The 57,671-nt window shown below is 49.9% G+C and carries 53 protein-coding genes and 1 pseudogene (1 of these 54 only partly in view); 45 read left to right on the forward strand and 9 right to left on the reverse strand.

Annotated features, from left to right (window positions below; genetic code table 11):
- The 16 genes and pseudogenes from AACS05_RS08415 to AACS05_RS08490 form a co-directional block, all read left to right on the forward strand.
- Positions 1-256 (forward strand): annotated as a pseudogene (locus tag AACS05_RS08415) (hypothetical protein); the annotation flags it as partial.
- 222 nt (positions 257-478) lie between these two features.
- The gene (locus tag AACS05_RS08420; RefSeq protein ID WP_190284554.1) at positions 479-1,030 is read left to right on the forward strand and encodes a putative type VI secretion system effector; all 552 of its coding nucleotides are present in this window, start codon (positions 479-481) and stop codon (positions 1,028-1,030) included.
- A gap of 33 nt (positions 1,031-1,063) precedes the next feature.
- Positions 1,064-1,333 carry a hypothetical protein gene (locus AACS05_RS08425; RefSeq protein ID WP_045441455.1) on the forward strand — a complete coding sequence of 90 codons (270 nt, stop codon included), beginning with the start codon at positions 1,064-1,066 and terminating at the stop codon, positions 1,331-1,333.
- Between the two features lie 23 nt (positions 1,334-1,356).
- A complete protein-coding gene (locus AACS05_RS08430; RefSeq protein ID WP_190284555.1) occupies positions 1,357-1,515 on the forward strand; it encodes a hypothetical protein in 159 nt (52 codons plus the stop codon).
- 267 nt (positions 1,516-1,782) lie between these two features.
- Positions 1,783-2,403: a hypothetical protein gene (locus tag AACS05_RS08435; protein ID WP_045441457.1), complete on the forward strand. Its 621-nt coding sequence runs from the start codon at positions 1,783-1,785 to the stop codon at positions 2,401-2,403.
- 154 nt (positions 2,404-2,557) lie between these two features.
- Entirely contained in the window at positions 2,558-3,454 is an 897-nt protein-coding gene (locus AACS05_RS08440) for a DUF4123 domain-containing protein (RefSeq protein WP_045441459.1), read from the forward strand.
- 58 nt (positions 3,455-3,512) lie between these two features.
- The gene (locus AACS05_RS08445; protein ID WP_045441461.1) at positions 3,513-4,688 is read left to right on the forward strand and encodes a hypothetical protein; all 1,176 of its coding nucleotides are present in this window, start codon (positions 3,513-3,515) and stop codon (positions 4,686-4,688) included.
- Complete coding sequence (locus AACS05_RS08450) at positions 4,651-8,109, forward strand: ImcF-related family protein (RefSeq protein WP_081918231.1); 3,459 nt, start codon at positions 4,651-4,653, stop codon at positions 8,107-8,109. Before AACS05_RS08445 ends, AACS05_RS08450 begins: the two co-directional genes overlap by 38 nt.
- Positions 8,109-9,701 carry a type VI secretion system protein TssA gene (gene tssA / locus AACS05_RS08455; protein WP_045441465.1) on the forward strand — a complete coding sequence of 531 codons (1,593 nt, stop codon included), beginning with the start codon at positions 8,109-8,111 and terminating at the stop codon, positions 9,699-9,701. The genes AACS05_RS08450 and tssA overlap by 1 nt, the downstream gene beginning before the upstream one ends.
- A 26-nt stretch (positions 9,702-9,727) precedes the next feature.
- Entirely contained in the window at positions 9,728-11,482 is a 1,755-nt protein-coding gene (gene tssF / locus AACS05_RS08460) for a type VI secretion system baseplate subunit TssF (protein ID WP_045441467.1), read from the forward strand.
- Entirely contained in the window at positions 11,446-12,531 is a 1,086-nt protein-coding gene (gene tssG, locus AACS05_RS08465) for a type VI secretion system baseplate subunit TssG (protein WP_045441469.1), read from the forward strand. The genes tssF and tssG overlap by 37 nt, the downstream gene beginning before the upstream one ends.
- Positions 12,509-13,054 carry a type VI secretion system lipoprotein TssJ gene (tssJ, locus tag AACS05_RS08470; protein ID WP_045449551.1) on the forward strand — a complete coding sequence of 182 codons (546 nt, stop codon included), beginning with the start codon at positions 12,509-12,511 and terminating at the stop codon, positions 13,052-13,054. The genes tssG and tssJ overlap by 23 nt, the downstream gene beginning before the upstream one ends.
- Complete coding sequence (tssE, locus tag AACS05_RS08475) at positions 13,054-13,509, forward strand: type VI secretion system baseplate subunit TssE (protein ID WP_045441470.1); 456 nt, start codon at positions 13,054-13,056, stop codon at positions 13,507-13,509. Before tssJ ends, tssE begins: the two co-directional genes overlap by 1 nt.
- A 78-nt stretch (positions 13,510-13,587) precedes the next feature.
- On the forward strand, positions 13,588-14,835 hold the full coding sequence (locus tag AACS05_RS08480; protein WP_045441473.1) for a VasL domain-containing protein: 1,248 nt from the start codon (positions 13,588-13,590) through the stop codon (positions 14,833-14,835).
- A 673-nt stretch (positions 14,836-15,508) separates the two neighbouring features.
- Entirely contained in the window at positions 15,509-16,885 is a 1,377-nt protein-coding gene (argH, locus tag AACS05_RS08485) for an argininosuccinate lyase (protein WP_045441475.1), read from the forward strand.
- A 62-nt stretch (positions 16,886-16,947) separates the two neighbouring features.
- The gene (locus AACS05_RS08490; RefSeq protein ID WP_045441476.1) at positions 16,948-18,264 is read left to right on the forward strand and encodes an anaerobic C4-dicarboxylate transporter family protein; all 1,317 of its coding nucleotides are present in this window, start codon (positions 16,948-16,950) and stop codon (positions 18,262-18,264) included.
- Between the two features lie 89 nt (positions 18,265-18,353).
- Here AACS05_RS08490 and AACS05_RS08495 read toward each other — a convergent pair whose 3' ends face one another.
- Positions 18,354-19,670 (reverse strand): anaerobic C4-dicarboxylate transporter family protein, encoded by a 1,317-nt coding sequence (locus AACS05_RS08495; protein WP_081918197.1) that lies wholly within the window; start codon positions 19,668-19,670, stop codon positions 18,354-18,356.
- A 145-nt stretch (positions 19,671-19,815) separates the two neighbouring features.
- On the opposite strand from AACS05_RS08495, the gene AACS05_RS08500 reads away from it, so the two are divergent.
- From AACS05_RS08500 to AACS05_RS08520, 5 genes are all read left to right on the forward strand, one after another.
- Entirely contained in the window at positions 19,816-20,472 is a 657-nt protein-coding gene (locus tag AACS05_RS08500; RefSeq protein ID WP_045441477.1) for a FadR/GntR family transcriptional regulator, read from the forward strand.
- A 78-nt stretch (positions 20,473-20,550) separates the two neighbouring features.
- Positions 20,551-20,907 carry a YcgJ family protein gene (locus AACS05_RS08505; RefSeq protein WP_045441478.1) on the forward strand — a complete coding sequence of 119 codons (357 nt, stop codon included), beginning with the start codon at positions 20,551-20,553 and terminating at the stop codon, positions 20,905-20,907.
- A 186-nt stretch (positions 20,908-21,093) separates the two neighbouring features.
- Positions 21,094-21,801 carry a purine-nucleoside phosphorylase gene (gene deoD, locus AACS05_RS08510; protein ID WP_045441479.1) on the forward strand — a complete coding sequence of 236 codons (708 nt, stop codon included), beginning with the start codon at positions 21,094-21,096 and terminating at the stop codon, positions 21,799-21,801.
- Positions 21,802-21,839: 38 nt separating this feature from the next.
- On the forward strand, positions 21,840-22,994 hold the full coding sequence (gene tsgA, locus AACS05_RS08515) for an MFS transporter TsgA (protein WP_045441480.1): 1,155 nt from the start codon (positions 21,840-21,842) through the stop codon (positions 22,992-22,994).
- Between the two features lie 95 nt (positions 22,995-23,089).
- A complete protein-coding gene (locus tag AACS05_RS08520; protein ID WP_045441481.1) occupies positions 23,090-23,926 on the forward strand; it encodes a nucleoside-specific channel-forming Tsx family protein in 837 nt (278 codons plus the stop codon).
- A gap of 46 nt (positions 23,927-23,972) precedes the next feature.
- Here the strand turns inward: AACS05_RS08520 and AACS05_RS08525 are convergent, their stop codons facing one another.
- From AACS05_RS08525 to dsbA, 4 genes are all read right to left on the reverse strand, one after another.
- On the reverse strand, positions 23,973-24,659 hold the full coding sequence (locus AACS05_RS08525; RefSeq protein WP_045441482.1) for a Crp/Fnr family transcriptional regulator: 687 nt from the start codon (positions 24,657-24,659) through the stop codon (positions 23,973-23,975).
- A 143-nt stretch (positions 24,660-24,802) separates the two neighbouring features.
- Positions 24,803-25,108, reverse strand: coding sequence for a chaperone modulator CbpM (gene cbpM, locus AACS05_RS08530; RefSeq protein WP_045441483.1), 306 nt, complete (start codon positions 25,106-25,108; stop codon positions 24,803-24,805).
- Complete coding sequence (cbpA, locus tag AACS05_RS08535; protein ID WP_045441484.1) at positions 25,108-26,028, reverse strand: curved DNA-binding protein; 921 nt, start codon at positions 26,026-26,028, stop codon at positions 25,108-25,110. Before cbpA ends, cbpM begins: the two co-directional genes overlap by 1 nt.
- A gap of 216 nt (positions 26,029-26,244) precedes the next feature.
- Positions 26,245-26,868, reverse strand: a complete 624-nt coding sequence (gene dsbA / locus AACS05_RS08540) for a thiol:disulfide interchange protein DsbA (protein WP_045441485.1) — start codon at positions 26,866-26,868, stop codon at positions 26,245-26,247.
- Between the two features lie 412 nt (positions 26,869-27,280).
- Here dsbA and AACS05_RS08545 point away from each other — a divergent pair, with 412 nt between their 5' ends.
- From AACS05_RS08545 to agp, 16 genes are all read left to right on the forward strand, one after another.
- Complete coding sequence (locus AACS05_RS08545; protein ID WP_045441486.1) at positions 27,281-27,643, forward strand: hypothetical protein; 363 nt, start codon at positions 27,281-27,283, stop codon at positions 27,641-27,643.
- 48 nt (positions 27,644-27,691) lie between these two features.
- Positions 27,692-29,572: a protein-disulfide reductase DsbD family protein gene (locus AACS05_RS08550; RefSeq protein WP_045441487.1), complete on the forward strand. Its 1,881-nt coding sequence runs from the start codon at positions 27,692-27,694 to the stop codon at positions 29,570-29,572.
- Entirely contained in the window at positions 29,569-30,192 is a 624-nt protein-coding gene (locus AACS05_RS08555; protein ID WP_045441488.1) for a DsbA family protein, read from the forward strand. The genes AACS05_RS08550 and AACS05_RS08555 overlap by 4 nt, the downstream gene beginning before the upstream one ends.
- Complete coding sequence (locus AACS05_RS08560) at positions 30,182-30,688, forward strand: protein disulfide oxidoreductase (RefSeq protein ID WP_045441489.1); 507 nt, start codon at positions 30,182-30,184, stop codon at positions 30,686-30,688. The genes AACS05_RS08555 and AACS05_RS08560 overlap by 11 nt, the downstream gene beginning before the upstream one ends.
- 195 nt (positions 30,689-30,883) lie before the next feature.
- Positions 30,884-31,636, forward strand: a complete 753-nt coding sequence (nqrC, locus tag AACS05_RS08565; protein ID WP_045441490.1) for an NADH:ubiquinone reductase (Na(+)-transporting) subunit C — start codon at positions 30,884-30,886, stop codon at positions 31,634-31,636.
- 272 nt (positions 31,637-31,908) lie between these two features.
- Positions 31,909-33,858 (forward strand): FTR1 family iron permease, encoded by a 1,950-nt coding sequence (locus AACS05_RS08570; protein ID WP_045441491.1) that lies wholly within the window; start codon positions 31,909-31,911, stop codon positions 33,856-33,858.
- 29 nt (positions 33,859-33,887) lie between these two features.
- Entirely contained in the window at positions 33,888-34,415 is a 528-nt protein-coding gene (locus AACS05_RS08575) for an iron transporter (RefSeq protein ID WP_045441492.1), read from the forward strand.
- A 201-nt stretch (positions 34,416-34,616) separates the two neighbouring features.
- Positions 34,617-35,996, forward strand: coding sequence for a Fe-S-containing protein (locus AACS05_RS08580; protein ID WP_045441493.1), 1,380 nt, complete (start codon positions 34,617-34,619; stop codon positions 35,994-35,996).
- A gap of 2 nt (positions 35,997-35,998) precedes the next feature.
- Positions 35,999-37,282, forward strand: a complete 1,284-nt coding sequence (locus tag AACS05_RS08585) for an ABC transporter permease (protein ID WP_045441494.1) — start codon at positions 35,999-36,001, stop codon at positions 37,280-37,282.
- Positions 37,272-38,402 (forward strand): ABC transporter permease, encoded by a 1,131-nt coding sequence (locus AACS05_RS08590; protein WP_045441495.1) that lies wholly within the window; start codon positions 37,272-37,274, stop codon positions 38,400-38,402. Before AACS05_RS08585 ends, AACS05_RS08590 begins: the two co-directional genes overlap by 11 nt.
- A 4-nt stretch (positions 38,403-38,406) precedes the next feature.
- Positions 38,407-39,102: an ABC transporter ATP-binding protein gene (locus tag AACS05_RS08595; RefSeq protein ID WP_045441496.1), complete on the forward strand. Its 696-nt coding sequence runs from the start codon at positions 38,407-38,409 to the stop codon at positions 39,100-39,102.
- Positions 39,089-39,574: a TlpA family protein disulfide reductase gene (locus tag AACS05_RS08600; protein WP_045441498.1), complete on the forward strand. Its 486-nt coding sequence runs from the start codon at positions 39,089-39,091 to the stop codon at positions 39,572-39,574. Before AACS05_RS08595 ends, AACS05_RS08600 begins: the two co-directional genes overlap by 14 nt.
- Before the next feature lie 24 nt (positions 39,575-39,598).
- The gene (locus tag AACS05_RS08605) at positions 39,599-40,087 is read left to right on the forward strand and encodes a hypothetical protein (RefSeq protein ID WP_045441500.1); all 489 of its coding nucleotides are present in this window, start codon (positions 39,599-39,601) and stop codon (positions 40,085-40,087) included.
- Between the two features lie 86 nt (positions 40,088-40,173).
- On the forward strand, positions 40,174-40,929 hold the full coding sequence (locus AACS05_RS08610) for a sulfite exporter TauE/SafE family protein (RefSeq protein ID WP_045441502.1): 756 nt from the start codon (positions 40,174-40,176) through the stop codon (positions 40,927-40,929).
- Between the two features lie 68 nt (positions 40,930-40,997).
- Complete coding sequence (locus tag AACS05_RS08615) at positions 40,998-41,705, forward strand: ArsR/SmtB family transcription factor (protein ID WP_045441504.1); 708 nt, start codon at positions 40,998-41,000, stop codon at positions 41,703-41,705.
- 87 nt (positions 41,706-41,792) lie between these two features.
- Entirely contained in the window at positions 41,793-43,034 is a 1,242-nt protein-coding gene (gene agp, locus AACS05_RS08620; protein WP_045441506.1) for a bifunctional glucose-1-phosphatase/inositol phosphatase, read from the forward strand.
- A gap of 36 nt (positions 43,035-43,070) precedes the next feature.
- On the opposite strand, the gene AACS05_RS08625 is transcribed toward agp, so the two are convergent.
- Both AACS05_RS08625 and wrbA read right to left on the reverse strand, forming a co-directional pair.
- Entirely contained in the window at positions 43,071-43,298 is a 228-nt protein-coding gene (locus tag AACS05_RS08625) for a YccJ family protein (protein ID WP_003036015.1), read from the reverse strand.
- 20 nt (positions 43,299-43,318) lie between these two features.
- The gene (gene wrbA, locus AACS05_RS08630) at positions 43,319-43,915 is read right to left on the reverse strand and encodes an NAD(P)H:quinone oxidoreductase (RefSeq protein ID WP_045441508.1); all 597 of its coding nucleotides are present in this window, start codon (positions 43,913-43,915) and stop codon (positions 43,319-43,321) included.
- A gap of 385 nt (positions 43,916-44,300) precedes the next feature.
- On the opposite strand from wrbA, the gene AACS05_RS08635 reads away from it, so the two are divergent.
- The 3 genes from AACS05_RS08635 (at position 44,301) to rutR (ending at position 46,246) form a co-directional block, all read left to right on the forward strand.
- On the forward strand, positions 44,301-44,474 hold the full coding sequence (locus tag AACS05_RS08635) for a general stress protein (RefSeq protein WP_045441510.1): 174 nt from the start codon (positions 44,301-44,303) through the stop codon (positions 44,472-44,474).
- A gap of 160 nt (positions 44,475-44,634) precedes the next feature.
- Positions 44,635-45,549 carry a DMT family transporter gene (locus AACS05_RS08640; protein ID WP_045441512.1) on the forward strand — a complete coding sequence of 305 codons (915 nt, stop codon included), beginning with the start codon at positions 44,635-44,637 and terminating at the stop codon, positions 45,547-45,549.
- A 58-nt stretch (positions 45,550-45,607) separates the two neighbouring features.
- Positions 45,608-46,246, forward strand: coding sequence for an HTH-type transcriptional regulator RutR (gene rutR / locus AACS05_RS08645; RefSeq protein WP_045441513.1), 639 nt, complete (start codon positions 45,608-45,610; stop codon positions 46,244-46,246).
- Here rutR and AACS05_RS08650 read toward each other — a convergent pair.
- Entirely contained in the window at positions 46,243-46,638 is a 396-nt protein-coding gene (locus AACS05_RS08650) for a lysozyme inhibitor LprI family protein (protein WP_045449555.1), read from the reverse strand. The two genes, rutR and AACS05_RS08650, sit on opposite strands and share 4 nt — an antisense overlap.
- Positions 46,639-47,441: 803 nt before the next feature.
- Positions 47,442-51,404, reverse strand: coding sequence for a trifunctional transcriptional regulator/proline dehydrogenase/L-glutamate gamma-semialdehyde dehydrogenase (gene putA, locus AACS05_RS08655; protein ID WP_045441515.1), 3,963 nt, complete (start codon positions 51,402-51,404; stop codon positions 47,442-47,444).
- A gap of 422 nt (positions 51,405-51,826) precedes the next feature.
- Between putA and putP the strand changes: the two genes are divergently transcribed.
- The 5 genes from putP to efeB all read left to right on the forward strand — a co-directional run.
- Positions 51,827-53,335 (forward strand): sodium/proline symporter PutP, encoded by a 1,509-nt coding sequence (gene putP / locus AACS05_RS08660; RefSeq protein WP_045441517.1) that lies wholly within the window; start codon positions 51,827-51,829, stop codon positions 53,333-53,335.
- Between the two features lie 349 nt (positions 53,336-53,684).
- On the forward strand, positions 53,685-54,848 hold the full coding sequence (locus tag AACS05_RS08665; RefSeq protein ID WP_045441520.1) for a DUF2920 family protein: 1,164 nt from the start codon (positions 53,685-53,687) through the stop codon (positions 54,846-54,848).
- Between the two features lie 432 nt (positions 54,849-55,280).
- A complete protein-coding gene (gene efeU, locus AACS05_RS08670) occupies positions 55,281-56,114 on the forward strand; it encodes an iron uptake transporter permease EfeU (protein WP_045441522.1) in 834 nt (277 codons plus the stop codon).
- Between the two features lie 57 nt (positions 56,115-56,171).
- Positions 56,172-57,299: an iron uptake system protein EfeO gene (gene efeO, locus AACS05_RS08675; RefSeq protein WP_045441524.1), complete on the forward strand. Its 1,128-nt coding sequence runs from the start codon at positions 56,172-56,174 to the stop codon at positions 57,297-57,299.
- A gap of 5 nt (positions 57,300-57,304) precedes the next feature.
- Positions 57,305-57,671 carry the 5' portion of an iron uptake transporter deferrochelatase/peroxidase subunit gene (gene efeB, locus AACS05_RS08680; RefSeq protein ID WP_045441526.1) on the forward strand. The gene runs 917 nt beyond the window's last position, so 367 of the gene's 1,284 nt are visible here — the first part of the coding sequence; its start codon is at positions 57,305-57,307; the stop codon falls past the right edge of the window.

Below are 57,671 nucleotides of genomic sequence, written 5' to 3' on the forward strand. Positions count from 1 at the left end.
GGGGGGGGGCGTTTCAGGTTTGATCGCATATTCTGCATACAAAGCATGTGCACCAACCCGTTGTAAGCTGACTGAGGAAATATGTCAATTGCTGGGGTTGGAAAATGTATCAAAAATTAATCTCAATAAAATAACGAAAAAAAGAGAGCAGCAGTTGAAAGATAAAGGTAAGTGGCATGACCCTGGTGATAAGAATAGGCCTGCATGCCCGAGTGGAAAAGTTCTTTATTCAGCAGAATATTGGTTCTATTACTAAACATCACCTTTAAACATACTATGGAGTGCAGAATAGAGCGCTGGAAGCGACAATAGGCAATAGGCAATAGGCAATAGGCAATAGGCAATAGGCAATAGGCAATAGGCAATAGGCAATAGGTAATAAAGAATATCTCATGATAACAAAAACAGGTATATTCACGGTTTGTTGATCCAGAAAAGCTGGACGATTTGCGGACCAAACAGGAAATAGAGGTGATGAATGGCAGGCCATGGACATGCGAATTGCCACCGCCACCGGTATTACCCCCCTTATGGCCCACTGGAAAAAATTAGTGGAAGGCAGGAATCCTTCAGTTACGAGAGGTTCAGAGAGTTTTTTGATGTGGAAGCATATCGGACCAGCAGTCTGCCGGATATATCCGATGGGCAGCGTGGTGCAGCTGCAGCAGGGAGTCCTTGCGTTGGGACGGTAATTATGGTCGAGAGTGAATCATCAAATGACACGGCTGAATATGTTCAAGGCACAATTAACGGCAAACCCTTTCGGGGCTGGGTGGGAACAACCGGTCTTAAGGCTGGAGACAATGTGGACATGATTGCAGAGTGGCAGCATGACCACTATGAGGTTTACGCTATTGCACTGCCGGAAGAACGTATCGTGTCAATATGCCCCAAATGTGATATGGGACATATAGCTCACATGCTGTGGCGTATTAAGAATATGTTTATTCTTACTGCAATATTATTGTTTATGTTGGTATCTGTAGGAGTCATTCATACAATTATCGATGGTGACTGGAAGAGTGGATAGGATTTTCTCACGACTTATTTCTGGCTTTTTGTCATGGCATTAGGTGTAAATCTATCAATTGCCGGATTGATAGCGTTTTCTGCTTACAAAGCCTGCGCTTCAACACGATGTAAATTAACAGAGGATATACTCCACCTGCTGGGAATGAAAAATGTCGCAACAGTTAATCTCAATAAAATAACAAAAGAGCGAGAGCAACAATTGATGAAAAAAGGTAAGTGGTATGATCCTGGTGATAAGAATAAACCAGCCTGCCCCAGTGGAAAGTTTATTTATTCAGGGGAGAATTGGTTTTATTACTGATAACGTTAACAGGCAGGATGATAATGCAGCAGGCCGGAAGCCTGAAAAAGCTGGAAGGGTATTATCAGAAATCTCTGACTAACGTCGTGAAAGGGTTACAGGAAAATGCCAGTAAATTAGAGACCGAAATTTTGGCTGATCAGAATAAAGAGCTGCAATCAGCAATAAAGGATGTGCAATGAATTCGACAAAACAAAAGCAGATATGCTCACGATTTGTTAGGCCTGAGAGTTTATCCGACTTACGTACCAAGCAGGAAATCGAGGTGATGAACGGCAGGCCGTGAACACGCGAGCTGCCACGTCCCCGGCATTATCCCCTTACGGCTCTCTGGAAAAAATCAGCAGTTGTTTGAAATCTTTCCACAGCGCATGTTTTCGGGAATATTTTGATGTCATTGACACGACGATATGCACCTAATTAAACGTAATGCAGACATGGGGTTATTTATGATTTATGCCACCAGACATATGGTCAGATTAGTGATTATGATACTTTCACTCACAGTTATTTGGCCTACAATATCAGAGGCTTCTGCACGGCGGATCTATTCTCAGCGAGTCCAATCAGAAGAACCTTTGGTTGTTGCAAAAAATTTTGTCGAAGCATGGAAGAGAAATGATTTCTATGAAACATGGCAACTTCTTACTCCCGATACAAAATCAAAATTTTTCCAAAACATTGCAACAACTTACTCATTTAAAGGAATTTTGAATCTTAAAAATGATGCGTCAATATTATCTGGCGCTAAGTTCTGGGGGGAGAGGGAATTAACTCAGAAAGAGCGATCTGATTTTGAGATGGATCATGGATTGCAATTTGATGATGTTATGTACGCTGGTAGTAAACTGAATGCACTCCCGTTTAAATTCGGGCCGGAATATAAAATTACATTATTAGAGAATAATAAATTGAAATCAGTAGTGACGGTCGTGACAGATGGACATCCTTTGATATTGAAAATTAAAATGCAAAAAAACAACAAGGATAATAATTTTCGTATAGATCAAATTTCTTGGGAAGGTTCTGACTTGAATGCTTATCCATGGGGTATAATTTTCAGTCACTAAAGCTACGTAAGAGTGATGAATTCTCTGATTCATCTTCTGTTGTGATAATTAGTATAAGTTCTTGATGGGGGAAGATTACATAATGTTGCTATTTACGGAAATAGTAATCTGCTAATTCTAAAATAAATTTTGAGGCTGTATGGTAGGTGAGGGTATGAATAATAAGTATTATGATGAAATGAAGATTTTAAATGATGTTTTTGAAAGAAATGGATTTTGTTATCTTTTAATTGATTTTACTTTAATAAAATATCAGTCAGATAGCGCTTTGCTATCCCTCCTCAAAGACCGTGAACTCTACCCAGTTACAATGTGTCATGATGAACTTCAGGACGCGTTATTTTTATATATTGTTCCTCTCGATGCTCAAAAGGCCGGGGATGTAGAATTATTTAATAATAGTATTCAGCAGGCACTACATGAACTGAATGCTGAACGAATTAATGCAGGGGAAGGGCGAAGTATTTGCGCATGGATCTCGACACAATTAACCAAAGAGCAACTTTCTGAAAACATCTCCCGGTCTGCGGTACAACCTGTTCAATCAGGCGGTGATGTATTAATTCGATATTTTGATCCATCAGTTTTGGGACTGTTGTTGCCTGTTCTTGATGATTGGCAAAGACAACAGTTATTAAGCAACATTAACGTTTGGTGCTATATTAATGGAGATGGTACAGCACAAATAGTGAGCGGAGATGGGGAAGGCTTAAAAAAATTAAACTATTCACTGGGCTTAACAGCATTAAACTTAGCAGACATGAGTAATATTTTAGTTATCAATAATATATTGCGACAGTATCGTAAATTACAAGCTGTGGAAAGACTTAGTGAACAACAAGCCGCAAGGTTGTTGCATCCTGCTCTACATTATTTTTATTCACATTTTGCTTCAGTTGATAACGAGGCTATTGAGTTTGGTCTTGATGTACTTATAGCACAACACTTATTTTATCAAAGTGGGGTATTTGACCGATATGTACTGAATAACCGCAGTGAAAGCCTTCCTTTATATACTGATATAAAAAACAGAATACAAAGTCAGGATTAGCGAAAGGCAACTTCTTTAGCATAAGGAAAGTACACCAGATTTAATAATGGAGTTGAATATGAGTTGGCCGGTGCAAATAATTCCACCAAGGGAAAGTGTCCTGAAGATAAAGTGGAAAAGATGGTTTTTTTCGTTTTTATGTATTTTATTTATTATGGTAATGGCTGTGGTTATTGCTAGGTCAGCCGTTCCCACTGAAGGAAAAAATATTTTACCATTGTCACTTCCATTATTCTTTTCGGGGATGTTTGCATTTTTTGTCGCCCTTGCCATTCGGGTTTATTATTATGGAATGTGCTTGTCGGCATTTGAGGCTTATGAACAGGAATCTGTAATTGCAAAGCAAGAATGGACTGAATGGGCCAGCAAGAAGATTTTTGTATCTGCTTATAAATTGTTTATCCCTCCAGATATTTCTCAATCAGATCTGGCTTCCGGTAAATCTGTTGATATTTACAATAAACAGCGACTGGAGTTGCGAGGCCATAATGGAGAAGCCTTCACTGAAGAACAGTTGATTTGCGAACTTTTAGCGTCTGTCAGAGCGACAGTGATGGACCTTGCGAAAACATGTGTTTTCGATGTCATGTTTACCTATGGTAGTAGCAATATCACTTTCCCCACGTTTAAAGAGTGTTGGGTCGAAATCGGTTTCCCTCAAAAGTGTCTGAATAGACATTATTATTTGAATGACACTGTAGAACAAGAATTTAATAGGTTATCCAGCATGGAAAATAAGCTGGTGACCATTATTATTTCTGCCAACGTTGAAAGCGTAGAGAAATATGATTCTGAACTAACAGAATTTGCTTCAATTCTGTTGGTCACTAATAAAGAAGAGCTTCCTGGTAACACAAATAGTGGTATTGCTTTGCGTGCAATGGCGTGCGGGAAGGCGCTGACCAAACAGGAGTTTCTTCATATGATTGCTTACCAGTCAGATGTTCTTCAAACCTCAAAAGTGTTTTTTAGTAACATGAGTGAGGATGATATTTTAGATGTTTCAGATGTATTGCGAACTTCGAAATTATCCATGAATGTTGAGTGGGAGTATGAAACTCAAAACTTGAATCTAGTGCTGGGTCAATTAGGCAATGAGCATTTTTGGTTGGTATTTCCTCTGTCCCTGTTTATTTCTGAGAAGACTAGGGCGCCAGTATTGATGATCACCAGCGTTGGCAATGATTACGTTTTTAATGTCATTAAGCCGTTTGATAATAGCAGGGTGCAATAAATTGAGAACCTCAGCAAAATGGAGAGTAATTGGGCTTGTCTCATGCCTCATTCTCTTTGGTTTACTTACTTTTTTTGGGTGTTATTACTATGGGGACACCTTTGGATGGAGTTCTACAAAAGAAAAGGTAAATCTCTGGTTTTTATGTATGTTTTTATTCTCCGTGTTTCTGATGTTGATGAACTTCGGTGTTTGGTCCTACCAAAGAGGTTTGCGCATTCAGACCAGTAGAGTTGATAAGGCTACTGTATTTGATTCACGTAGTACGAGGAAAAAAGACAGAACAAAAAATCCGATAAAAGATCACCTCCGCCGCCGCTACGGCCTTTTCTGGCGCCGCAATGTTCGCCTCCTCTTAATCACCGGCGACGAAACCGCTATCGATCAACTGCTCCCCGGCCTGCAAAGCCAGCAGTGGCTTGAAGGCAACCGCACTGTTCTGATTTACGGCGGCAGTCTGACTGCTGAGCCCGATAAGGAAAAATACGCCGCGCTGCGCAAACTGCGTCGTGGTCGCCCGCTGGATGGGATTGTCCGGGTCATTGCGGAAGGGCAGACGCTCACGCCGCAAATCAGCGACAGCGACCTGCGGGGGCTGGAGAAAATCAGTGAACTGTTGCGCTATTGCGCCCCGGTCTGGCTGTGGAAACTGTGCGACAGCGACTGGTCGCAGACGAAGCGCCCTGAGCAGGCTGTCGGGGCAAGCTTCCCGCTGCGTGCCAAAGAAGAGGATATTACCCGCCAGCTTGAGCGAATGCTACCGGAGTTGCGGGCGCAGGGTGTCAGTCAGGTCATTGAGAATAACCGTCACGACTTTCTGTTACGTCTGGGTCAGCACCTGAAAGAGGGCGGTATCAGCCGCTGGGCTCAGCAGTTGACGCCATGGTTGTCAGCCTCCCAGCAACGTATTCCGCTGCGTGGCCTGATGTTCAGCCTGACGGGAAGTCCATCGCCTGAAAACGTCGTTGCTTACGCTGATGTTGAGAATAATATCCCTGGATCGCGGCGTCATGCTCTGACCCTGCCGGTGACCTGGGATGGCGTCGTTGGCGACTGTACCCGCGTGCGCGGCCGCCGTGTCGGGCTGCCCTGGGAGCAGACGCTCGCCTGGACGCTGATGACCATCATCGGTGTCTGGATGGTGGGGCTGATACTCTCCTTTGCCATGAACTATGGACAGATTTCATCTGTTGCGGGAAAAGCCCGCAACCTGGTGGAACATCCTTCCGTTTCTGATTTTCAGCTGACGGCATTACATGAACTGCGAAACGACGCGGGTCGTTTGCAACACCATGTTCAGGAGGGGGCCCCCTGGTATCAGCGCTTTGGTCTTGACCATAATCAGCAGCTACTTAATGCGATGCTCCCGTGGTATGGCGTCGCGAACAATCACCTGATCCGTGATCCGGCGAATATCTCCCTGATGCAGACGCTCACCGTGCTGGCAAATTCCGTCCCCAACAGCGACAGGCGTGCGCAACTGGCGAAACCGGGCTATGACCAGCTTAAAGCCTGGCTGATGATGGCCCGTCCTGATAAAGCCGATGGCGAGTTTTACGCGCAGACCATGAAAACCGTACAGCCGACGCACAGGGGCATTTCAACGGGCCTGTGGCAGAGCCTGTCGCCAGACCTGTGGGCGTTCTACATTTCCGAACTGCCCAATCAGCCGCAGTGGAAAATCACACCGGATGCTTCTCTGGTCAGTCAGAGCCGTCAGGTGCTGTTGCAGCAGATTGGCCGACGCAATGCAGAAGGGACGCTGTATGAAAATATGCTCAAATCGGTACGGCGCAACTTTGCGGATGTCTCACTGGAAGACATGACCAATGGTACCGATGCCCGACGTCTGTTTACCACCGATGAGGTGGTTCCAGGGATGTTCACCCGTCAGGCATGGGAAGGCGGTATTGAGCAGGCCATTGAGAATGCGGCCAACACTCGCCGGGATGAAATAGACTGGGTGCTGAGTGACAACCACAAGGCAGTGTCTGCGGAGCTATCCCCGGAAGCGCTGAAAGCGCGTCTGACCCAGCGCTATTTCATTGATTTTGCCGGAAGCTGGCTCAACTTCCTCAACAGCCTGCGACTTAACCCGGCGCACAACATCGCCGATGTGACCGACCAGCTGACGCTGATGAGCGATGTGCGTCAGTCGCCGCTGATTGCCCTGATGAACACCATCGCCTGGCAGGGACAGGCCGGGCAACAGACGGAGGGCCTTTCTGACTCCATTATTAAGTCGGCCAAAGACCTGGTCGCCGGGAAGGATAAACCGGTGATTGACCAGTCGGCCACAGGCCCGCAGGGACCGCTGGATGACACCTTCGGACCTTTACTGACACTGATGGGAAAAAACAAAGCCAGCAATGTGATGTCTGCTGACAACACGCTGAGCCTGCAAACTTATCTGACCCGTATTACACGTGTACGTTTGCGTCTACAGCAGGTGGCGAGTGCATCTGATCCGCAGGAGATGATGCAGACGCTTGCGCAGACGGTTTTCCAGGGCAAGAGTGTGGACCTGACCGACACGCAACAGTACGGCAGCCTGGTGGCGGCAAGCCTCGGGGAGGAGTGGAGTGGTTTCGGCAACACGATGTTTGTTCAGCCGCTGACTCAGGCCTGGGAGACGGTGTTGCAACCGTCAGCCGCCAGTCTGAATGACCGCTGGAACCGCTCGGTGGTGGCGAACTGGCACACGGCCTTTGAGGGGCGTTTCCCGTTTGCGGCGAGCAAGAGTGACGCTTCCCTGCCGATGCTGGCCGAGTTTATCCGTAAAGACAGTGGTCGTATCGACCGGTTCCTGACCACCGAGCTCAATGGCGTACTGCACAAAGAGGGGAGTCAGTGGGTACCGGACACTGCACACAGCCAGGGGCTGATATTTAATCCGGCTTTTCTGCGGGCGGTGAATCAACTGAGTCAACTGTCGGACATTCTGTTTACTGACGGCAGCCAGGGGATAAGTTTTGAGCTACAGGCCCGCCCGGCAGCGCAGGTGGTGGAAACCCAGTTAACGATTGACGGACAGAAGTTGCATTACTTTAACCAGATGGCCGACTGGCAGTCTTTCCGCTGGCCGGGCGAAACCTGGAAGCCGGGAACGATGCTGACCTGGACGTCGACCAGCGCCGGTGCGCGGCTGTTCGGGGATTACGGCGGCACCTGGGGCTTTATTCGCTGGCTGGAGCAGGGTAAACGCCAGCAGCTTGATCGCAGCCAGTGGATGCTGAGCTTTACCGCGCCAGACGGAAGAACGCTGCAGTGGGTGCTGCGCTCACAACTCGGAAACGGACCGCTGGCACTGCTGACGTTGCGTAACTTCAGTCTGCCGGAGCAGATATTCAGTGTGGATGCCTCTGCGACCTCGCAGACTCTGGACAGAGCCGGGAATTCAGCCATGGAGGGAATGGAATAATGGCGACATTACAAAGCGTACTTCACGCCTGCGGTGCTGATGAGCAGACTTTGCTGACAAGTGCGCGGTCACACAGCACTCAGTGGGCGCGCTGGCTGGAGCCGATTAGCGACAATGAGCCAACCGGCGAAGATCCAGGCTATGACGACGATTTTCAGCGCATTCGCGAAGAGGTCAACAAACTTTCCGGTATTGATACGGGACTGATTTGCGAGTTGACGGAAAAGTTGCTGACCGGCACCTGCAAAGATCTGCGCGTTATCACCTTTTATGTCTGGGCGCGCCTGCATCAGGACGGTGAATCCGGTTTTGCACAGGGGATTGAACTTCTGGCGGCAATGCTTGAGCGGTTCGGTTCCAGGCTGCATCCACGTCGTGAAAGGAGCCGTAAAACTGCCCTGGAGTGGCTTGGCAGCAGTCGCGTGACTGACAGCCTGTCTTTATACCCGGAAGTGGACATGTCTGTTATGCAGCGCATTACAGGCGGGCTGCTTCTGGCGGAACAGTCTTTTCAACTGTTTGATGAAGATGCCCGTCCGGAGCTTGGGGGGTTGTATCAGGCTCTGGACAATCGTCTGGTACAGAACGGCGGTGCCAACAGTCTGGTGCCACAGACCAGTCGGGAAGAGGGGGCAATAACGGTGTCAGACTCTTCTGCGCCAGTGATGAATGCTGTCACGTCGGGACGTGATTTACTCGATCAGGCTAAGGTGCTGGCGAAATACCTGCGCTCCCTGCCGGGAGGGTGGCTGGCCGGACATCATCTGCTGAAAAGCGTTCGCTGGGATACGCTAACTGAACTTCCGCCGCTGGATGCCTCCGGGCGCACTCGTCTGGTCCCGCCTAAACCCGATAACAAGGCGCACCTCAAACGTCTGTATCTGCAGAAAAGCTGGTCTGAATTGCTGGAACATACGGACACGTTGCTGGCTCAGGGCGTCAATCACTTGTGGCTGGATGTGCAGTGGTATGCCTGGCAGGCGCTGGTGAAACTGGATAATGACAGCGTGCGTGCCGATATTCTCTGCCGTGACATTAAAGGTTTGCTGGCGCGTCTGCCGGGGCTGGAAGCACTCGCTTTCAGTGACGGCACACCTTTCGCTGATGAAGTCACCATGAACTGGATAAACGAAAGTGTGCTTGATGACATGTCAGGATGGAATGATAAGCCGGTATCAGCCGTATCCGCTGACAGTGATGATGTGCTGACGCTGGAGTCTGAAGTGCTGGCGAAAGCGGACAGTGAAGGTATTGAAGCTGCGCTTAACTGGCTTCTCGTCCAGCCGGGATACACCTCTTCCCGGGATCGGTGGCTGATGCGACTGCTGATGGCTCGGGTAAGCGAACAGTACGGTAAAAACGAAATGGCGCTGCATCTGCTGCGCGAACTTGATAGCGATGCAAAGCAACTGACCCTCGAACAGTGGACGCCGGAACTAATGTTTGAAGTCAAAGCCCGCAGACTCAAGCTGCTGCGCGCTAAAGCCGGTCGCAGTGACGTGGATAAAACGCGCCTGCAGGTCGAAATGGATTTGCTGCTTTCCGGATTGGTTGCTTTAGATCCCGCCCGTGCAGTCGTTCTCTGCGCCTGATGATTCAATGAAAGATTATAAAAACTATGGAAGATTTAACCCTGCGTTATTACGACGCTGAAATGCGCTACCTGCTGGAAGCCGGCGAAGAATTTGCCCGTGCTCATCCTGAGCAGGCGGCAATGCTCAATCTTGATAAAGCGGGTGCGCGTGACCCGTACGTGGAACGTCTGTTTGAAGGCTTTGCCTTCCTGATGGGGCGTTTACGTGAAAAGCTCGACGATGACCTGCCGGAACTGACCGAAGGGCTGGTCAGTCTGCTGTGGCCGCACTACCTGCGCACCATTCCGTCTATGTCCGTGGTGGAGTTCAGCCCCGACTGGCGTGAAATGAAAGAGCAGATGCGTATCGTCAAAGGATTCGAAGTCCTTTCCCGGCCAATTGGGGAAAAAGGCACACGTTGCCGGTATACCACCACCAAAGAGATCGGCCTTCAGCCGTTGTCGCTGGAACATGCCCGTCTGTCGACCGATCCTGATGGACGCTCTGTTGTCACTTTGCGCTTTAACTGCAGCGAACTCGCGGACTGGAGCCGTATCGATCTCAGCCATATTCCTTTCTATCTCAATGCTGATGCGCCACTGGCCTGCGCCATGCATGAAGCGTTCACCATGAATGTGGCCAGAATATGGCTGCGCATGCCTGGTGATGTGGACAGAAGACCGCTGGCCGGGCATTTCACTGCACTCGGGTTTGGTGATGACGATACCCTCTGGCCGAAGGGCAACAGCAGTTTCAGCGGTTACCAGTTGCTGCTGGAATATTTTACCTTCCGCGAGAAATTCATGTTCACGGGCCTGCGTGGGCTGGAGACCGTGGCCTTTCCGACGGAGCTTCCCTGGTTTGAAATCGACGTGGTACTGGCGGAACGCTGGGAGCATGACTTCAGCTTTAGCGAAAAGCATCTGCGTCTGAACTGCGTGCCGGTAATTAATCTGTTCCCGCTGGAATCTGACCCGCTGACGCTCAATTCACTGCAGACGGAGTACATGCTGCGCCCGATGCGCGTACAGGATGGCCATACCGAGATTTACGCCGTGGATTCGGTGATGTCATCGAGCCAGCATACTTACGTGCCGTTCTCAAGCTTTCGCCACAAAGGTGGAATGATGCGCCATGAAGCGCCGGAATATTACTACCACACCCGTGTGCGCCGCGGCCCGTCCGGACTGCATAACACCTGGCTCATCCTCGGCGGTGAAGCGTTTGATAACCACACGGTGCCGGAAGATGAAAGCCTGTCGCTGACGCTTACCGGAACCAATGGCCAGCTACCTCGCAGAGCATTGCAAAGTACCGTGCTCGACACCGTGATGAAAACCACGTCGGCCAGTATTGCGGTACGCAACCTTTGTGCGCCAACGCTGCCCTGTTATCCACCTGCGCAGGACCGTTTTCACTGGCGCGTACTCAGCCATCTCGGCAGCGGATTTCTCTCGATGATGGATAACGCCGATGTGCTGCGCGGCACGCTGGCGCTGTATGAGTGGACCGACAGCGAGATGAACCGCCGCCGTCTGGAAGCCATTATCGACGTGAAGCACAGCGAAACCGAGCGCTTTGAACAGGGCTACCTGGTACGCGGCGTGCAGATTGAAGTGACGCTGGACAGTCATGGTTTTGCCGGACGCGGCGATATCTGTCTGTTCGGCGAGATGCTGAGCCGCTTCTTTGCACTCTACACAGACATCTACCTGTTTAACCGCCTGATTATCATTCTGCAACCGACCGGAGAACGCCTGGAATGGGAAGAGAAACACAATCGCCGTATTCCCGGTTGACACCACGGCTGGAGGCAGACCTTCACCGTATTAACTTTTACCGCTTATGCCAGTTGCTGGAGAAACTCAATCCCGACAGGCCATTGATGGGTTCAACCAGCCATCCAACCGATGATCCGGTGCGCTTTGCGCCGCATCCGGGGATGGGTTTCCCGGCGAGTGAACTGAAGGCTGTCGAATATGACGAGGATGATGACAGCAGGCCACCGCTCATCCGCACGACCTTTATGGGGATGTACGGTGTTGATTCCCCGTTGCCGACGGCCTATCTCGATGACATTACCCAGCGCCGGGAAGGGCATGAGGCGCTGCAGGGGTTTCTGGATATCTTCAGCCACCGCATCCTGACCCAGTTTTACCGCATCTGGCGTAAATACTCCTACCCGGCAGCCTTCGAACCCGGAGGTACCGACAGTATCTCACAGTCACTGCTGGGTCTGGTGGGGCTGGGGATCCCAGGCACGGCAAACCAAATTGCCACTCCGGTGTCACGCTTTCTGGCATTACTGGGTGTGTTGCGTCAGCCGGGTAAAACCCAGGAGGGGATGCAGTCGCTGATTAGCCTGCTTGCACCGGATACCACCGTGCAGGTCAGCCCCTACTGTCTTCGGCCGGTGGAAGTGAATCAGCCTCTGGGCTTTTACGGTAATGAGGATTTTCTACTGGACGGTAATACGCCCCTGGGTGACGAAGCGATGGATGCCAACAGCCAGTTGCTGATTGCCCTGTCCACGGATAATAAGCAGGAAGCGCAGGGCTGGAAGCCGGATGGTCTGCTGTATCAGGATTTTCTGGTGATGTTGCGGGTTTATCTGGGCTGGCGATTCAAGGCAAAAATTACCCTGACTACCCGTACCCGCCTGCTGGCTGTACCGCCGTTAGGTGAAGGGCCATTCTGGCTTGGGATGAATGGAGTGCTGGGTGTGGAAGACGATGAATGTCTGGACGATATCCCGCAAACCTTTACGACGGAACTGGGTTATTACACCGGGCTGGAGCCTGCGAAACCACAACAAGGAAACCGACGTGTTACGTATAAATTTAACTAAGACCACGTGCTGTCTACTGCCGCTGCTGGCATTCAGTCTGGCAGGCTGTGGGGTGACGCAGGGCGTCACCGATGGCACTAAATCGGCCTTCAATGCCATTTTTTACAAGAAGATTAAGGTACTACACCTGGATTTTACCGCTCGCGAAGCCCTGAACACCGATGCACGTGAGAACAACACGCTCTCCGAGTCGGTCGTGGTGCGAATTTATCAGCTCAAAGATAATAAAACCTTCGACAAGAGCGTGTACCAGCAACTGCTGAAAGACAGTGAAACGGCTCTCGGGGCTGATCTTTTGGCCACCCGCGATGTGGTGGTTAAACCTGGTGGAGATGTACTGCTCGATATGCCGATGGAAGAGGGGGCGAAATACGTCGCCGTGGTGGGATTGTTCCGCCATCCCGATATGGTGAAAAATACATGGAAGCTGATGATAGACCGTGAAGAACTCGATCCGGACAAGGCGCGGGTGATTGAGGCAGGGAATAACCATCTGACGTTGTTACCGATAAAGGATAAATAATGCCTCAGACTCACAAATCCCCCTCGCTGTACGAGATGCTCGCGGGTAATTTCTCCGGTGGTCTCGACCTTCACCAGGTCAGTGAAGAAAATCAGGTCATCCTGTCCGTACTGGACAACATGCAGCGCGTGCTTAACTGCCGCGCAGGGACGCTGGCGCATCTGCCAGACTACGGCCTTCCGGACATGACCAAAATCCTGCAAGGGATGCCCGGTACGGCGCATGAGCTGATGGGGACTCTGTCGGCCGTATTACTCAAATATGAACCGCGCCTGAAAACAATAGCGGTTGTGCTGCTGGAACAGGAAATCCCTGGCGAACTACGTTATGCCATTGACGCTGAACTCAAAGGTATTGGCCTGGTACGCTATGGCACGGAGTTTAAACCCGAAGGGCGGGTACTATTGAGACACCTCAAACAACAGCAGTACCTCGGCACGACTACCCGTGCGTAATCACTTTTGATCTCTTCGCTGTCGTTCTGCGTGACAAAAATCGGGCAATAAGCATACAGGTTAAATGGATATTTGGTCATGAATGACATTCACTCTCGTAAAGTTAAAACTGGCGGCGATCCGCGCCTGCTGGCGGATTATGCTGCTCTGCGTGATGAGCTTGCCAAACTCTCACACCCGGCGCGGCCTGATGTTGACTGGGGACGTGTTGAGCAACTGAGTCTGGCATTGTTTCGCCAGAACGGCGTCGAACTGCAAACGGCGTGCTGGTATACGCTGGCACGCACACGGATGGCGGGGCTGGTGGGGCTTAATGAAGGGCTGGCTGTTCTGGAAGCCTTGTTGATGCATCAATGGGGAACGCTCTGGCCGCAACCGGTCCATGCAAGGATGGAGATCCTCGCTGGATTCACCCAGCGCCTGCACTCAGTGTTGCGGACGCTGGAGCTGAATTATGTTGACCTGCCACAGGTTTACAGGGCGGAAGAGCACCTTGATGCTTTGTGTAAGCATTTGCAGCGTCTGGAGTTAAAAAACGCCAGTCAGATAGGGGAGCTATGCGCCTTTATGCATAATGCGGTGATACGCCTCGAAAATATTGATGCAGGCAGTGGTGACACGGGAGCTGTGACCATACCCGCGTCATCTGTTGGCTCAGTGAGTCCGGTATCTGCTGTTCCGTCTGAACCTCTGATTTACATTGTCCGTGAAGACCTCGCCACACCACGCATTGTGCCTGAATCTTCTGAGCCGGGAACGGGCTGTTCGTGGAAAAGTTTTGTGGGGGGAGTGCTGACCACGCTGGTGCTGGGTTCAGCAGGGCTGTGGGGCTGGCAGCAAATAAATCCGCCAGCCAGCAGCCCGTTACCCATAGTGGCAAATGAGGCCGCCCTGACAGAGCTGGCGCAGCTATCACCACTGTGGCTGCAAAACTACGGCTTTGTGCTTGCTGCTACTGCTCAACCAACTGAAGCTGAAAAATTGAAAGTGCAATGGCAGCGTTACATCAGCAGTAACGCTTTGCCTGCATCATCGCTTTCTGGCTGGCATGAGGGCATGGGTGGTCTGCAGGTATTAACTCAGCGCCTGAATGCACTGGATGAGCGCAAAGGGAAATACCTGACCGGCTCAGAACTGAAATCGATGGTCTTTGCCATCACACAGAATTTTAGTCGGGCGGTGCCAGTTGAAGAACAACTGTACCAACTGAGTCTGATGGATGCTGGAGCACAATCGCCAGAAGCCTTGATGCTGCAAACGGATATGCATCTGCATCAGCTAATTAACCGTTACATGCTGATAAAACAACAGACAGTAAAGCCCTAAAAGAAGGGTTATGAGTGTCCAACGACCGCTGCGCGCGGGAGCTGTTTGTCGCCGGGTTTGCGATTTTTTGCTTTAGTATCAGTAATAATCGCCATCGCGTAGCGCACCATCTGCCGCCAGATAAAAGAGGGAGTTGGACCTCTCTTTGTAAGGGATTCTCTTGCCCGAGTTTTTTATCCGTTACCTGCCACCCAGATCACTCATGATCCAGGTATCCCACGTTGATATACACGTCATCCTTCACGCTTCCTCGGCGTTGACTACGTTCGCTTACCCAAGTCACTTACCAGAGTAAGCTCATCGGGATTAATGAGAGACATCCATGTCTCTCACCGAAGGCCAGCCTGCTGATGGGCAAATTCGTTTCTGCTGCCCCCTCCAAAATAAACATACCCCCCTCAATTGTCGCCAAATAAAATAATCTCTATTCCATTTTTGCGCCTTTAATAAATGCAACTTTGAATCAAGTTGCATTTAAATGTGATCTACATCTTATTTTTTAGCCATAAATGCGAAAGTAATAAAGCTTAATAAATATATTTAATATCTGTATAAATTGATTTAATGCCTTCATTTGTTGACAATTAAGATGGTGCTTTTGTAATCTGAGGACGAATTAAAACTGATTAAATCCAAATTTAACCATTCTGCAACACTTATACTGGAGGTTTTTATGTCTACGAAGTTATGGGGTGGGCGTTTTGATATGCCGACAAATAAACTAGTCGAATCATATAACGCGACCATTATGCTGGAGCAGCGTCTTTGCCCTTTTGATATTAAAGGGAGTATTGCGCACGCCACAATGTTGGGCCGTCAGGGAATTATTACTGAGAGTGAAGCAAATACCATCATTGGTGGCCTGAGGCAGGTAGATAAAGAGATTGAAGATGGGCAATTTGTTTTCGATACGGCTGATGAAGATATTCATATGGCTATTGAGAGACGAATGACAGAAATTATTGGTCCTGTTGGTGGGAAGTTGCATACCGGGCGCAGTCGTAACGACCAAACTACCGTTGACTCTAAAATGCATATGAGAGCAACAATTCGGGAAATTCAGCAGGATATTGTCAATCTTCAAAAAATTATCATCGCCAAAGCTGAAAATAATATTAATGCGATAATGCCTGGTTATACCCACTTACAAACAGGTCAGCCTATTCTTCTTTCACACTGGATTATGGCGTATTACTGGATGTTACGCCGTGACTGGACGCGATTCGAAGATCTCTATCAACGCATGGGTGAGTGTCCGTTAGGTGCGGCGGCCCTCGCAGGTACCACTTTCCCAATTGATCGTGAGTTTACCGCTCATGAATTGGGTTTTGATAAGCCAACAGAAAACAGTATTGATTCCGTAAGTGACCGCGATCATATGGTCGAGTTTACCGCAGCCGCAGCTGTATGTTTTATGCATCTCACCCGTCTTTCAGAAGAACTGGTTTTATTCTCCAGCCAGGACTTCAAATTTATTGAGCTTTCTGATGATTTTTGTACGGGCTCCAGCATCATGCCACAGAAAAAAAATCCTGATGTTGCTGAGAAAATGCGGGGTAAAGGTGGCCGTATGTACGGAAATCTGATGGCAATGCTGACCATCATGAAAGGGATCCCTCTCGCCTATAATACTGATATGAGTGAGGATAAAGAGCAGGTCTATGATTCTATGGATACTCTGCAAACCAGCCTGAAAATTATGGCTCCTATGCTCGAGAAAATGACTGTTCTTTCGGAGAATACTCGCGGTGCCGCTGCCAGAGGATTCTCTAATGCGACTGATATGGCAGATTATCTTGTCCGCAAAGGGATCCCATTCAGGGAAGCCCATCATATTGTTGGTAGTGCAGTGAATTACTGTATTAAACATAAAAAGATGCTAGAAGAACTCACATTAGAAGAGTTCCATTCTTTTGATGATAAAATTGAGAACGATATTTACGATAGCATCTCCTTAGAATCCTGTATTAAAGCGAGAATGTCTTATGGCGGAACCGGACCTGATGCAGTTAAAAAACAAATTGAAAATGCCAAGTCTTATTTAAAGTAATCCCTGTCATAATAATCAATGCCTCCCGGGTGCAATATTCGGGAGGTGCTTTAAGGTGAAAAATGGACGCTTTATTCTTTATACAATTATTTATTGTGCTCGCCTGTATTGGTATCGGTGGGCGCTATGGCGGAATGGGGCTCGGTGCGGGTGGTGGGCTTGGTGTAACAATATTAGTTTTAGGTTTTGGACTAAAACCATCCGCACCATCAATTACGGCCATGTTAATTATTATTTGTGTTATTGGGGCAGTGAGTATATTGCAGGCCGCAGGTGGGCTTGATTATCTTGTGCGTGTGGCTGAAAAATTACTGCGTAAAAAACCTCAGGCTATTACGTTTGTTGCGCCAATATTAACTTCCATATTTACACTATTCTGCGGTACCACGTACGTTGCATTCTCATTGTATCCTGTTGTTGCTGAAGTTGCGGCGGAGGCGAAGGTTCGTCCAGAACGAGCGTTATCTGCAACTGTTATTGCTGCCAGTGTTGCGGTCGCAGCCAGCCCGATGAGCGCAGCTACCGCAGGGATGCTTGCTATTTTGCATGAATATGCCGGCATTACTCTTGGACAGATACTGACAATTGCTCTCCCTTCATTTTTTATGGCGGCAATTGTTACCAGTTTTTCTGTCTACAAACGCGGTAAAGAGCTGGAAGATGATCCAGAGTTTCAGCGCCGTGTTGCTGCTGGTGAATATGAGTTCATGCATAATGAGCAGAAAAAAGAGTATGTTGCTACGCCAGGTGCCAAAAAAGGCGTCGCGATATTTGCAGTTGGCGTGATGTTGGTGCTCATCCTGGGATCTTTTACCGGACTTCTGCCTTCATGGGATGGGAAAAGGCTATCAACGCCAATGGTTATTCAGATGATCATGCTGACAGCCGCGCTGTTTATTATGATTGTCAGCAAAGTCCCCAGTAATACGTTCAATACGGGGTCTGTCTTCCGCGCAGGTCTAATGGGGGTGGTAGCAATCCTCGGTGTTTCATGGATGACAGCGACCTTTTTTGATGCCTACCAACCAGAACTGATAAAAGTGTTTGGGGGGATTGTTAGTGGTGCTCCGATGCTCTTTGGCGTGGTTGTTTTCTTGTTCTCCCTGGTTATTATGAGCCCTGCTGCAACGGTTGCTGCTATTATGCCGTTAGGTGTTACGCTAAATATTCCCGCGCCGTTTCTAATCGCAATACTTGCCTGTACATGTGGAGACTTCATTATTCCAGGTGCCAACCAAATTGGTTGTGTTGCGTTTGACAGGACAGGTACGACTAAAATAGGGCGGTTTGTTATCAACCATAGCTACATTCGCCCGGGTTTTGTTATGGTCATTTCTCAGGTTATTTTTGCCTACCTGATTGCACAGGTTGTCCTTTAAAGTTTGCGTAGTAAATCTAATTACAGGCATCCTCTTCTGTGCTTCATCAGAAGGGGATGCCTTGCAGACTTTCACCAGTCGCTTCGGCGCTACGCCAGTAAATTAGAAATGAGAAAGCAGAAAATGGTTGAGGCGAGAACGGTAACCAGACCTGGTAACATATAGCTGTGATTCACTACATACTTACCAATACGTGTTGTTCCTGTACGGTCGAAAGCAACACAGCCAATCTGCGCTCCCCCCGGAATAATGAATGATCCGCAGGTTACCGGAAGCAAGGCAATTAATGTTTCTGCCGGATATCCCATTAACACACCCGCAGGCAGTAATGCCACAGCCGTCGCTGCCGGACTGTAAATCACAGCGGAAAGACCGAACACAATAATGCCAAACAGCACCGGATTATGAAAACCGTGGAAAGCGGTGTTAAATAATTCGTGCCATGCCTCAAAGAAGGAGTTCATCATCCATGACAGACCAAATATGGCGACCACTCCCACCAGTCCTGCTTTAAATACAGATCCTGAGTCGAGTTTTGAAGGCGAAATTCGGCACACCATCATAATAATACATGCTGTTGTCAGCATAATTATCTGCAACGTTGTCGGGATGCTCATGCGCTCCATCCCGGTACCGTTATTCCACACCGGACGTAATTCAGGAATTGACCCCATAACGACAACCAGGATGATACCGGTAAGGAAAATCAGCAATCCTCTCTTTGCCTCTTTTGTCACCATGCTGGCAGTGCGTTCTTCAGCCTTTATTGACTCAAACTCACCTTCCGCAATCCTGCGCTGAAATTCAGGATCATCTTCGAGTTCATGACCTCGTTTAAAGACAAACAAACAGCCAACAAGACAGCCAAGAAATGTGCCGGGGACTGTGACAGACAGGATATCCAAAGCCGATACATGTAATCCGGCAAGAACGGCGATTGTTCCGGTAACGACTGCACTTACCGGGCTGGCAATGAGACCGAAATTAGCGGCAATAACTGACATCGACATTGCTCGCTCTGGCCGAACCCTGGCATCGGCTGCAATTTCTGCAATCACCGGATAAACGGAAAAAGCGACATATCCTGTCCCGCAAATAGCGGTAAAAAGGTAAGCAACAGCAGGGCCCAGAAAGGTTATTGCACCTGGCCATTTCCTTAGGATCCGCTCCGCCATAGTAACAAATAAATCAAGACCGCCAGCTGCCTGAAGAATAGTGATACACGTGATAACAGCCAGAATGATGGAGATGACTGTTATCGGAGGAGAATCGGGGGGGAGTCCAAATCCAAAAGTCAGGATTGCCAGTCCTAACCCACCCGCAGCACCCAAACCAATCCCGCCAAAACGCCCGCCTATACCAATACATGTAAGAACTATCGCAAACTGAGTTACGAATAACATCATAATTAATTCCTTTTTATTAACAAATAGCTTAATATAATTTGAATAATAAGGGGTTATAATCTTATCATAACAATAAAATAATTAACTCAACTTATTGTATTATTTATACTTACGATTGTTTCGGTACCTTAATCTGAGAGTGTATATGGATAAGAAAAACGAACTATTTGAAAATATTAAAAATTATCTGCTTGATGATGCAAACCGAGATGCTGATGGACGTATCGAAACAGAAACTGAACTTGCAATTCGTTTTAATACATCAAGATATAAAGTTCGCCAGGCGCTCGGGACGCTTGTGCAAATGGGAATGCTTGAGCGCGCTCCCCGACGGGGTAGTGTGTTAAAAAATGTGGGTTCTCATAACATAAATAACCAACTGTTGATGCAGTTTGACCTGTCCGGGTTTGATATCTCAGAGTTTACTGAGGCAAGGATCTTAATCGAGTGCGCTATCATTCCTCTGGCAACGCGAAGAATTTTTCCAGCAATGCTGTCAAAACTTGAAAACGAACTCCGGTTTATTGAGGAAAACGCTGACAATCCGCAGGAAGCTGACCGTCATGACAGGGATTTTCATTTACTCCTGCTACAGGCGAGTGGCAATCGTGTCCTGCAGGTTTTTTCTGACGTTCTGATTACCTACTTTGAAAAAACCAGAGAGTCATTACCCGCCAACGACCGCCAGTATTTCATTGATACAGCGACGAAACAAAGAGAGATCCTGGCGCATATTAAAAAGGGTGATGCACAGGCCGCCTCGGAGTTGATGAGAGCGCATTTACTGGAAAAGCGACTGTAAATATTACGCCCGGGTGTCATTCCGTTCGGATGAGAGAAGCAGGCAAAAGCGGCTGGCGAAGAATATAAGGAGAGAAAGATGATAAAAGTGTTGGGCCTGCTGGCAGTGAGTGTTCTGTCATTGCCAGTGAACGCAGCGACAGTTGAGCCATACAGTCCGGCCCCGGGCGTGCTGTGTGATAAATCGATCTGTGCCAATAAGCACGGTATATCGGTGGCGCTGACCACCAGGTATGTCGGCAAGAAGCAGGGCGAAAAGCTGGCAGCGGCCGGGCAATTTGATACAACCGCTTTTACATTCCGGGGCGGTCTGTTTTGTGACACCAATGAGCGTCTGTGCCGGGACGATCGCTATTTTGGTCCGGACGGTAAGCGTAGCGGAAAAGTGAACCCCCATTATACCGCGTTACTGTTTGGTCACGCTGATAAGCCCTGATATGACATGATGTCCCCCCGTGACTGTCGCGCGGGGTGGCGGTGTTTTCCCCGGACGGCAACGCAACAACAATAACTCTCAAAAATGAGAGGCCGATCCTCTCAGCAGGACTTTTGTCCTCAATTCTCTGCATACGTCTGGTTACAATCCCTGCATATCTTCAATATAAATGATTCAGGAATTGTTATGACTGCACATATTAATGCCAAACCGGGTGATTTTGCTTCAACTGTTATTATGCCTGGTGATCCGTTACGCGCTAAGTTTATTGCTGAAAATTACCTGGTAGATTATCGGGAAGTTACCAACGTGCGCAATATGCTGGGTTATACCGGATACTATTTCGGACAACCTGTTTCAGTAATGGGTCACGGTATGGGAATACCGTCGATGACGTTATATGCACATGAGCTGGTACATGATTTTGGTGTCCAGAGAATTATTCGGGTGGGTAGTCTGGGGGCAACACAGCATCATATTAAAATGCGCGATATTATTCTTGCCGTCGCAGCCGGAACGGACTCAGTCACGAATCTGAAACGTAGTTCTGGCTATACAATGGCAACGTCGGCACACTTCCCATTATTACAACAAGCATGGGTTCTGGCGCAAAAAGCGGGCATTGATATCAAAGTCGGAAATGTTTTCAGTGGCGATCTTTATTACGATCCTGATGATAATTTAATTCCTGCACTGGAGAAGTTTGGTGTTCTGGGAGTCGATATGGAAGTGGCTGGATTGTATGCCTTAGCACATCAGTTTGGGATTGAGGCGCTGGCGATTTTAACAGTGTCTGATCACTGCCTGACGGGAGAAGAAACGACTGCGGAGGAACGGCAATTAACCTTTAATAATATGATTGAGCTGGCACTGAATACAGCAGTTACAGCTTAGCGAAGAAATTTTATTGAACCAATCAGGGATGTCTTTATATGAAGAATAAAATAGCACTTACGCTGATTAGTTTTCTGGCAAATTTTATTATGGCAGGGTTTGCCAGTCAGTTTGGTATGCTGATTGAACCGATTGCAATGCGTTACAATGCCGATGTGAATGCTGTCGCATCCATTTTTTCGTTACTGAACGGAGGGGCATTAGCGGGCACGATCGCCGCTTTTTTCCTGATTGAAAAAGTCGGTGTAAAACGTATGACGTTAATTATCTATTCGATAGTTTTCCTGTGCGCACTGACAATGCATTTAAGTAGTGGTTTATGGCCAGTGATGGTCGCTATGACCCTCGTCGGTTTTTGTGGCGGTATTGGCTTATGCGTGGCAGGTACGATCGTGGTTTCTGTCTGGCAGGATCGTATTCAGAGTACGATGCTGGTGGTACAGGATGCTACGTTTAACGTTGCGGGGGTGGTTTTCCCGTTGATTACGACCTTCGCGCTAACCCACAATATGTCATGGAGTTACAGCTACCTTAGCGTTGGTATGGTGGCCTTACTGACCCTTGGGATTGTGGCACTAACTCGCTTTGCAGCTTGCGAAACAACACATGTTTCTGGCCAGACAGAAGCGGTGAAGTCAGAGTGGAATCCTGGGATTATCAGCGGTGGGATTGGTCTGTTTTTAGGTATGTTGGCGCTTTATACCTTCCTGACATGGGCACCTCTGTTTGTTAAGAATAAATTTGGTATTCCATTTGAAGAAGCCGGAAATATTATTACTCAGTATTGGGGGGCCGCACTGGTCGGCGCGTTAGTGTCAACCGGGATTGTTGCCCGCGTGAAGATACATTATTTCCTGTTAAGTATTATTTTGCTGGCTTGTATTATCACTACGATCATTGTAACGAAGAAAGATATTTCAGGGTTAGATTATCTGGCCTACAGTTATGGCTTTGTGTGTGCCGCACTGTATAACTCCTTTATTGCTTACGGTGTTTCTTTTGTGAAGCGTGCAAGTAGCCAGAACGTTTCTTACATTTTAATTAGCGGTAGTGCAGGAGCAATGTTTAGCCCGGCAATCAGCGCGGTAATGGAAAAAACGATGGGATTGCAAAAAATTATGTACGCAATACCAGTATTGTATTTGGTTATTTTTATCATGTTGCTGGGAACACTGAAGCTCAAACGTCAATAATTATTGCAAAACACTTACCTTACTCTAATTAAGAACTATCGCCACACAACTATTCTGTGTGTGGCGCCGTTCAATCTTTCTCAAAGGAATTGAATATGTTGCGGAAAAATATATCAATGATTAAAAATCTGGTAGTTGGTGCTGTTATGAGTATGGGGTGTGCCCATGCTGTTGCTGCTGATTATACTGATGGCAATATTCGGAAGAATGATTTCAACTGGATGCAGATGAATTTAATGCAAAGCGTTGATGCTAAGGTTCCTTATGGCATTCGCAACGACACGTATCTTGAACTGGAATTTGGTGCTCGCTCTGGTATTGTCGATCTTTATGGTTACGTTGATTTCTTTGATGTTTTTGATAGCAAGCATGACGATCGTCACGGTGGTGATAACTTTTTTGCCAAAATATCACCGCGTTTTTCACTTGATGCCATCTTTAACAGAGATTTATCTGTTGGCCCGTTTAACGAATTCTATATCTCAACCGTGAACAACATTGGTGACCGGGAATTATTCGAACATTATATCGGCCTGGGAACAGATGTTAAGGTACCGTGGTTCGGTATGGTGGGGATGAACCTCTACGCTCACTACGTTCGTGAAAACTATGGTGCAGATAACGAAGGTAAGTGGGATGGCTACATGTTTTCAACAAACTGGTCGACGCCGTTTTATCATTTCGCCAATGGCAGCTATTTAAACTATCAGGGGTACTTTGACTACCAGTTTGCTGCCAATAAGATTGCTGATCAGGCGTTGTACAGCAACAATGCGATTGAATGGTATAACGGCATTTACTGGCATTCAGAGCACTACGCAGTGGGTTACGGATTGAAGTATTTCCGTAATATGGCATTGATGGAAAATCACGGCGGAGCAGGGCGTACAACGGGTATCGGCCATTACTTCAGCCTTACCTATAAGTTCTAATTGTTGTTGACGGACACGCCAACATTTCGGATCCGGTGTTGGTGTGTCAGTCGATGATGTCGTTTCCCAGAAATTGCCGTAGCCCATCCAGATCTTTGATTTCCAGGCCTTGCTTTGTTTGCGTTACCAGGCCTGCATCAGTAAGTGCTTTAACCGCCCGTCGGTAGACCCGGTCGGTAGTGCCGAATCGCTCAGCTTCCTGATATTTTTTACTGAAACCATCCATGGGTTGCTTGTTTTGATGCTGTCGATAAAGATCGTAAGCCACGTTATGCACGATCGGATAGAGCATCCGGTGCAGGAAAATTTCCAGCATATCCTGGTAGTCGACAGCCATTGCGCTGGCGAAGAAGATTGCCAGTCTGGGGTGCTGATTTAACGCTTCTTCCAGCCGATCGCAACTACATACCGCAACGGTGAGCGGCTCTTCGGCCACAATATCAAGCTGGCAGCGATAGCCCGTAAAGAACTCCATCTCACCAAAAAGTTGTTCGTCACACTCCATCGCGCCAAGTTGAAAACGGCGACCATTCTCAGCGCTGTAACGCAGAGAGATTCTTCCTGATTGCACCATAATCAGACGGTCGACAACCTGCCCCTGATGATAGAGATACTCATCCTCATGAATGAGCTGTGTCTCTGATAGCAGTTCCTGGAATGTCTTCTCGATAAAGGCATCATCTTGCTGCCAGATGTTATGAAAACGGCCTTTTGTGAGTGGTTTAAGCTGCATGGCTCAACGTCTTATGCTTTAGGATAATTCTTACCTCAGAATGTATGCTATCTGCCGGTTAATGTCATTAACGCTGGGGTGGGACTGACGGGAGAAAAAAGGGGCAGAGCGATGCTGCCCCCTGGTGACTGGCAATAAATGCGTCATGGATGAGAGATAAAGCGGGACAGACGCTGTCTCAGCAAGCGGTTTTCCTGTCGTAAATGTGCGTTCTCTTCCAGTAATGTCAACGCAACGGCTATTCCTGGCCAGTCAAGCTCCAGCTCCTGACGCAGGCGCAAAGCGCGCTGCACAACGGCCAGGGCATGATCGTCAAACTGCCAGTGGGCAGTCTCGTCTTCACGGGGTTCTATTACCCCTAAACCGACAATCTCATTAAGTTCCTCTGCAGAAACGCCGGTGTGCAGACAAAACTCGGTAATAGTAAAGGTGACGGTAACGTTAGCCATTATGCTTTCCCCCACTCTTTGCGCGGATCAAAGGACTTCTGTGCCTCTGCCAGCTGTTGCCACAGTGCGGCGCTGTAGTCGTCAGGTTTTGGTGGCATCACGATTTTGATCACCGCATACAGGTCGCCGGTATGTTTTTTGCTTACCAACCCCTTGCCCTTAATTCGTAAACGCTGCCCGGCCTGGCTACCAGGTGGGATAGTCAGCAGAATGCTCTCTTTGAGGGTGGGTACGGTAACTTTCGCGCCCAAAGCGGCTTCCCACGGGGCGAGGGGAACGACAATTTCCAGATCCTGATTAACAATGTCAAACAGCGGATGAGGCGCAATATGAATGACCAGCCATAAATCGCCGTTCGGTCCACCGTTTTCACCGGGAGTACCCTGGCCTTTCAAACGAATGCGTTGGCCGTTACCCACGCCGGCCGGAATTTTCACGTTCAGCGTTTTCGGAATTTCGCGCTCTACCAGACCAAAAGCATTGTATACCGGCAGGCTGTAACTGATGGTACGGCTATGCTCAGCAAGCGTTTCTTCGAGGAAAACGGCAACTTCGATTTCGATATCGTGACCCCGACTGGCATGACGCTGCCGTGAATGGTGAGCATGCTTGCCAAAAATAGAGGAGAAAATGTCGTCGAAGTCTTCAGCATTGTAATTCTGTCCATCGCCCTGCTGGAACTGACGGTTGAACTGCGGGTCGTTGCGGTGCTGCCACAACTGATCGTACTCGGCTCTACGTTGTTCATCGCTCAGTACTTCCCATGCTTCAGCAACTTCTTTAAAACGGGCTTCGGCATCAGATTCTTTACTGACATCGGGATGGTATTTGCGGGCGAGTCGACGATAGGCGGTCTTGATTGTCTTGAGATCGTCCGTCGGTTTCACGCCCATGATGGCGTAATAATCCTTTAATTCCATAGCGCTCTCTCGTGTAAATCAACACATAGAAGAAGGATACCTCTGGGGAAAGGCATCTACCAATAAGTTTAGGGTAATCCTCATAAGGGTGAATGCCAACCATGACATGAAAGGAGGAGAAGACGATATGACAAGGAACAGGCATTACACCACCAACAGTCACCAGAGAGGGGCTGGATCCTGTTGTGTGGTGCGTATAACGGTATTAACTCAACATCAGGGGCGGGAAATAAGATACTGGACAGTGTCAGCGTAGCTCTGCACAAAAGAATTTACGTCATCTGAATTTAATCCTTTAGGATTAATCATATATTTACCCTTGATAAAGATTGCGGGTACGCCTTTTAAATCTACAGCTTTAGCCAGCTCTTGTTGTTTGGCTGTCAATGATTTCACGGCAAAACTATTCCATGCTGCGTCATAATCACTGGCACTCACACCGGCGTTGATAAATATATTGCGAATATCGTCCGCTGTTTTAATGGTTTGTTTTTTCTGAACGGCATCAAACAGTAAAGGTTTGACTTTATCTTCCACGTTTAACAACATGGCAACTGACCAGGCATGCGTCATGTCTGGTCCCAGAGGACCTAAAAAGTCGACATGATACTCGGTGAGTTTGACATCAGCGGGCAAGACTTTTTTCACGTTATCAGTCACTTTGAAAACTTCATCATACTGATAGCAGGAGGGACAATAGAAGGAGAAAAACTTCAGTGCTGCTGGTGCTGCAGGTACGGGTTTCTCCAGTGAGATGAACTGCTTGCCATCGGTAAATGATGCGGCTTGAGTGCTAACGGTAAAAAGTAAGCCGATCAGGGGTAATAAATATTTTTTCATTTCCATATACTCTGAATAACATTTAACAAACAAAGCGTTTTTATAATGGACAAGATATTGGTCCGTTTAATTATAATATTGTTTTTATTGAGGAAATGCTCCAGTCCTTACTTTCATTTACGCATCAATACGCGAAAGTACATTTTTAATATTTTCTTATAATCTATCACGGGGTTTTCTCGGAGATGCCTCGAAAATAATGAATAATACCTGTGGTGATATTTTCATGTTGTTTCATTAGAGGTGCCATTTTTGATTGTGAAATTATTGCTGGCATTGATTATTATTTCGTGGCCGGGTGTGATAATGAACAGCAGATGTTAATCTCCGGTACCGACATAACTTTACAGCGTAAAGGTTGCCAAAACCTCACCAGTGGCTAAGATAACTCGCGTCAATCAGTGAGGGTATAATGGCGAAACGTCAACGGATGGGATGGTGGTTCCTCTGCCTGGCATGTGTTGTGGTGATAGTTTGCACCGCGCAACGCATGGCGGGTCTGCATGCGTTGCAGATGAATACCGCCGCCACTGCTGTCGTCGCGAGCGCGCAAACGGATACCGATGACGCCTCACCCGTTACCCCTTGTGAATTGAGCGCGAAGTCGTTACTGGCGTCGCCGCCTGTGCTGTTTGAAGGGGCGATTCTGGTGCTATGCCTGCTTCTGTCGCTGTTAGCGCCAGTGCGGGCTTTTCGTCTGCCTTTTTTCCCACCGCGAGCCATCTCGCCGCCCACGCTTAGGGTTCATCTCAGATTCTGTGTCTTCCGTGAATGACCAAACCGTTGTTGCTGACTGTTAGATAATCATTCACGGAGAAAAAATATGATGACTGTTTTCAGGCAGGCGCTGTTCTGTCTGTTATTGCTATGGCTGCCCGTATCCTGGGCGGCTGACATCGGCTGGCTGCGTTCACCCGATAACGACCATGCCAGCGTCCGGCTGCGTGCCGATACATCTGCTGAAGGGCAAGCCCGTCTACTGCTGGATGTGAAGCTGGAAGATGGCTGGAAAACCTACTGGCGTTCGCCGGGAGAGGGGGGTGTCGCGCCATCTGTCACCTGGAAAGGTGAAATGCCCGCAGTGGATTGGTTCTGGCCAACGCCTGCGCGCTTTGAGGTCGCCAATATCACTACCCAGGGGTATCACGATAAGGTGACATTCCCGATGGTGGTACACGGCACGCTGCCAGCCACGATCAATGGCGTATTGACGCTATCAACGTGCAGCAATGTCTGCCTGCTGACGGATTTTCCTTTTTCCGTAACACCTTCTGTTCAGGATCCGACATTTGCGCATGATTATGCCCAGGCAATGGGGCAGATCCCGCTTGCCAGCGGCCTGACAGATACGCTCAGCGCAGGGGCGCGGGCTGGAGAGTTGGTGGTCGAAGCGCACCGCGCGGGAGGCTGGTCCAAGCCCGGACTTTATCTGGATACCGTCGATGATGTGGATTTCGGTATGCCGCAAATCCGCATTGATGGAGACACGCTGCTGGCGACAGTACCTGTCCATGACAGTTGGGGAGAAGGCGCACCGGATTTACGCGGCAAGTTGGTCACGCTGGTCCTGGCCGATAATGGCGTTGCGCAGGAAAGTCGGCTTGCTATTGGAGATGCTCCGGCTGCGGATACCGCCGCGCCTGCGATGTGGAAGGTGGTTGCGATGGCGCTGCTGGGTGGTCTGATCCTGAATCTGATGCCCTGTGTGCTACCGGTTTTGGGCATGAAGCTGGGTTCAATTTTGCTTGTCGAAGAGAAAAGTCGTCGTCAGGTTCGCCGTCAGTTTCTGGCGTCGGTGGCCGGAATTCTGGTCTCATTTATGGCCCTGGCATTGCTGATGACGGTACTGCGTATGACCAATCAGGCACTCGGCTGGGGGATCCAGTTCCAGAACCCGTGGTTTATTGGCGTTATGGTGCTGGTAATGCTGGCGTTTAGCGCCAGTCTGTTCGGATTGTTTGAATTCCGGCTTCCTTCCACAATGACAACCACGCTGGCTACTCGCGGTGGCAACGGTCTGGCAGGGCATTTCTGGCAGGGCGCTTTTGCTACGCTGCTCGCCACGCCGTGCAGTGCACCGTTTCTCGGGACCGCGGTAGCGGTGGCGCTTACGGCTTCACTTCCAACGCTATGGGGACTTTTTCTCGCACTGGGGCTGGGCATGAGCTTGCCATGGCTGTTGGTGGCTCTCCGACCGGGTCTGGCATTGCGGTTACCACGTCCGGGGCGCTGGATGAACATCCTGCGACGTCTTCTGGGGGGGATGATGCTCGGTTCTGCTATCTGGCTGGCAACGTTACTGCTCCCGCATCTGGGTGTTTTCACACAAAGTGCAGTGAAAGAGAGTGTGAACTGGCAACCGCTTAGCGAGCAGGCCATCGACGATGCGCTTGCCCAGCATAAGCGCGTATTCGTTGATGTAACGGCCGACTGGTGCATTACCTGTAAGGTAAATAAATACAACGTATTGCATAAAGAAGACGTCCAGGCCGCACTGCAACAGCCTGATGTAGTGGCGTTACGCGGCGACTGGACGCTGCCTTCTGAAGCCATCACCGCATTTCTGAAAAAACGTGGCCAGGTTGCTGTGCCGTTTAACCAAATTTATGGCCCCGGTCTGCCGGAAGGTCAGGCGTTGCCAACATTGTTAACCCGCGAGGCGGTGTTAAAAACACTGGCAGATGCCAAAGGAGTCAATCCATGAAGATCCTGATTGGTTTGCTGTTAGCCCTGTTTTCAACCGTCAGCTTAGCGAAAGAGCCTGCACCGTTTACACCGGAACAGGAAAAGCAAATTGAAGCGCTCATTCAGGAAGCGCTGTTTAACGATCCTGACAGCCCGCATATTGGTACAAAGCAGGCGAAACTGACGCTGATAAACTTCACCGATTACAACTGTCCGTACTGCAAGCAACTGGATCCTATGCTGGTAAAAATTGTGCAAAAGTATCCTGATGTGGCGGTGGTGATTAAACCGCTGCCGTTTAAAGGGGAAAGCTCCGTACTGTCGGCGCGGACTGCGCTGACAACGTGGCGCGAGCATCCGCAGCAGTTTCTGGCGCTGCATGAAAAACTGATGCAGAAGAGGGGCTACCACACGGCTGCCAGTATTAAGCAGGCGCAGGAAAAAGCCGCAGCCACTCCGGTAAATCTGGATGATAAAAGTTCAGAGACACTGAGCACTAACCTGCAACTGGCGCGGCTGGTGGGTGTGCGGGGAACGCCGGCTACGATAATTGGTGATGAGCTTATACCAGGCGCTGTGTCGTGGGAAACGCTTGAAGAAGTGGTCAAAGAAAAACTGGCGGCTGCCAATGAGCGGTAAACTGCGTCGTTGGCTGCGCGAAGGGCTGATCTTACTGGCGTTGTTAGCCGGGGCGATGCTGCTGATGGATGTATGGCGCGCGCCTCAACTGCCAGCATCGTTTGACAGTACGCCTTTGCAGACGCTGGATGGCGAAACCGTCACCCTCGCCGCACTCAGTAATGAGGAGCCGGTGCTGATCTATTTCTGGGCAAGCTGGTGTGGTGTGTGTCGCTTCACCACGCCGGAAGTCGCCAGGCTGCGATCAGAAGGGGAAAACATTATGACCATCGCGCTACGTTCCGGCAGCGAAGCGGATGTTGCTCACTGGCTGTCGCGCAAAGGTGTGGCATTTCCGGTTATTAACGATGCTGAGGGCACAATATCCCGCAGTTGGGATATTAGCGTCACTCCCACGCTAGTGGTGATGTCGCAAGGTCGTGTGGTATCGACAACCAGTGGCTGGACCAGCTACTGGGGGATGAAGATACGGCTGTGGTGGGCGAAAACGTGGTGATTTTTGTGCCGGGGAAACCCGGCATTTTTTATACGATAAAATGGCAGTAAAAACATGTTGTTCTGATATTAAAGCTCAAAGCTATATCGTAATGATTATATAGTTTTCATCGCTTCTGTAGTTGCAAATCTACAAAGGTAATGGCATACCTGAAGGCGTTTTAAATATCTTATTTCTTACAGGGATTATAGAAGAATGCACAAGGGTAAAGTTATTGTTGCATCAATGATGGTGTTTTGTGTCCTTATTTTTATTGCCGCTATTGCCTGGTTTATGGTGTTCCAGGGGGAAGTCACCGAACCGACCAGTGAAGAGAAAAATGCCGCCATTCTGCATGCTGCGGGCTTGCTAAAATCAGATGCACAGGATGAAAAAACTATAAATAATTTATTTCAACGTTATATTTTAGCGCGAAAGGTCAATCTGGATTCCGGGGAGTGGGTAGCTGACGATGCCATAACGCAAGGATGTAAGAAGCTCGCTCCGGAGCATGATCCCGCCAGGATCCACCAGCGCTGCGTAATTGCAGATGTTTATCTGGTGAAAAATAAAAACAATAAAATTCAACAAATTATAATTCCTGTTTTCGGTAAAGGGGCGAAGTCTATGATGCACGCCTTCCTTGCTCTTGACCTTGACGGGCGTACAGTTAAAAACCTGTATTACTACCAGCAGCGGGAAACTCCTTTTTTGGGGGCCAGAGTGGAAGATGAGAACTGGCGTAAACAATGGCCGGGTAAAAAAGTGGTTGATAATAACGGGAAGCCGGCGCTGAGAATAATTCAGGAAAAACCAGAGCATATCGATGAATATACGGTAGATGGTATTTCTGGTGCGACTCTGACATCGACGGGGGTAGAGAAAAGTATTAACTACTGGACAGGCGAACAGGGTTATGGTCGTTTTCTACAACGTATTACTCGTGATCCTGATATAATGATGCCCTGACACTTTTTGTTTTAAATAACGTTTTCCCTCATGCCCGCTGTCGGCTTCATTTGTGTCAGCGAGTATGGGGGAACGCTATTCTGCACGGTGTATAAATACTCCTGAATTAACGGCTTCATTAATAAATCCTGCCAGCCTCAACTTCGTATCCATCACATTTTTATGAAATAAATTTACATAACTTGTCACCCGTTGACATTTTTATGATCCAGGTCATGTACAACGCAGTCAAAAATCGATAATGATAATAATTATCATTTGTGTTTTACGGGATGCGTACCGTGCGTAAGTTCTGCTCTTTCCTGCTGTTCACTTTGTGTGGCTTGCTTGTAAGCCTTCACGTATGGGCTGCAACAAACTATGCCCCGTTTATTGAGGATGTCGAGCAACGTCTTGATAAAACGGCAGAACTTTACTCTCAACAGCAAACTGATGAAGCGCGTCGCACGGTGCAAATGGCCTACTTTGAGGTATTCGAAAACCTTGAAGGTCCGATTCGTATCAACATTTCCGCCAGCAAGAGTTATGAGATGGAAAGCGCTTTCGGTGAGATCCGTCGCATGATTGGCGAAAAAAAATCTCTCTCTGACGTGCAGGCTAAAATCGACTGGCTGAAGGCATCGCTGCGTGAAGTTGAACCTGTGCTGGATGGCGGGCATCGCCTGGTTGCCGAAGAGCAGCACAATGCGTTTTCCAGAACCGATATCGCCGTACACTGGCAAGAGAGTTTCCGCACTATCGACGATTTGCTGGCCCAGGCAGTAAATAACTATCAGGCCGGGAATCTCAGCGTTGCCAGTCAGCACGTTCAACAGGCGCACTATCAGGGTTTTAAAAACTCAGAGATGGAAATGTCGATCAGACAGAATCGATCGGCAAAAGACGCAGCAGCGATTAATCAGCAATTTTCTGCGCTGATTGCGCTCACCACGCAGCCGGATCACCTCAATGATGTTTCTTATCAGGTCACAACGTTGTTACAGGATATTGAGGATCTTCTGCCCGGTCTGCCCACTACCCGTGACGAACAGCAGGTTGCAGCGTCGCAAAATACGGGTAACGCTCCAGCGGCAGAGGATGACAAAGCGCGCGCAGACTGGGCTGCGGTGTCGATGGGTATCAATCAAAGTATTCAGGAAGCGATTGCCCGCTATCAAGGGGGCGATGCGAAGAATGCCATTCTGGATGTGCAGGACAGTTACTTTGACCGCTTTGAAGCCAGCGGTATGGAAAACAAAATAGGCTCCCGTGACTCAGCGTTTAAAACCACGCTGGAGGCTTACTTTACGCGTCTGGTTAGCCTGATGAAAGCGGGTCAGCCAGTGGAAAGGCTCAACGCAGAAGCCAGCGCACTGGAGCAGGATCTACAAAAAGCGGTGGCGATGTTGGGAGAAGGCGAAGAGACCCAGTGGAGCCTGCTGCTCTATAGCCTGATGATCATTGTTCGCGAAGGGCTGGAAGCACTGCTTATTGTGGCGGCTATCGTGGCCTATATGGTGAAAAACAATCACCAGGATAAGTTACCGCTTATTCGTCAGTCGGTGATTGTCGCGCTGATCGCCAGCGTCATTACCGCTGTGATATTCCAGCTTCTGTTCACTAATTCTGGCGCCAGTCGTGAATTGCTCGAAGGCATAACGATGCTGATTGCCGTCGTCATGCTGTTCTTCATGAGCTACTGGTTACTGTCTAAGGTCGAAGCACGCCACTGGAAAGCCTGGCTGGAAGGAAAGCTGTCCCACTCACTTTCCCGTGGTTCACTGGTTGGACTGTGGCTGACCAGCTTCCTGGCTGTTTATCGCGAAGGGGCGGAAACCGTGCTGTTTTACTACGCCCTGGTCGGGGATGCGAATGATGTTTCCGGCCATATGGCGATTGCTGCAGGTTTTGTTATCGGCTGTGTTGTTCTGCTGGCCGCCTGGTTGCTCATGCGCTACTCGGTAGTACGCCTGCCGTTGAAGCCGTTCTTTATGTTTACCGGCAGTTTTATGTACCTGATGGCCTTTGTGTTTGCGGGCAAAGGGGTTCTGGAACTGGTGGAAGGCAAACTGTTCCAGCCGACGTTGATTAACGGCTTCCCTGAAATCAGCTGGTTGGGAATTTATCCCTACATGGAAACGTTATTACCGCAGGCCGTATTGCTGCTTGCAGCGCTGGTGGCGCTGTGGGTGATGCGGCGGAAAAGCACAGTCCCTGGGGAAACGATAAAAAATAATCTATAGCTGTTATTTAAGACGAGAGGATATGTCTGATGACCATGAAGAAAACCCTGATTGCCAGTGCAGTGATGGCCAGTATTTTCACTGCTCCGGCTGCGTTTGCCTTTAAGGAGTATCCGGCAGGCGAGCCTGTCACCATGAATGAGATGGAACTGGCTGCTGTCTATCTGCAGCCGATCGATATGGAGCCGCGCGGCATGGGGTTACCGGCAGCAAAAGCCGATATTCACCTTGAGGCGGATATTCACGCAGTGGAAGGCAGTAAAAATGGTTTCGGCGCAGGCGAATGGATCCCTTATCTGACCATCAGTTACACCTTAATTAACAGTGATACAGGTGAAAAACAAGAAGGTACCTTCATGCCGATGGTTGCCAGCGATGGTCCTCATTACGGCGCGAACATCAAAATGATGGGTGTGGGTAACTACAAAGTGACCTATCACATCGAACCACCGTCAAAAGCAGGTATGCACCGTCACACAGACAGTGATACGGGTGTTGGTCGCTGGTGGAAGCCATTTGATGTGAGCTATGAATTTAAATACGTTGGCCTGAACTAAGCGCTTTTCCCATCAGGCTGCTTTATTTGCCATTTTGGACCGGGCAGTGCTCACATCCCTAAGTACGATATGTACCCACGGTTTGTTCTGCGCTGCTCATCTCCCAACTGACCGCAAGCCTGAACGTTTGATGGGCAGGCTCTACATTATCGATGCACCTGGATAGTTACATCATTCAATCCGCCGTACAGAGTCGATGTTATGAGTTATTTTTTTGTCACGACGCTACAGGTTTTTTTCTGCATTGCGCTGCTCTCCGGGGTTCTGTGGAGTCGCAACGATCCTCCTTCTTTACGCCCACTCGTCTGGACCTTATTCACAGGCTTGATCGTTGGCGTGCTGGTGGGACTCACACTCCGTGGCACGCAGCCGGTGCAATTGCTGCTGGTCGGCACCGAAGTGATGATCACGCTGTTGTTTGTGTTGAGCTTCTGGTGGGTATCAAACCGCATTCGCTACCTGTGGCAGGGTATCCTTGTGTTTGGCGCTGCTCGACACTGGGCGCTGGATCCTAACCTTGGCGGATTAACCAGTACCCATGTGCTAAATACCGACCTGCTGCTGAATCTGACGGCAATGCTATTGGCTTTTGCGATCCTCTGCCTGACGGGAGTGCTTTGCGCCATGCTGTTACGGCGTATTCGCGGGCTCTACTGGCCGTTAACACTGATCCTGATGGTCATGATTTGGCTGCCATTAAGCGGCAATCTACTGCTGTTGTTAATGAAGCTGCAGGTGCTACCGCTGGCAAAATCGCTATTGAGCTTCGTGGCCAAAGTGACAAACAACGCGGCGTTATATAACTGGTTGGGAGCTGCTCTATTGCTTGTTCTGGCGCTGTGCTGGGTACCGGCGCTGCTGCGTGCTATCCGCCTGACGCGTGAAACCGATGAGCCGATTGCTCATCGACTGGCACTGGCGCATCGTCGAAATGCGTTCCGTCTCTGGCTGGTGACGCTGGGATGTGCGGTGGTTGTGATCGCCGGACAACTGTGGTGGGAAAAAGTCGCATCTCAGCCGCCGCAGTTATCAGAAGCAGTTCCGGTACAACTTGCCAGCGATGGCATGGTACATCTGCCGATAGAACAACTCCGTGATGGCAAGTTGCACCGCTTTGTCTGGGTGGCAGACGACGGTAAAGCTGTACGTTTTTTCGTGATTAACCGCTATCCCGACAAATTGCGTTTGGGCGTGGTTTTTGACGCCTGTCTGCTTTGTGGCGATCAGGGCTACGTGATGGAAGGGAATCAGGTTATCTGCGTGGCCTGCGGGGTACACATTTTCATTCCTTCGATTGGTAAACCTGGTGGTTGTAACCCGGTGCCGATTGAAAACTGGCGTAATGATGAGAAAGAGCTGGTGATCCCGGGTAAAGAGCTGGCAGCGGGCGTGAATTACTTCTCGACGGTCATGACCATTAATGTGACCGATCCGGTTGATGGTTCCCGGTTGACGAATACCTCGGCTGACTACAAATACAGCTATGGTGGCAAAACCTGGTTCTTCTCGTCTGAAGCAAACTACGACCGCTTCCGTAACACTCCGGAACAGTTCGTACCTGACGAACTGAGGGAGGAGTAACAATGCTGTGGCGAATGTTACGACAATCCTGGGGGCGCAATCTCCGGCGCAAGGGACTGGCTATTGTGACGGTATTTCTCGCATCCAGCCTGATCTCTGCACTGTTGGCGGTGTCGATTGATATTGGCGATAAAATGTCCAGAGAGCTGAAGTCTTACGGTGCCAATATTTTGATTGAACCCGCCGGGCAGGCGGCGTTGCCTGCGCTTTTCAGTGAAAACAGTAACCCACTATCGGGGCAGGATTTCCTTGATGAAGCGGAACTGCCAAACATTAAGGATATCTTCTGGCGTAACAACATTGTCGGCTTTGCCCCTATGCTCGGTGGTGAAGTCGACGTTGATGGCAAAGAGGTACGTATTCTTGGCACCTTCTTCAGCCAGCCGGTGGATATTCCAGATGAAGAAGGGTTTGAGACGGGGCAGAAAACAGTGAGCCCGTTCTGGCAGGTTACTGGCGACTGGCCTCAGGAGCCCGCAGGCGATGCCCCTCAAACTCTGGTGGGACATGCCCTGGCACGACAAACGGGCTGGAAGCCGGGCGATCAACTGGTAATACGTAACGGTAAAACAACATTGACCGTGACAGTCAGCGGAATCCTCTCCAGCGGCGGAGATGAAGATAACCAACTGGTTATGCCGTTGGGCACGGTGCAAACGCTTCTCGGTTTACCAGGCAAAGTGCAGGCCATTCGCGTCTCGGCGTTGACGGTGCCGGAAAACGAGCTTTCGCGCCGGGCGCGTGAAAATCTCGACGCATTAAATGCTGAAGAGTACGACCTTTGGTATTGCACGGCCTATGTCTCGTCTATTGCGCATCAACTGGAGGAGGCTATTTCCGGGGCAGAAGTCCGTCCTGTGTGGCAGGTTGCCGCATCTGAAGGTGTCGTTATCGATAAAATTCAGTTGCTGATGGGGGTTGTAACCGTCGCAGCACTGGCAGCTTCGGCAATGGGGATTGCGTCACTGATGACCAGCGCCATTATGGAACGCGCTAAAGAGATCGGCCTGATGAAGGCGCTTGGAGCACATCAGTGGCAAATCATGCTGTTGTTCTATCTTGAAGCGGCTTCCAGTGGACTGGCCGGAGGGGCATTGGGATGCGTAGCCGGATGGGGAATGGCGAAAGCGATTGGCTTGATGCTATTTGATGCGCCATTGAATTTTGCCTGGATTGTAGTGCCCTGTGTATTGGTGATTGCGGTACTAATTGCCCTGATTGGCACCTGGTTTCCGGCTCGGCGCATTGCTCGTCTGTATCCTGTGGAGGTGCTGTATGGCCGCTAAACGCACAATGCTCTGGCTACTTGTATGGCGGGCGCTGCGTCTGCGCTTTCAGCGGGTTAGCGTGGTATTTGCCGCATTGATGGTGGGGGCGACCATCGTGACCGCGCTATCTGCGGTGTGGTTCGATATCAATACCAAAATGAGTGAAGAATTGCGTACCTTTGGCGCGAATTTCTACATCGGGCCAGGCCACGGCTCCAGCATGACACAGCAAGAGTTGCAGACCATTCTGGATCAGGCACCACAAGGTCTGGTTCACGGAGCCAGCCCATGGCTATACGGTATGGCGCGCACTGAACTGGAGAAGGTGGTCATTGTCGGCGTGTGGTTTGAATCCTTGCAAAGGCTGGTGCCGTACTGGCAGGTACAGGGGAGTTGGATTGGTGTCAGCTTTGACGATCGCAATGCGATGATTGGCGTCAAACTGGCGGAACGTCTTAGTGTCCAGCCGGGCGATAGCATCACCCTGGTGGATCACAATCAACGTAAAAACCTACAGATTAAAGGCATTGTTGAAGCCGGTGATGCGACAGATAACATGCTGATTGTGAGTCTTGACGTGGCGCAGGCGTGGCTGCATCAGCCCGGTAAAATCAGCCATGGGCTGATGAGTGTCAGCAACGATGTCGGTCAGGTGGAAAACTATGCTAACCGCTTGCAGGCTCAATACCCGGATCTGGAGATCCGTCCAATACGGAAAGTCTCTGCTTCAGAAGGACAGGTACTGGATAAGATAAAAGGGTTAATGGGGCTGGTATCGGTGGTGATCCTTGCATTGTCCTCTTTGTGTGTGAACACCACTCTGATGGCCATTGTTGGTGAACGCGCCCGTGAGTTTGCTCTGCAAAAAGCGTTGGGTGCCAGCAACGGTGATATTGTCCGGCAAATTCTCCTGGAAACCTGCATTATCGCGCTGGCTGCGGTGGTTTGCGGGTGGATCTTAGGGTATCTGTTGGCCCAATTGCTGGGGCTGACCGTATTCAATGCTGCAATTTCGCTACGCTGGCCAGTGCTGCCTGTCACCCTGACGTTATCTTTACTGGTCGCCATTCTGGCGGCGATTGTTCCGGTCCGGCGCGCGGTCAGTGTCGAACCCGCAAAAGTGTTGAAAGGAGAGTAACGCCATGTCCGTTATGCAGACCCCACCAATGGCGATTGAAACCCGCCATTTATATAAACGGTTCGGTGATGTTACCGCCTTAGATGACATCAACCTGCAAATAGTGCAGGGCGAGTTTGTCGCTATTATGGGCGCGTCTGGTTCAGGTAAAACGACATTGATGAATATTCTTACCTGCCTGGACACCGCGACAGAAGGTCAGGTGTTTTTAGATGGGATTGATGCCGCAGCACTGGATGAAGAGGGGCGGCGCCGTTTTCGCGCTGAAAAAATAGGGCTGGTGTTCCAGCAGTTTCATCTGATCCCGTTTTTAACCGCGCTGGAGAATATCATGCTGGCACAGCACTACCACAGCGTGGTCGATGAAGCGGCGGCCAGAAAGGTTCTGGAACAGGTGGGGCTTGGGCATCGCGTGACGCACCTGCCGAGTCAGCTTTCCGGAGGGGAGCAGCAACGGGTGTGCATTGCCCGGGCGCTGGTCAATGAGCCGCCGGTGATTTTTGCCGATGAGCCCACGGGTAACCTCGATGAGGAGAATGAACAGCGGGTACTGGATCTGCTCACCGACCTGCATCGCCAGGGGCGCACGATTGTGATGGTGACACATAATCCGGCGCTTGGGTTGTTTGCCGATCGTATTATCCGCCTGCAACATGGCAAATATCAGGGCGAGGAGGCTAATCAACATGCGCTGGACTAACGTATTAATTCTCGCCGTTTTGGTTCTGATGAGCGGATGTAAAGAAGAGAAACTGGCGGTTGGGCAGCAAGCCCCGGCGCTGGCAACGTTCGACATGCAGGGAAGAGAATCCGGGCTTGAACACTGGCGTGGGAAGTCTGTTTATCTTAACTTTTGGTCGGCGGGGTGCGGCGGCTGTCTTGCCGAAATGGACGCGCTGGAAGCGCTGAGTAAAAAGTGGGGCGATAAGGTGGTGGTCGTGGCGGTGAATACCGATCCAGCGACGGTGATGATTGATGGCTTACTGGCGAAACATCAGGTTTCTTATCCGGTACTTCGCGATCAGCTTAAGATTTCCCAGGAGCGTTATCAGGTCATCGGTACGCCAACCTCTGTGTTGATTGATCGGGAAGGTCGCGTGCTGGAATTACACCAGGGGATGCGGAAACCGCCTGAGTTAGAGGCTACGTTTGCGCGTCTGGCAGCCCTATAAACGCGATACAGGGAGAAGCGCTAAATGGCATTTAGGTGGAATGAAGAGAGTCTGACCGTCCTGCGTGAAAACGCAGGAGTTCTCACAACGGAGCAGATTGCGCAGATGCTTTGCACCAATATTACGGTTGTGCGTAATATGGCGTATCGACTGAAAATCGGCCTGCGGGTGTCGGCTTACAATCAAAAACGCATTGAACAGGTACAAGCTCTCTATGCGTCTTCTGAACCATTAAATCTGAAAGAGATTGCTGCAAAAACCGGGCTGACGTTCAGTACGGTGCAATACATTGTGTATGTAAAATTAAAAAGTAAACCGTATACCACACGGGAATATGTCTCCTTTGAAACTGATGACGCAGTTCATTATCGGATACAAAAAGAGTTCATTGATACTGAGCGTTCCCTTTTACACAACATTCCAGATAACACACGTTTTCATCAATTGTACCTTACCGACGGGACCTTATATTGTGTGCGTAATATCCGTCGCGAAGTGATTATCTCCGAATAACCGGATGGCATATTTCGTCGCCCGACGAAGCAAGCATTACTATTAGCGTACAAACTGGCTTATCTTCTATTGCGGGAAAGTGAAGAATGGCCAATGTATATGCGAATGACCCATCCCTGGTAATAATGATTGCTGCTACGTTTGTGCTGGCGGGCATGGTGAAAGGCGTAACCGGCATGGGGTTGCCCACGGTGGCTATGGGGATCCTCGGCTCGCTCATCTCTCCGGTTGCCGCTGCGGCAATGCTGCTGTTGCCTTCTCTGATAAGCAATGTGTTTCAGTTTGGCGGCGGGGGTAATACAGGCAGGTTGCTGCAACGGCTGTGGCCAATGTTGTTGATGGTCGTCATATCCACTCTGCTTGCCAGTGTCTGGATCACCGCGGGCAACACGACCCGAACTCAGTTTGCGCTTGGCGTGGCGCTGGTTGTCTATGCCGTCTGGACGCTGGCGGGAAAGAAAATCGCCGTGGATCCGCAACGTGAAAAACCGCTTTCCCTCGTCATTGGATTTGTGACCGGTTTATTGACCGGTGGCACTGGTGTCTTTGTTATGCCTGCTGTGCCATGGATCCAGTCTTTGGGGTTTGAAAAAGATGAGCTGGTGCAGGCGCTCGGGATCTCTTTTACCTTTTCGACGCTGGCTCTCGCGTTGGGTTTGTGGTGGCACAATGCATTGCCCATTCAGTCGCTGAGCTTATCGGCGTTTGCCATTATTCCTGCGCTGCTGGGCCAGTGGGTTGGAACCCGTGTGCGGCGGCTGATTTCTCCTGTGGTGTTCAAACACTGTTTTCTGTTCTGCCTGGTAGGGCTGGGTGTGGAAATGATGCTGCGCGCGGCGTGAGTCCAGCTATGACTTTATGGTGATTTCATGGCATGTTAATTCCAACGATCAGGCGGTGGGGAGAAGTAATGGCATCGGTAATGCTCAATGATGAAGAGGGCGAGCTGGAGTCGCGGATGGCGCTTACTGCGGCAGTGATGGCCGATAAATCGCGCTCGCGCATGTTGTGCGCCCTGATGGATGGCCGAGCCTGGACCGCAACCGAACTTAGCGCTGTGGCTGATGTGTCAGCTTCCACCGCCAGTGCGCACCTGGCACGTCTGTGCGAGCAGCGATTCGTTGTTGCGCTCGCTCAGGGCCGGCATCGTTATTTTCGCCTCGCAGGAACGGAGATCGCCGAACTGCTGGAACGTTTGATGGGGGTGGCATGGGCAACATCAACGCCACGAAAAATTACCACGCCGCTGAGTTTGCGGCATGCCCGAACCTGTTATGACCATCTGGCCGGTGAAGTTGCGGTAATGCTTTTTGATACGCTGGTTGCCCGGCAATGGCTAACGTCTGATGGCGAAACGCTGACCAAACTTGGGCAGGAAATGCTGACGGAGATGGGGATTGTCCTGGCTGTGGGTTCATCCCGGCGAAAATTCAGCTGCGGCTGTCTGGACTGGAGTGAGCGACGCTACCATCCAGGCGGTGTGCTCGGCGCAACGCTTCTGCGTTGGTTTTCCGAACAGAAGTGGATTAAAACGCAGTCGGGCAGTCGCCATGTCACGTTCACTCCGCTTGGGATCCGCAAACTCCAGACGGAATTTGGCATCAAAGTTGTGCGGTAGATCTCCTGTTTTGCGAAAGCGTTCCCGGAAAAATGACATATTTCTGTCACACTCTTGAGGAATTGATAACAACAAGAGGTCGTAGGGATGAAAAAGTCGTTAATTGCCGCCGCCGTGGCAGGTGTTGTCTTATTGTCATCCGCCGCACAGGCGCAGACAACGCCGGAAGGCTATCAGCTTCAGCAAGTATTGATGATGAGTCGACATAACTTACGTGCACCTTTAGCCAATAATGGCAGCGTTCTTGAGCAGTCTACGCCAAAGCAATGGCCACAATGGGAGGTTCCGGGTGGCCAACTCACCACTAAAGGCGGCGTGCTGGAAATCTACATGGGTCATTACATGCGTGAATGGCTGGCAGAGCAGGGGATGGTGAAATCCGGTGAATGTCCGGCCCCTGATACGGTGTATACCTATGCTAACAGCTTGCAGCGTACGGTCGCGACCGCACAATTCTTCGTAACCGGTGCTTTCCCTGGGTGTGATGTTCCGGTGCATCATCAGGAAAAAATGGGCACCATGGACCCAACCTTCAATCCGGTTATCACTGATGATTCCGCCGCTTTTAGTCAGCAGGCCGTTCAGGCTATGGAAAAAGAGCGCAGCAAAATGCAGCTTAATGACAGCTACAAGTTGCTTGAGCAAATGACAAACTATAAGGACTCACCGTCCTGTAAAGAAAAACAGCAATGCTCCCTGATCGACGCCAAAGACACGTTCAGCGCGAAGTATCAACAGGAGCCCGGTGTTTCAGGACCGTTGAAGGTGGGTAATTCGCTGGTGGATGCGTTCACTTTGCAATATTACGAAGGCTTCCCGATGGACGATGTGGCCTGGGGTGAGATTAAATCCGACCAACAGTGGAAGGTGCTGTCGAAACTGAAAAACGGCTATCAGGACAGTCTGTTCACCTCGCCGGAAGTTGCACAGAACGTCGCTAAACCGCTGGTGAAATATATCGACAATGCGCTGGTGACTGAACGGACGAAAGCGCCGAAAATTACCGTGCTGGTGGGGCATGATTCAAACATTGCCTCGCTGCTAACGGCGCTGGATTTCAAACCCTACCAGTTACACGACCAGAACGAACGTACGCCGATCGGCGGGAAAATCGTCTTTCAACGCTGGCACGACAGCAATGCTAACCGTGACCTGATGAAAATTGAGTATGTGTATCAGAGTTCGCAACAGTTGCGTAATGCGGAAGTTCTGACGCTAAAATCCCCGGCACAGCGTGTGACGCTGGAACTGAAAGGTTGTCCGGTTGATACCAATGGATTTTGCCCCATCGATAAATTCGATAGCGTGCTGAATGAGGCGGCTAAGTAAAGAAAACTCCCCCGTGGAAGCGGGGGAGTCAGAGCGCTAGACGTTTTTACGTTCGATAGTCTGTTCACCCCAAAAGAGTGAATCTTTGTCAGTTTTCTCAAAGGCTTTGATTAGCACTTCGTCGCTACCTTCTTCCCAAATTTTTTCCGCCAGTTTCTCGTCATAGTGGGCGACTTCAAAAATGGCTTCGGCTATTTCCGGCGATGTATTGCGCAGACTTGCCCATTCGCCGACGCGATGGGCTTTCGCTTCTTGAGTTGGCATTCGAATCCTCCTGTTGAAGATTAGCCGTTGAGTTTTACTGCCAGGCCTGCGACATATTCCCCCTGGTAACGGGCAATAGATAATTCTTCCTGGCTTGGCTGCCGTGAGCCATCCGCTCCGGCAATCGTGGTGGCACCGTACGGAGTTCCGCCGCGTACTTGTGAGACATCAAACAGTTCTTGCGCGGCGTATCCAATAGGAACAATCACCATTCCGTGGTGGGCAAGCGTAGTCCAGGTCGATGTAATGGTTTGTTCCTGACCGCCGCCGGTTCCTGTCGAGCTGAATACGCTGGCAAGTTTGCCGTAAAGCCCGCCAGAAGCCCACAGTCCACCGGTCTGATCCAGGAAGGTACGCATCTGACCGGACATGTTGCCAAAGCGTGTGGGGGTACCGAAAATGATAGCGTCGTAATCAGCCAGTTCCTGCGGGGTTGCGACTGGTGCGTTTTGTGTTTTACCGCCCGCCTTAGCGAAGATTTCCGGCTGCATAGTTTCTGGCACACGCTTAATAATAACTTCTGCGCCATCCACTTTGTTTGCGCCTTCTGCGACTGCATGGGCCATGGTTTCAATGTGTCCATACATGGAATAATAGAGCACCAGAACTTTTGCCATTTTACACTACTCCTCGATTTAACCGTGTCCGTAGCGATTCGCTACCTACCTTTAAAGATATGACGTACTGCCAGGAGTGCAAATTTCACAATCATTTCTTTGATTTATAACAATTTTTATAACACGGGTTTTTGTTGCAAAATGATACATTTTTAAGCTGGTGGATTTTAGCTGTCATAAGAAAGACTTATTGATTTCGCTCTGTGATTATCTTCGTATTACTACCGATCCTGTTGCAGAATATTACCGTTAGCAGGTCGTCTGGTCAGGCTTCACTATGCTTAATCCCACGCAGTGATAATCAGGGCAATGCCCAAACGCTGCGTGAGGTATCACTCCTCAGCACCTATGCAATATGATGTCTAATCAATGACGGAGGTCAGTAATGGCAAACCATCGAGGCGGTTCCGGTAATTTTGCGGAAGACCGCGAAAGAGCATCAGAAGCAGGTCGAAAAGGTGGCCAGCACAGCGGGGGCAACTTCAAGAATGACCCGCAACGCGCTTCAGAGGCAGGCAAAAAAGGGGGCAAAAATAGCCACGGCAACACGAAACCGTAATTGCCGTGCTGTCTGTTAGATATATCGTGACGGCTGAGCTTTCATTGCCAGACGTTACATCGCCACCGCCGCCGGTTCTTCCGGCGGTTTTTTTGTATGCAAGGTTGAACTGTAACAAAACACAACGCAGACTAATGACATTCGGTTAATTGGGTGTCTCATGTCATTACTTTCTCGTTATTCCTTCTCCGTTAAACCCCAGGAAGCGATCCTCATTGTGATCACCATGTTCTGGGGTGGAACGTTTTTGGCGGTGCAGTATGCCGTCACGATGAGTGGTCCCTTCTTCTTTGTTGGCGTGCGCTTTGCTACAGCGGCGCTTGCGGTGGCACTACTGTCGTTACGCACATTACGTGGGTTGACATGGCTGGAAGTAAAAGCGGGTGTGGCGATCGGTGTATCCATTGCGCTGGGTTACAGCCTGCAAACCTGGGGGCTACAGTATATTCCCAGCAGTAAGTCTGCATTTATTACCGCCATGTATGTACCACTGGTGCCGCTTTTACAGTGGCTGTGCCTGGGCCGTATGCCGGGACTGATGCCGTGCGTCGGGATTGTACTGGCATTTATTGGGCTGATATTCCTTGCCGGACCTGGCGGTAATTTACTCGCTCTCGGTGAAGGGGAGTGGATCACGCTCGCCAGCGCGGTGGCGATAGCCGCAGAAATTATTCTGATCAGCGCATGGGCTGGGAAAGTGGATGTGCGGCGAGTCACGGTGGTGCAACTGGCAACCGCTTCAGTGGTGGCGTTTATTGCTATGGTTCCGGCGGGAGAGTCCGTACCGCCAGCGTCGACAGGGTTACTGGTCGTTGCTCTGGGGCTGGGTATTTTTAGCGCGATTATTCAGGTAACGATGAACTGGGCACAGCGCAGCGTATCTCCGACACGCGCCACGGTTATCTATACCGGAGAACCTGTGTGGGCGGGGATCTTTGGTCGCCTTGCCGGTGAACGCTTACCGCTACTGGCTTTGTTAGGCGCTGCTTTTATTATCGTTGGCGTCCTGGTCAGTGAACTGAAGTTCAATAAGAAAAAAGCCATACCGCAAGACGCGCCGCCGGAGTCGCTTTAATGTAACCATTCACCGCGTGATTTGTTATGCTGACGCCCTCAAAACAAGGAGAGGGCGCATGGCTCAACGCGCAGAGAAAAAAACAGGTAAACGCTCGCAGGCCGTCAGTGCTAAACGTCAGGCTATTTTAACCGCTGCATTAAATATCTTCTCCCAGTACGGGATCCATGGCACGCGTCTGGAGCAGGTGGCAGAGCAGGCGGGCGTGTCAAAAACCAATTTGCTCTATTACTACCCGTCTAAAGAGGTGCTGTATATTGCCGTTCTGCGGCAGATCCTCGACATCTGGCTGGCACCATTGAAGGCTTTTCGTGAAGACTTTGCGCCGCTGGTGGCAATTAAAGAGTATATCCGCCTCAAACTGGAAGTTTCCCGCGATTATCCTCAGGCTTCCCGACTGTTTTGTATGGAGATGCTGGCGGGAGCGCCGCTGCTGATGACTGAGTTGACGGGCGATCTTAAAACGCTGATTGATGAGAAATCCGCACTGATTGCCGGATGGGTAAAGAGTGGGAAGCTGGCTCCGGTCGATCCGCATCATCTGATCTTTATGATTTGGGCTTCAACACAGCATTACGCTGATTTTGCCCCACAGGTAGAGGCAGTGACCGGCGCAACGCTGCGTGATGACGCTTTTTTTAACCAAACGGTTGAAAGTGTACAGCGGATGATAATCGAGGGGATCCGCGTGCGTTAACCGGCGGGCGGTAACGGGCAGCTTAAATCACCTTCTTCACACTGCAGGAGCGAGGCGAGAAATGCTTCGCGTTCGTTGGTTTTATCCATCAGACACTGGCTGGAAATCATCGACTGTACGCTGCCGCCTTCCGCACCGGAACTGATTAACGCGCAGTCAGCATCCCGCAGAGTTATCCACGCCACTTGCGCTTTTTTTAGCAGATCACGCTGAGCAGGCGCGGCGCGCTTAAGTGCATTCTGATAAGTATCATTTAGTTTTGCGTCAGCCGCTTTGAACTGCTCGGCAGCGCAGGTATTCATTTCAATTTGGTTATTGGCGTTGGCACAGTCATCAGCCAGTGCCTGGCTGCTGAGCAACAGTGCCGCACATGTCAGTATTATTCGTTTCATGCTTCCCTCTGGCTGCATAAATAAAGTTCCGTTACCGGAGTAATGTCGTTCAGTTAACGAAGACGAATGCCATAACGATAACTGTAAGTAGAACATCCGGAGGTAATGAATCTGTTGCCACCGTATATTGCTACGTTCACCCTATGTTTGTCACTTCTCTGAAACGATACTACCTGTGAACGTGTTAAGGGTACTATCGCCGTACCCTTAACAATCCCGGCTCCCGGCGGGAAAATTGCCACTTCGTGGTTCCCTCCGCTTATTCCTTCAGGCTACCGGGCCGGGCGCGAGGAAACTTCCCTGTAAAACGCGCCCTGAACCCGCATCCCTGCGGGTTCTCCCGGCCTTACGGAAACACGGCGGCAATTTTCAGCCGGACCAGGCCCTCTTTGACACCTGTATTTTTATTTGAATATGTTTGAACAGCAAAACAGATTTAACTGAAAGTCAGAAAGTTGAAGCGATGCCTCCGGTCCGGCTGAAAATCGATGAGGCGTTGACGGCTGACCGGGGCTGCCCGCAAGGATGCGGGCAGAGGGGACGGCCTGCAGGGATGCAGGCTCGGCCCCGACCCGACAGGCAGACGGAATAAGACGAATAACTCGCGCAGCGACGATTTTCCCGCCGGGAGCCTGGGTTGCAAGGGAGGCGGCGGTGAGCCTCCCTTGCACGTTCACGGGTATCTGCGCTTCAGAGAAATGACACCGCTGAGGTGAACGGAACCCTGAGCCGAAATCACATGTTCTCCATAATGCTTAACGGACAAGCATTACCCGTTACCGGAGCCTTAATTAACGCCCGCCTTAGCCGATTGTCATCAGGCTGGCATTACCCCCGGCGGCGGCGGTATTGACGCTCAGCGAGCGTTCAATATACAGCCTCTCCAGCAGAATGTTGCTTTCGCCACGGGCAAACCCTTGTACCGAGACAATCGCCCCTTCCCGCGCGGCGACTGCTTCACACAGCGCACGCAACTGGTCGGAATCACCGTGGAAGATAACCGCATCGAACGGTTGCGCGGTAAGGTTATCGGTTTTGGCAAACTGAATGCGCCCGGAAACAGCCGCAGGCAGACGCTTTGCCAGTTCACGGTGGAAAGCATCGTCTGGCCACAGGATCAAACTGCCAACAGATGTCACGGCGGCAACCTGCACCAGCGCATCCTGCTCGTCATCCGCAATACACAGTACGCGTTCACGTGGCAGCAGCGTCCAGGTGTTGCGCTCCCCGGTAGGACCCGGCAGCAGACGCTGAGTCCCGGCCTGCGCCAGTTCGGAAAATTGCTGACAGAGCGCATGCAGTGATGGGCGGTCGGCTGCCCACCCGGTGAGCGCATCAAGAGGCTGAATAAGCGCCGCTTTGAGCTGAGCATCAACAGGATAATCCGCATCCTGGCGGGCAAGCGTTACGCCCAGCGCATTTTCTGGGCGGTTTGCCAGCAGGCGATACAGATAGAGCGGGCCACCCGCTTTTGGACCGGTTCCTGATAAACCTTCACCACCAAATGGCTGTACGCCGACTACTGCGCCAACCATATTGCGGTTGACGTAGAGGTTACCTACATGCGCCGTACCGGTGACCTGGGCGATGGTTTCATCAATACGGGTATGCACGCCCAGCGTCAGACCGTAGCCGGAGGCATTAATCTGCTCAATCAGGCTGCCCAGATTGTTACGGGTGTAGCGCACGACGTGCAGTACCGGACCGAACACCTCTTTATGCAACTCGTCGAAGCTTTCCAGTTCGATAAGCGTGGGGGCAACAAAGGTTCCGGTTTGCCATTCACGCGCATCATCACTGTTTTCACGCACGGCCTGGAATACCGGGCGACCTTTGGCGCGCATCGCCTGAATATGGCGCTCAATATTCGCTTTGGCTTCAGCATCGATAACCGGCCCTATATCGGTCGTCAGGCGACCCGGATTGCCCATCCGGCATTCCGCCATTGCGCCGCGCAGCATTTTCAACGTGTGATCGGCGATATCATCCTGCAGACACAGTACCCGTAGCGCCGAGCAACGCTGTCCTGCGCTGTCAAAGGCAGAGGCCACCACATCCACAACAACCTGTTCTGTCAGCGCAGAGGAGTCCACGATCATCGCGTTCATTCCACCGGTTTCAGCGATAAGTGGGATCGGGCGACCCTGAGCATCAAGACGGGTGGCGATATTGCGTTGTAACAACGTGGCGACTTCCGTGGAGCCAGTGAACATCACGCCGCGTACGCGTTCATCGGATGTGAGTTGCGCCCCGACGGTTTCACCCTGACCAGGCAACAACTGCACCACGCCTGGCGGCACACCGGCCTCCAGTAAGATGGCGATGCCCTGGGCGGCAATCAGCGGGGTTTGTTCCGCAGGTTTTGCCAACACGCTGTTACCCGCCGCCAATGCGGCAGCAATCTGTCCGGTGAAAATTGCCAGCGGGAAGTTCCATGGGCTGATGCAGACGACCGGGCCTAACGGACGATGCGTTTCGTTGTCAAAATCATCACGAACCTGACCTGCGTAATAGTGCAGGAAGTCTACGGCTTCGCGCACCTCAGCAATGGCGTTGCTAAAGGTTTTACCCGCTTCACGCACCAGAATACCAATCAGTTGTTGCATCTGGCCTTCCATCAGAATGGCGGCACGCTGCAGAATAGCGGCACGTTCCTGTGGCGGTGTTGCGAACCAGATCGGGGCATTATTTACCGCGCTCTGTAACGCCAGCTCCACTTCAGCATGGGTGGCTTCGCGTACATAACCCACAATATCTTTGGGTTCTGCCGGGTTAATGACGGGGATCATTTCTCCGTCTGCTACTGAATGCTCCAGTATTGGTTTGGCATGCCATTTTTGCAGGGCACTATTGAGCAGAGCAGAGGACAGCGAGGCCAGACGATGTTCGTTCGCAAGATCCAGCCCGGCTGAGTTATCGCGCCCCTTGCCGTACAGGTCGCGCGGTAGCGCAATCTTCGGATGTGGCAGACCCGCCTGGCCTTCCTGTTGTGCCATTTTTTCAACGGCTTCGACCGGATCGGCAACCAGTTCATCCAGTGGCAAGGTGGTGTCTGCAATACGGTTAACGAACGAGGTGTTAGCCCCGTTCTCCAGCAGACGACGCACCAGGTACGCCAGCAGCGTTTCATGGGTCCCCACCGGTGCATAAATACGACATGGGCGGTTTAGTTTGCCGTCCGCCACTTTGCCTGTGACCTGTTCGTACAACGGCTCACCCATACCATGCAAGCACTGGAATTCGTACTGTCCAGGGTAGTAGTTCTGACCCGCCAGCTGATAAATCGCAGCCAGCGTATGCGCGTTATGGGTCGCGAACTGAGGGTAGATCAGGTTCGGTACGGCGAGCAGTTTTTTCGCACAGGCCAGATAGGAAACGTCGGTGTAAACCTTGCGGGTATAGACCGGATAACCTTCCAGTCCATCCATCTGGGCACGCTTGATTTCGCTGTCCCAGTACGCACCTTTAACCAGACGGATCATCAAGCGACGGCGGCTGCGTGTTGCCAGATCAATCAGGTAGTCGATAACAAACGGGCAGCGCTTCTGATAGGCCTGGATAACAAAACCGATACCGTTCCAGCCTGCCAGTTCAGGTTCAAAGCAGAGTTTTTCCAGCAGGTCGAGGGAGATTTCCAGGCGATCCGCTTCTTCAGCATCAATATTGATGCCGATGTCGTACTGGCGCGCCAGCAGGGTTAGCGACTTCAGGCGCGGATACAGCTCATCCATCACGCGATCGTACTGTGCGCGGCTATAGCGCGGGTGCAGCGCTGACAGCTTGATCGAAATTCCCGGGCCTTCATAAATCCCACGACCGTTAGAGGCTTTACCAATGGCGTGGATCGCCTGCTGATAAGAGACCATATAGGCCTGCGCATCGGCGGCGGTCAGCGCGGCTTCTCCCAGCATGTCATAGGAGTAGCGGAAGCCTTTATCTTCCAGCTTGCGCGCATTCGCCAGCGCTTCTGCGATGGTTTCCCCGGTGACAAACTGCTCGCCCATTAAGCGCATCGCCATATCGACGCCTTTACGCACCAACGGTTCGCCGCTCTTGCCGATGATGCGGTTTAGCGAGCGTGAGAGGCTGGCTTCGTTATGCGTGGAGACCAGGCGCCCGGTAAACAGCAGCCCCCAGGTTGCGGCGTTCACGAACAGGGACGGGCTGCGGCCAATGTGCGACTGCCAGTTGCCGTTGCTGATTTTGTCGCGAATTAACGCATCACGAGTGGCTTTGTCAGGAATACGCAGCAGCGCTTCCGCCAGGCACATCAACGCAACGCCCTCCTGTGAAGAGAGAGAGAACTCCTGCAATAATCCCTGTACCATGCCGGCACGGCCGCTGGCGGTTTTCTGGTTACGCAGTTTGTCAGCGAGTTGATACGCCAGCTTATGAGCCTGTTCCGCGATCGGCTGCGGCAGACGAGCCTGCTCCATCAGCATCGGTACTGCGTCAGTTTCAGCGCGGCGATACGCGGCGGTGATGGCCGCACGTGAGACAGACTGAGGCAGGATCTGTTCGGCAAACTCCAGGAAAGGCTGGTGTGTTTCATTCTGATGCGCGGTGGTTTCATCGCTCTCGTTCGCTGCACCAGCCAGTAGGGCAGGTAGCTCAGGAAGGGCATCGTCATTTTCCAGTCTTTCGAGATAATTAAAGATGGCTTGCTTAATCAGCCAGTGCGGTGTGCGATCGATTCGTGATGCTGCTGTTTTAATACGCTCGCGTGTGGCGTCGTCCAGCTTAACCCCCATCGTGGTGGTTCCCATGCCGTTTACTCCTGTTGTACTGAAATACGGGTCTGATAGTTACCGAGAAATATCTACCATGTTGCAACTTTGTGCAACCGTGTTAAATGTGACCTGGTTTGCAAGCTTGAAAATGAATGAAATGTTAATAAATATTGTTCTTATGATGAGCGTTGTAAAAATAACGAAATCTTTTTCTCTGCGGTAGTTAACACTTTTTAAAGGTGCAACCGAAAAAAATGTGAGGGAGTGCAACCTCCAGAAAAATGCTATCCAATCTGGATCAAATTTGATGTAAATGATGTGTTAAATCGATTGTGAATGACCATCGCTTCCGGCAGGATACGGTCGCCCTGGTAAACATAGATATCTTCGCCACGTTCCGGCAGGGTAATAAAACGGCAAGTCACGACATTGCCGATACATAATTTTGGAGAGTTTTGATGGCTATTAGCACACCGATGTTAGTGACATTCTGTGTCTATATTTTTGGCATGATATTGATAGGGTTTATTGCATGGCGTTCGACCAAAAACTTTGATGACTATATTCTCGGTGGGCGCAGTCTGGGGCCATTTGTAACCGCGTTATCCGCCGGGGCATCTGATATGAGCGGCTGGCTGCTGATGGGGCTGCCAGGCGCGATTTTCCTGTCGGGTATTTCAGAAAGCTGGATTGCTATCGGCCTGACATTAGGCGCGTGGATCAACTGGAAGCTGGTGGCGGGTCGCCTACGTGTTCACACTGAATACAATAACAACGCCCTGACGCTACCGGATTACTTTACCGGTCGTTTCGAAGATAAAAGCCGTATTCTGCGTATTATCTCCGCGCTGGTTATTCTGCTGTTTTTCACCATCTATTGTGCTTCAGGTATTGTGGCAGGGGCGCGTCTGTTCGAGAGCACCTTTGGCATGAGCTATGAAACTGCTCTGTGGGCCGGTGCGGCAGCGACAATCATTTATACCTTTATTGGTGGTTTCCTCGCGGTAAGCTGGACCGATACCGTGCAGGCCAGCCTGATGATCTTTGCTCTGATCCTGACGCCGGTGATGGTCATTATTGGCGTGGGCGGATTTGAAGACTCGCTGGAAGTGATCAAACAAAAGAGCATTGAGAACGTGGATATGCTCAAAGGACTGAACTTTGTTGCCATCATTTCCCTGATGGGCTGGGGTCTGGGCTACTTCGGCCAGCCGCACATTCTGGCGCGCTTTATGGCAGCCGATTCCCACCATAGTATTGTTCACGCACGCCGCATCAGTATGACCTGGATGATCTTGTGTCTGGCGGGTGCGGTCGCAGTTGGTTTCTTTGGTATCGCTTACTTCAATAACAACCCGTCTCTGGCGGGGGCGGTCAATCAGAACGCCGAGCGTGTGTTTATTGAACTGGCGCAAATCCTGTTTAACCCATGGATTGCCGGTATTCTGCTGTCTGCCATCCTTGCGGCAGTGATGTCGACGCTGAGCTGCCAGCTGTTGGTGTGTTCCAGCGCTATTACGGAAGATTTGTACAAAGCGTTCCTGCGTAAAAATGCCAGCCAGAAAGAACTGGTGTGGATTGGGCGCATCATGGTGCTGGTTGTCGCGCTAATCTCTATTGCGCTGGCGGCAAACCCGGAAAACCGCGTACTTGGTCTGGTGAGCTACGCCTGGGCTGGTTTTGGTGCGGCGTTTGGCCCGGTCGTGTTGTTCTCCGTCATGTGGTCGCGTATGACCCGTAACGGCGCGTTGGCAGGGATGATCATCGGTGCGGTGACGGTTATCGTCTGGAAGCAGTTCGCGTGGTTGGGTCTGTATGAAATCATCCCTGGCTTCATTTTCGGCAGCATTGGGATCGTCGTCTTCAGCCTGTTGGGTAAAGCGCCATCTGCGGCAATGCAGAAACGTTTTGCCGAGGCGGATGCCCACTATCACTCAGCGCCGCCGTCACGTTTACAGGTAGAATAACCTGCCCAACATCTCTAAAGCTCGCTGCGTGCGTAACACCGTTCACTTAAGATGCTTTGAGTGAACGGGATACTGGGTGTTGACGTATGACGTATGACGTATGACGTACGCCACGCAGTAGAAGTGTAAGTAAGCAAAAAACTAGCGGACAACCTGATCATTTCTTACAGCCAGGGGCTTCCGCTCACTGGAATGAAACCACCCGTTAAGCTCAATTCTCCTAACGCGGGAAACTATCGTTTTCCAAGCGGACCCCATTAAAAGCAACACTCCCACATCCCCTTTCTTAAGTTTATAAAAAAAAAGTCGCTTATGTTGTTGGAATCAAACAAAGGAGATTTTACAAGCGATGGTGCAAAACATAAATAAAACATTCATTTCAAATGCTGATATAGAATTATCTTCACAAACAGGAACCAGAACTTGCTCTTACCATATATGTAACCCTAAAAAAGACAACTTAATCCTTGTTTATATACCAGGGTTCGGAGGGGATCTAGGTAATTACTCTCATGGATTATGCGAAAAAATAGCTGAAACATATGACATAACAACAATGACTGTAGAGTATTTTTGCTATCATTCAAGACCAAATGTCGGTGGAAAAATATCATTTTCCGCATTTGATATAGCTCACATAAACAGTCTTGCACGACATTTTTTTATTGATGAATCTGAATCTATCAATAAAAAAATATCACTAATAAATGAAAGCGCAAAAAAAAACAACACTACATCTCAAATTTTTGCGATGATTGAACCAAAAAATAATGAATATCAAAATTTCGGATTGCTACCTGCGCTTGATATAATAAATGCAATTAACGATGCTATATTAAATTTTGAAATGGAAAATAGCAAAATAATATTAATTGGATCTTCATATGGTGGCTATATTGCAAACATGGTTGAAAAAATAGCACCAGGTTTAGTTAATGCCATTATCGACAACTCATCATGGAGCTCTCCAAACATGAAGTACTTAATAGGTAGAGAGCTTAACAATACTGAGTTCCGACAACAACTTAGCAGCAATATAATTATGGACCTGTATGTTAAGTCTCCATGGACCCTGACTAAAGGATTACCAAACACTCTATCAAAAAGTAGAATACAAATACGGTCATTTGATCCTGATCAATTATCCCAGATGATTAATCAAGGTGGAGGGCAATGTTTATATGTTTTTTATCATTATATAAATGATAATATTGCGCCGGCAAAAGATAAATTAGAAATGATTCTTCTACTTCAACAACACAATAAAGACAAAACAACATGTAGAATATTAAAAAATAAAAATGACATAGATGGCGTATTGATTAAATCTCTTGAGCATGGACTTGGTATGTCTATGGTTGAATTATTCAAAAAACATTTCCCATTAATAAAAGATCAAATCAAAAATCAACATCGGACATTAAAAACACAATACTTGTGTGATGATTTAATATATTTATTTAATAACTCAACATTACCGGTAACAGTAACTATACAAAGTCGCTCAAAATAAGGTGAGTGTCTAATTATTAGAACAACCTTCGTCATAAACTATAAGATTCAATCATCTGGAAAATCCATTCGAGATGTAGTGACCGCTGGAAGCAGGAAAGTGAAGCGGGTTCGGCCTGGATCTGGGTATTGTCGGGCCAGGAAGAAAGCATAAAAAAGCACCATCAGGAAATTGATGAGGCATTGTCGTCTACCCGTCGGATCGTTCAACCGCTGATTTTGCTTAACCCAGTGGTGTTAACTGCGTGCGGGCTTGTTTATTTGCTGTCCTTGCAAAGAGGCAGTAACCGTTACTCTCCTAACTGTTTACATTCAGTCATCATTCTCAAAACATTCTGCTTGAGTTTTTTGTTGCTGTAATGATAATCACTATCACTGTAATTTACTTTTCTTTGCATCAGTTGACTGAGAATAACGTTTTAGGGTGCTTCGCATGTTCGTTCCATTTCTAATTATGTTGCGCGAAGGGTTAGAGGCCGCGCTGATTGTCAGCCTGATAGCCAGTTACCTGAAACGAACTCAGCGAGGCCGCTGGATTGGCGTGATGTGGATTGGTGTATTGCTGGCGGCGGCGTTATGTCTGGCGTTGGGGATTTTCATCAATGAAACCACGGGTGAATTTCCGCAAAAAGAACAGGAGTTATTTGAAGGTATTGTGGCGGTCATTGCCGTTGTGATCCTTACCTGGATGGTCTTCTGGATGCGTAAAGTCTCACGTAACGTCAAAGTTCAACTGGAGCAGGCTGTCGATAACGCATTACAGCGCAGCAACCATCACGGCTGGGCGCTGGTGATGATGGTCTTTTTTGCTGTTGCCCGTGAAGGGCTGGAATCGGTCTTTTTCTTGCTGGCGGCTTTTCAGCAGGATGTCGGTATTTGGCCGCCGGTAGGTGCGATGCTGGGACTGGCAACGGCTGTTGTGTTGGGATACCTGATTTATCTGGGTGGGATCCGACTGAATCTCGGTGCATTCTTCAAATGGACCAGCCTGTTTATTCTGCTGGTGGCTGCAGGGCTTGCTGCAGGGGCCATTCGTGCGTTCCACGAGGCCGGATTATGGAATCATTTCCAGGATGTAGCGTTTGACATAAGTAACGTTCTTTCAACGCACTCTCTGTTCGGCACGTTAATGGAAGGGATCTTTGGGTATCAGGAAGCGCCAAGCGTCAGTGAGGTTGCAGTCTGGTTTATCTACCTGATTCCGGCACTGATTTTGTTTGCACTGCCGCCGCGTTCAGGCACTACGGCATCTCGTACCGCACCTTAAAAAAACGCGATGCAGAATATCATTTAGTTACAACATACTTATTTGTAGGGATGGGTCATGACGATTAATTTTCGCCGTAGTGCGCTGCAGCTGGGTATTGCCGCGCTGTTTACTTCCGCATTTGCCGCACAGGCTGCAGATATTCCACAGGTCAAAGTCACGGTAAATGACAAACAGTGTGAACCGATGACGATCACTGTTAATGCCGGGAAAACACAGTTCATCATCCAGAACCACAGCCAGAAAGCGCTGGAGTGGGAGATCCTCAAAGGTGTCATGGTGGTGGAAGAGCGTGAAAATATTGCGCCAGGCTTTAGCCAGAAAATGACCGCCAACCTGCAACCAGGTGAATATGATATGACCTGCGGTCTGCTGACAAACCCGAAAGGGAAGCTGATTGTGAAGGGGAATGCTACGGCGGATGCAGCGCAAAGTGATGCCTTGCTGAGCCTGAGCGGCGCGATTACCGAATATAAAGCCTATGTGACGGCAGAAACCGCACAGCTGGTTGCGGGTACCAAAGCATTCACTGATGCCATTAAAGCTGGCGATCTGGAGAAAGCCAAATCCCTGTATGCACCGACACGTCAGCACTACGAGCGCATTGAGCCAATTGCGGAACTGTTCTCCGACCTTGATGGCAGCATTGATGCGCGTGAAGATGATTACGAGCAAAAAGCCGCCGATCCGAAATTTACCGGCTTCCATCGCCTGGAAAAAGCGCTGTTTGGCGACAATACCACCAAAGGCATGGATAAGTATGCTGAGCAGTTGAACAGCGACGTTATTGACCTGCAAACGCGCATTAGCGAGCTGGCGTTCCCACCATCAAAAGTGGTTGGTGGAGCTGCCGGGCTGATTGAAGAAGTTGCTGCCAGCAAAATTAGTGGTGAAGAAGATCGCTATAGTCACACCGACCTGTGGGACTTCCAGGCCAACGTTGATGGCGCACAGAAAATTGTCGATCTCCTGCGTCCTCAGTTGCAAAAATCCAATGCTGAACTGCTGGCAAAAGTGGATGCAAACTTCAAAAAAGTCGATGCTATCCTGGCGAAATATCGTACCAAAGACGGTTTTGAAACCTATGACAAACTGACCAATGCTGACCGCAATGCGCTGAAAGGGCCAATTACTACGCTGGCGGAAGATTTGTCTCAATTACGCGGTGTACTGGGTCTGGATTAAGCATCATGCAGCATGATAATGAAAACGGCGTGAGCGAGCCGTCGCGCCGACGTTTACTGAAAGGGATGGGCGCGCTGGGTGGCGCACTGGCACTGGCTGGCGGCTGCCCGGTTGCGCATGCGCAAAAACCGCAGAGTGCGCCGGGAACGCTATCGCCGGATGCTCGCGGTGAAGCACAGCCATTTTATGGCCCGCATCAGGCTGGGATCCTGACGCCACAGCAGGCATCCATGATGCTGGTGGCGTTTGATGTTCTCGCCAGCGATAAAGCTGACCTTGAGCGTCTGTTCCGGTTACTGACCCGTCGTTTTGCGTTCCTGACGACCGGCGGGCCCGCGCCCGAGACGCCAAACCCGCGTTTACCGCCAATGG

Source organism: Citrobacter sp. S-77 (genome assembly GCF_963864895.1).
GTDB lineage: Bacteria > Pseudomonadota > Gammaproteobacteria > Enterobacterales > Enterobacteriaceae > Citrobacter > Citrobacter murliniae.

What these genes read in the sequence shown, in the direction of transcription:
- AACS05_RS08420 (WP_190284554.1), top strand. Translation starts at nt 479, where the DNA reads ATGGCAGGCCATGGACATGCGAATTGCCACCGCCACCGGTATTACCCC.
- AACS05_RS08425 (WP_045441455.1), top strand. Translation starts at nt 1,064, where the DNA reads ATGGCATTAGGTGTAAATCTATCAATTGCCGGATTGATAGCGTTTTCT.
- AACS05_RS08430 (WP_190284555.1), top strand. Translation starts at nt 1,357, where the DNA reads ATGCAGCAGGCCGGAAGCCTGAAAAAGCTGGAAGGGTATTATCAGAAA.
- AACS05_RS08435 (WP_045441457.1), top strand. Translation starts at nt 1,783, where the DNA reads ATGATTTATGCCACCAGACATATGGTCAGATTAGTGATTATGATACTT.
- AACS05_RS08440 (WP_045441459.1), top strand. Translation starts at nt 2,558, where the DNA reads ATGAATAATAAGTATTATGATGAAATGAAGATTTTAAATGATGTTTTT.
- AACS05_RS08445 (WP_045441461.1), top strand. Translation starts at nt 3,513, where the DNA reads ATGAGTTGGCCGGTGCAAATAATTCCACCAAGGGAAAGTGTCCTGAAG.
- AACS05_RS08450 (WP_081918231.1), top strand. Translation starts at nt 4,651, where the DNA reads ATGTCATTAAGCCGTTTGATAATAGCAGGGTGCAATAAATTGAGAACC.
- tssA (WP_045441465.1), top strand. Translation starts at nt 8,109, where the DNA reads ATGGCGACATTACAAAGCGTACTTCACGCCTGCGGTGCTGATGAGCAG.
- tssF (WP_045441467.1), top strand. Translation starts at nt 9,728, where the DNA reads ATGGAAGATTTAACCCTGCGTTATTACGACGCTGAAATGCGCTACCTG.
- tssG (WP_045441469.1), top strand. Translation starts at nt 11,446, where the DNA reads ATGGGAAGAGAAACACAATCGCCGTATTCCCGGTTGACACCACGGCTG.
- tssE (WP_045441470.1), top strand. Translation starts at nt 13,054, where the DNA reads ATGCCTCAGACTCACAAATCCCCCTCGCTGTACGAGATGCTCGCGGGT.
- AACS05_RS08480 (WP_045441473.1), top strand. Translation starts at nt 13,588, where the DNA reads ATGAATGACATTCACTCTCGTAAAGTTAAAACTGGCGGCGATCCGCGC.
- argH (WP_045441475.1), top strand. Translation starts at nt 15,509, where the DNA reads ATGTCTACGAAGTTATGGGGTGGGCGTTTTGATATGCCGACAAATAAA.
- AACS05_RS08490 (WP_045441476.1), top strand. Translation starts at nt 16,948, where the DNA reads ATGGACGCTTTATTCTTTATACAATTATTTATTGTGCTCGCCTGTATT.
- AACS05_RS08495 (WP_081918197.1), bottom strand. Translation starts at nt 19,670, where the DNA reads ATGATGTTATTCGTAACTCAGTTTGCGATAGTTCTTACATGTATTGGT.
- AACS05_RS08500 (WP_045441477.1), top strand. Translation starts at nt 19,816, where the DNA reads ATGGATAAGAAAAACGAACTATTTGAAAATATTAAAAATTATCTGCTT.
- AACS05_RS08505 (WP_045441478.1), top strand. Translation starts at nt 20,551, where the DNA reads ATGATAAAAGTGTTGGGCCTGCTGGCAGTGAGTGTTCTGTCATTGCCA.
- deoD (WP_045441479.1), top strand. Translation starts at nt 21,094, where the DNA reads ATGACTGCACATATTAATGCCAAACCGGGTGATTTTGCTTCAACTGTT.
- tsgA (WP_045441480.1), top strand. Translation starts at nt 21,840, where the DNA reads ATGAAGAATAAAATAGCACTTACGCTGATTAGTTTTCTGGCAAATTTT.
- AACS05_RS08520 (WP_045441481.1), top strand. Translation starts at nt 23,090, where the DNA reads ATGTTGCGGAAAAATATATCAATGATTAAAAATCTGGTAGTTGGTGCT.
- AACS05_RS08525 (WP_045441482.1), bottom strand. Translation starts at nt 24,659, where the DNA reads ATGCAGCTTAAACCACTCACAAAAGGCCGTTTTCATAACATCTGGCAG.
- cbpM (WP_045441483.1), bottom strand. Translation starts at nt 25,108, where the DNA reads ATGGCTAACGTTACCGTCACCTTTACTATTACCGAGTTTTGTCTGCAC.
- cbpA (WP_045441484.1), bottom strand. Translation starts at nt 26,028, where the DNA reads ATGGAATTAAAGGATTATTACGCCATCATGGGCGTGAAACCGACGGAC.
- dsbA (WP_045441485.1), bottom strand. Translation starts at nt 26,868, where the DNA reads ATGAAAAAATATTTATTACCCCTGATCGGCTTACTTTTTACCGTTAGC.
- AACS05_RS08545 (WP_045441486.1), top strand. Translation starts at nt 27,281, where the DNA reads ATGGCGAAACGTCAACGGATGGGATGGTGGTTCCTCTGCCTGGCATGT.
- AACS05_RS08550 (WP_045441487.1), top strand. Translation starts at nt 27,692, where the DNA reads ATGATGACTGTTTTCAGGCAGGCGCTGTTCTGTCTGTTATTGCTATGG.
- AACS05_RS08555 (WP_045441488.1), top strand. Translation starts at nt 29,569, where the DNA reads ATGAAGATCCTGATTGGTTTGCTGTTAGCCCTGTTTTCAACCGTCAGC.
- AACS05_RS08560 (WP_045441489.1), top strand. Translation starts at nt 30,182, where the DNA reads ATGAGCGGTAAACTGCGTCGTTGGCTGCGCGAAGGGCTGATCTTACTG.
- nqrC (WP_045441490.1), top strand. Translation starts at nt 30,884, where the DNA reads ATGCACAAGGGTAAAGTTATTGTTGCATCAATGATGGTGTTTTGTGTC.
- AACS05_RS08570 (WP_045441491.1), top strand. Translation starts at nt 31,909, where the DNA reads ATGCGTACCGTGCGTAAGTTCTGCTCTTTCCTGCTGTTCACTTTGTGT.
- AACS05_RS08575 (WP_045441492.1), top strand. Translation starts at nt 33,888, where the DNA reads ATGACCATGAAGAAAACCCTGATTGCCAGTGCAGTGATGGCCAGTATT.
- AACS05_RS08580 (WP_045441493.1), top strand. Translation starts at nt 34,617, where the DNA reads ATGAGTTATTTTTTTGTCACGACGCTACAGGTTTTTTTCTGCATTGCG.
- AACS05_RS08585 (WP_045441494.1), top strand. Translation starts at nt 35,999, where the DNA reads ATGCTGTGGCGAATGTTACGACAATCCTGGGGGCGCAATCTCCGGCGC.
- AACS05_RS08590 (WP_045441495.1), top strand. Translation starts at nt 37,272, where the DNA reads ATGGCCGCTAAACGCACAATGCTCTGGCTACTTGTATGGCGGGCGCTG.
- AACS05_RS08595 (WP_045441496.1), top strand. Translation starts at nt 38,407, where the DNA reads ATGTCCGTTATGCAGACCCCACCAATGGCGATTGAAACCCGCCATTTA.
- AACS05_RS08600 (WP_045441498.1), top strand. Translation starts at nt 39,089, where the DNA reads ATGCGCTGGACTAACGTATTAATTCTCGCCGTTTTGGTTCTGATGAGC.
- AACS05_RS08605 (WP_045441500.1), top strand. Translation starts at nt 39,599, where the DNA reads ATGGCATTTAGGTGGAATGAAGAGAGTCTGACCGTCCTGCGTGAAAAC.
- AACS05_RS08610 (WP_045441502.1), top strand. Translation starts at nt 40,174, where the DNA reads ATGGCCAATGTATATGCGAATGACCCATCCCTGGTAATAATGATTGCT.
- AACS05_RS08615 (WP_045441504.1), top strand. Translation starts at nt 40,998, where the DNA reads ATGGCATCGGTAATGCTCAATGATGAAGAGGGCGAGCTGGAGTCGCGG.
- agp (WP_045441506.1), top strand. Translation starts at nt 41,793, where the DNA reads ATGAAAAAGTCGTTAATTGCCGCCGCCGTGGCAGGTGTTGTCTTATTG.
- AACS05_RS08625 (WP_003036015.1), bottom strand. Translation starts at nt 43,298, where the DNA reads ATGCCAACTCAAGAAGCGAAAGCCCATCGCGTCGGCGAATGGGCAAGT.
- wrbA (WP_045441508.1), bottom strand. Translation starts at nt 43,915, where the DNA reads ATGGCAAAAGTTCTGGTGCTCTATTATTCCATGTATGGACACATTGAA.
- AACS05_RS08635 (WP_045441510.1), top strand. Translation starts at nt 44,301, where the DNA reads ATGGCAAACCATCGAGGCGGTTCCGGTAATTTTGCGGAAGACCGCGAA.
- AACS05_RS08640 (WP_045441512.1), top strand. Translation starts at nt 44,635, where the DNA reads ATGTCATTACTTTCTCGTTATTCCTTCTCCGTTAAACCCCAGGAAGCG.
- rutR (WP_045441513.1), top strand. Translation starts at nt 45,608, where the DNA reads ATGGCTCAACGCGCAGAGAAAAAAACAGGTAAACGCTCGCAGGCCGTC.
- AACS05_RS08650 (WP_045449555.1), bottom strand. Translation starts at nt 46,638, where the DNA reads ATGAAACGAATAATACTGACATGTGCGGCACTGTTGCTCAGCAGCCAG.
- putA (WP_045441515.1), bottom strand. Translation starts at nt 51,404, where the DNA reads ATGGGAACCACCACGATGGGGGTTAAGCTGGACGACGCCACACGCGAG.
- putP (WP_045441517.1), top strand. Translation starts at nt 51,827, where the DNA reads ATGGCTATTAGCACACCGATGTTAGTGACATTCTGTGTCTATATTTTT.
- AACS05_RS08665 (WP_045441520.1), top strand. Translation starts at nt 53,685, where the DNA reads ATGGTGCAAAACATAAATAAAACATTCATTTCAAATGCTGATATAGAA.
- efeU (WP_045441522.1), top strand. Translation starts at nt 55,281, where the DNA reads ATGTTCGTTCCATTTCTAATTATGTTGCGCGAAGGGTTAGAGGCCGCG.
- efeO (WP_045441524.1), top strand. Translation starts at nt 56,172, where the DNA reads ATGACGATTAATTTTCGCCGTAGTGCGCTGCAGCTGGGTATTGCCGCG.